Annotated in this window: 32 protein-coding genes; 21 read left to right on the top strand and 11 right to left on the bottom strand. The window is 59.1% G+C overall.

All coding sequences use genetic code 11. The features are described from left to right. Positions 1–164 precede the first annotated feature (164 nt). Positions 165–1793 carry a UDP-glucose--hexose-1-phosphate uridylyltransferase gene (locus tag ACTNDJ_RS07475; protein ID WP_441083503.1) on the bottom strand — a complete coding sequence of 543 codons (1629 nt, stop codon included), beginning with the start codon at positions 1791–1793 and terminating at the stop codon, positions 165–167. Further along, positions 1784–2989, bottom strand: a complete 1206-nt coding sequence (locus ACTNDJ_RS07470; protein ID WP_441083502.1) for a galactokinase — start codon at positions 2987–2989, stop codon at positions 1784–1786. Before ACTNDJ_RS07470 ends, ACTNDJ_RS07475 begins: the two co-directional genes overlap by 10 nt. A gap of 383 nt (positions 2990–3372) precedes the next feature. Between ACTNDJ_RS07470 and ACTNDJ_RS07465 the strand changes: the two genes are divergently transcribed. Together ACTNDJ_RS07465 and ACTNDJ_RS07460 are read left to right on the top strand one after the other, a co-directional pair. Then, positions 3373–4359 (top strand): LacI family DNA-binding transcriptional regulator, encoded by a 987-nt coding sequence (locus ACTNDJ_RS07465; protein WP_154515200.1) that lies wholly within the window; start codon positions 3373–3375, stop codon positions 4357–4359. Positions 4360–4488: 129 nt separating this feature from the next. Next, positions 4489–5649: an FprA family A-type flavoprotein gene (locus ACTNDJ_RS07460; protein ID WP_441063005.1), complete on the top strand. Its 1161-nt coding sequence runs from the start codon at positions 4489–4491 to the stop codon at positions 5647–5649. Positions 5650–5713: 64 nt separating this feature from the next. Here ACTNDJ_RS07460 and ACTNDJ_RS07455 read toward each other — a convergent pair whose 3' ends face one another. After that, the gene (locus ACTNDJ_RS07455) at positions 5714–6517 is read right to left on the bottom strand and encodes a DeoR/GlpR family DNA-binding transcription regulator (RefSeq protein ID WP_427728567.1); all 804 of its coding nucleotides are present in this window, start codon (positions 6515–6517) and stop codon (positions 5714–5716) included. A gap of 334 nt (positions 6518–6851) precedes the next feature. Here ACTNDJ_RS07455 and ACTNDJ_RS07450 point away from each other — a divergent pair, with 334 nt between their 5' ends. Then, a complete protein-coding gene (locus tag ACTNDJ_RS07450; protein ID WP_022095149.1) occupies positions 6852–7709 on the top strand; it encodes a class II fructose-bisphosphate aldolase in 858 nt (285 codons plus the stop codon). Between the two features lie 699 nt (positions 7710–8408). Here ACTNDJ_RS07450 and vsr read toward each other — a convergent pair. Continuing rightward, entirely contained in the window at positions 8409–9398 is a 990-nt protein-coding gene (vsr, locus tag ACTNDJ_RS07445; protein WP_441083501.1) for a DNA mismatch endonuclease Vsr, read from the bottom strand. A 262-nt stretch (positions 9399–9660) separates the two neighbouring features. On the opposite strand from vsr, the gene ACTNDJ_RS07440 reads away from it, so the two are divergent. Together ACTNDJ_RS07440 and ACTNDJ_RS07435 are read left to right on the top strand one after the other, a co-directional pair. Next, the gene (locus ACTNDJ_RS07440; protein ID WP_441063008.1) at positions 9661–10446 is read left to right on the top strand and encodes an ABC transporter ATP-binding protein; all 786 of its coding nucleotides are present in this window, start codon (positions 9661–9663) and stop codon (positions 10444–10446) included. Continuing rightward, the gene (locus tag ACTNDJ_RS07435) at positions 10436–12640 is read left to right on the top strand and encodes an FtsX-like permease family protein (protein WP_441063009.1); all 2205 of its coding nucleotides are present in this window, start codon (positions 10436–10438) and stop codon (positions 12638–12640) included. Before ACTNDJ_RS07440 ends, ACTNDJ_RS07435 begins: the two co-directional genes overlap by 11 nt. Positions 12641–13168: 528 nt before the next feature. Here ACTNDJ_RS07435 and ACTNDJ_RS07430 read toward each other — a convergent pair. The 4 genes from ACTNDJ_RS07430 to ACTNDJ_RS07415 form a co-directional block, all read right to left on the bottom strand. Next, positions 13169–14200 carry a 3-deoxy-7-phosphoheptulonate synthase gene (locus tag ACTNDJ_RS07430; RefSeq protein ID WP_441083500.1) on the bottom strand — a complete coding sequence of 344 codons (1032 nt, stop codon included), beginning with the start codon at positions 14198–14200 and terminating at the stop codon, positions 13169–13171. Between the two features lie 305 nt (positions 14201–14505). Continuing rightward, positions 14506–16362, bottom strand: coding sequence for an ABC transporter ATP-binding protein (locus ACTNDJ_RS07425; RefSeq protein WP_154514936.1), 1857 nt, complete (start codon positions 16360–16362; stop codon positions 14506–14508). After that, on the bottom strand, positions 16362–18728 hold the full coding sequence (locus tag ACTNDJ_RS07420) for an ABC transporter ATP-binding protein (RefSeq protein ID WP_427718170.1): 2367 nt from the start codon (positions 18726–18728) through the stop codon (positions 16362–16364). Before ACTNDJ_RS07420 ends, ACTNDJ_RS07425 begins: the two co-directional genes overlap by 1 nt. Then, positions 18725–19174, bottom strand: coding sequence for a MarR family winged helix-turn-helix transcriptional regulator (locus ACTNDJ_RS07415; protein ID WP_154514934.1), 450 nt, complete (start codon positions 19172–19174; stop codon positions 18725–18727). The genes ACTNDJ_RS07420 and ACTNDJ_RS07415 overlap by 4 nt, the downstream gene beginning before the upstream one ends. A 250-nt stretch (positions 19175–19424) precedes the next feature. Here ACTNDJ_RS07415 and ACTNDJ_RS07410 point away from each other — a divergent pair, with 250 nt between their 5' ends. The 11 genes from ACTNDJ_RS07410 (at position 19425) to ACTNDJ_RS07360 (ending at position 30818) form a co-directional block, all read left to right on the top strand. Continuing rightward, positions 19425–20174, top strand: a complete 750-nt coding sequence (locus ACTNDJ_RS07410) for an SDR family NAD(P)-dependent oxidoreductase (RefSeq protein ID WP_427728112.1) — start codon at positions 19425–19427, stop codon at positions 20172–20174. Between the two features lie 108 nt (positions 20175–20282). Then, positions 20283–21305, top strand: a complete 1023-nt coding sequence (locus ACTNDJ_RS07405; RefSeq protein ID WP_441017218.1) for a 2-keto-3-deoxygluconate permease — start codon at positions 20283–20285, stop codon at positions 21303–21305. A 469-nt stretch (positions 21306–21774) separates the two neighbouring features. Continuing rightward, the gene (pflB, locus tag ACTNDJ_RS07400) at positions 21775–23826 is read left to right on the top strand and encodes a formate C-acetyltransferase (RefSeq protein ID WP_427718174.1); all 2052 of its coding nucleotides are present in this window, start codon (positions 21775–21777) and stop codon (positions 23824–23826) included. 85 nt (positions 23827–23911) lie between these two features. Beyond that, positions 23912–24163, top strand: a complete 252-nt coding sequence (gene grcA3, locus ACTNDJ_RS07395) for an autonomous glycyl radical cofactor GrcA3 (protein ID WP_055252439.1) — start codon at positions 23912–23914, stop codon at positions 24161–24163. Between the two features lie 550 nt (positions 24164–24713). Next, entirely contained in the window at positions 24714–25568 is an 855-nt protein-coding gene (locus tag ACTNDJ_RS07390) for a DegV family protein (protein WP_427748366.1), read from the top strand. A 186-nt stretch (positions 25569–25754) separates the two neighbouring features. Beyond that, complete coding sequence (pflA, locus tag ACTNDJ_RS07385) at positions 25755–26573, top strand: pyruvate formate-lyase-activating protein (protein ID WP_427718181.1); 819 nt, start codon at positions 25755–25757, stop codon at positions 26571–26573. 227 nt (positions 26574–26800) lie between these two features. Further along, complete coding sequence (locus ACTNDJ_RS07380; RefSeq protein ID WP_441083499.1) at positions 26801–27919, top strand: serine hydrolase; 1119 nt, start codon at positions 26801–26803, stop codon at positions 27917–27919. Positions 27920–27998: 79 nt separating this feature from the next. Further along, positions 27999–28736, top strand: coding sequence for a 5'-methylthioadenosine/S-adenosylhomocysteine nucleosidase (gene mtnN, locus ACTNDJ_RS07375; protein WP_441048673.1), 738 nt, complete (start codon positions 27999–28001; stop codon positions 28734–28736). Between the two features lie 42 nt (positions 28737–28778). After that, a complete protein-coding gene (gene yihA, locus ACTNDJ_RS07370; RefSeq protein ID WP_055252447.1) occupies positions 28779–29369 on the top strand; it encodes a ribosome biogenesis GTP-binding protein YihA/YsxC in 591 nt (196 codons plus the stop codon). Between the two features lie 101 nt (positions 29370–29470). Beyond that, complete coding sequence (locus tag ACTNDJ_RS07365; RefSeq protein ID WP_441063014.1) at positions 29471–30154, top strand: DUF3990 domain-containing protein; 684 nt, start codon at positions 29471–29473, stop codon at positions 30152–30154. After that, positions 30120–30818 (top strand): helix-turn-helix transcriptional regulator, encoded by a 699-nt coding sequence (locus ACTNDJ_RS07360; protein ID WP_441083498.1) that lies wholly within the window; start codon positions 30120–30122, stop codon positions 30816–30818. The genes ACTNDJ_RS07365 and ACTNDJ_RS07360 overlap by 35 nt, the downstream gene beginning before the upstream one ends. Before the next feature lie 395 nt (positions 30819–31213). On the opposite strand, the gene thrB is transcribed toward ACTNDJ_RS07360, so the two are convergent. Then, positions 31214–32095 (bottom strand): homoserine kinase, encoded by an 882-nt coding sequence (gene thrB / locus ACTNDJ_RS07355; protein WP_154514914.1) that lies wholly within the window; start codon positions 32093–32095, stop codon positions 31214–31216. Positions 32096–32298: 203 nt separating this feature from the next. Beyond that, complete coding sequence (thrC, locus tag ACTNDJ_RS07350; protein ID WP_441063016.1) at positions 32299–33816, bottom strand: threonine synthase; 1518 nt, start codon at positions 33814–33816, stop codon at positions 32299–32301. 103 nt (positions 33817–33919) lie between these two features. Here thrC and ACTNDJ_RS07345 point away from each other — a divergent pair, with 103 nt between their 5' ends. From ACTNDJ_RS07345 to ACTNDJ_RS07335, 3 genes are all read left to right on the top strand, one after another. Next, complete coding sequence (locus ACTNDJ_RS07345; protein ID WP_154514910.1) at positions 33920–35308, top strand: aspartate kinase; 1389 nt, start codon at positions 33920–33922, stop codon at positions 35306–35308. A 221-nt stretch (positions 35309–35529) separates the two neighbouring features. Next, positions 35530–36555 carry an aspartate-semialdehyde dehydrogenase gene (locus ACTNDJ_RS07340; RefSeq protein WP_154514908.1) on the top strand — a complete coding sequence of 342 codons (1026 nt, stop codon included), beginning with the start codon at positions 35530–35532 and terminating at the stop codon, positions 36553–36555. Positions 36556–37251: 696 nt separating this feature from the next. Beyond that, the gene (locus ACTNDJ_RS07335) at positions 37252–37830 is read left to right on the top strand and encodes a methylated-DNA--[protein]-cysteine S-methyltransferase (RefSeq protein WP_427794442.1); all 579 of its coding nucleotides are present in this window, start codon (positions 37252–37254) and stop codon (positions 37828–37830) included. Positions 37831–38036: 206 nt separating this feature from the next. Here the strand turns inward: ACTNDJ_RS07335 and ACTNDJ_RS07330 are convergent, their stop codons facing one another. Further along, on the bottom strand, positions 38037–39272 hold the full coding sequence (locus tag ACTNDJ_RS07330; RefSeq protein WP_441063017.1) for a chloride channel protein: 1236 nt from the start codon (positions 39270–39272) through the stop codon (positions 38037–38039). Positions 39273–39586: 314 nt separating this feature from the next. On the opposite strand from ACTNDJ_RS07330, the gene ACTNDJ_RS07325 reads away from it, so the two are divergent. Both ACTNDJ_RS07325 and ACTNDJ_RS07320 read left to right on the top strand, forming a co-directional pair. Next, on the top strand, positions 39587–40288 hold the full coding sequence (locus tag ACTNDJ_RS07325; RefSeq protein ID WP_427718202.1) for an ABC transporter ATP-binding protein: 702 nt from the start codon (positions 39587–39589) through the stop codon (positions 40286–40288). A 5-nt stretch (positions 40289–40293) separates the two neighbouring features. Further along, the gene (locus ACTNDJ_RS07320) at positions 40294–43059 is read left to right on the top strand and encodes an FtsX-like permease family protein (protein WP_441063018.1); all 2766 of its coding nucleotides are present in this window, start codon (positions 40294–40296) and stop codon (positions 43057–43059) included. Positions 43060–43552: the final 493 nt, after the last annotated feature.

Here is a 43552-nt window from a genome sequence, read left to right as displayed (position 1 = left end):
GGGGGGGGTTTTTTTTCATATTTTTTTTTAAAAATTTTAAAAAATCCCCCCGTCAAATTTTTGGGGGCCTTGCCCCAAAACCGGGCCCCGGGGGGGTTGGGGGGGGGGGGGCGCCGTTGTCTTGAAGACGAAATGATCCGTTTTCCTCCGTCCCCAAGGGATCATTACAGCGAGTCAATGAAGCGCTGCTGGGCGGCGCGACCGGCTTCGTCCCATTTAAAGACGCCGGCGTTGTCGAGCACGTGGCCAAACACCATGCCGACCTCCTCGTGCAGGATGTCGATGGCGCTATCCGCCGTAAGCTCGTCGGCGCGGCGGGCAAAGACATCCTCGGCCCATGCGGCGTGGCTGCGGCAAAGGTCGTCGCCCTCGAGCGCGCCGGCAAGGTCGTAACTGACATCGGCCTTGGCTGCCAGCAAGTGCTCGCGGACAGCGCCGAGCTCGGGAACCAAGCGCGGCGGCAAAATGGCCAGGCCCATGACCTCGATCAAGCCGATGTTCTCTTTCTTGATGTGGTGGTACTCGGCATGCGGGTGAAATACGCCCAGCGGATGCTCGTCGGTTGTGATGTTGCAGCGAAGCGCCAGGTAGGCCTCGTAGATCTTGCCGCCGGCATTGCCGCGAGAGTCGACGCGGCGGATGACGGGCGTCACAGTGTTATGCGCCACGCCGTCGGCTGTGTGCGCGATGACGCCCACAGACTCATCGGTCCACTCGCGCCAGGCGAGGATAATCTTCTCGGCGGCGTCGAGCAGCTGGGCGCGGTCGTGCGAGCGCAGTCTCAGCACCGAGAGCGGCCACTGCAACACGGTGCCGCTGACCTGGTCAAAGCCGGGCACGTTAAACTGCGAGACCTCGGCGGCATGCATCATGGGGAACTCGTGCGCGCCGCCCTGGAAGTGGTCGTGCGACAGAATCGAGCCGCCCACGATGGGCAGGTCGGCGTTGGAGCCAATAAAGTAGTGCGGGAACAGGTCCACAAAATCGAACAGGCAGGTTAGTCCCTTACGGTCGACGTGCATCGGGCGATGCTCGGCGCTCATAGCAATGCAGTGCTCGTTAAAGTACGCGTACGGGCTGTACTGGAAGCCCCAGCGCTCGCCGTCGAGCTGGATGGGTATGATGCGCAGGTTCTGGCGAGCGGGATGGGCGCCGCCGTCGGCTGCGGCGGAGCGTCCAGGGTAGCCCTCGTTCTCGATGCACAGTTGACAGGCGGGATACTTCTCGCCCGTGTTCTTTGCGGCGCCGGCCGCGGCAATGTCGCGCGGGTCCTTCTCGGGCTTCGACAGGTTAATGGTGATTTCCAGGTCGCCCCAGTTGGTGGGGGTGCTCCATTTGATATTGCGCGCGATGGCGGCGCGGCGCACGTAACCGGCGTCACAGCACAGACCATAGAACCAGTCGGTCGCGGCGCGGGGCTCGTTGACGCCCATGCGTCCGTTGAACTCCTCGTTTACAACCGAAGGCCTCGGCATGAGCGCGCCCATGATGCGCATGGCGATGCGGTCGCGGCCCGACGCCGTGTCCTCGGCAGCGCCGTTGGCAACGGCGTCCTCGGAAAGCGCGGCAAGCGTGCCCTCCAGGTCAAAATTGGGGAGCGTATCGGGGTGCAAGAGCGAGAGCTTCTCGTTCTGCATCGCCCAAGCCATGTCGAGCGCAGGACCCGTGGCGCCGATGCACTCGAGAATGGTGTTGTAGGCCCAGATGCGGTCATCCTGTCCGATCATGGATCGATGGATGGCATACTCAATCAGGCCCTGCGCGGCCTCGCGCACATCAGTCATTACAGCCATGCCGCGTAAGCCCCCTTGTCAGAAATTGCGTAGTGGCGGGCAGAGCCCTCGCCCAGCCAGCCGTTCATCTTGATGATGAAGGTGTCGACAAGATCGAGTGGCACAAAGGCCTGGATAGTGCCACCAAAGCCGCCGCCGTGGATACGGACGGCGCCGCGGCCGTCGAGCACATGCTCGGCCAGCGCCAAGGCATACATGGAAGGTTGCTCGGAGCCCAGTTTGGCGACGACATTCTGCAGGTACATGGCGGAGCTGGCACCGGACTCGCGCGTCAGGACCAGGAACTGGTCGATGTCGCCGGCGCTAAGGGCTGCCCAGCGCTTATCGACCAGGCCGTTCTCGTACCAGTAGTGAACGGCGCGCAGGCAGGCACGGTCGCCCAGCTTGGCGCGTAGCTCAGGGAGCTTGGCGTCAAAATCCGCCACGTTTACCTCGCACAGGCGTGTCTTGCCAAACTCGGCGGCGATGTCCTGCATCTCGCGCGGAACGGCGGCGTAGTCGTCGGTAGCTGCCACATGGTCGGCGCCAACCTTAACGAGCACGAGCGCATAGCCGTGATCCTCAAAGTTGAGTTCGAGCTTCTGGGTTTTAGGCTGAGCCTGGTCCTCAAAGTCCATGTAGGCGAGGCCGCCCAAGCAAACGGCGGCCTGGTCCATCAGACCGCAGGGCTTGCCGTAATAGTTGTTCTCGGTGCGCTGGCTCATCTGGGCGAGCGCGACGGGCTCGATGGCGGGTGCGCCCCAGAGCGTCTCCATGGCACGACCGTACGCCGCCTCGACGGCGGCAGAGCTGGAAAGGCCGCCGCCCGAGGGGACGGAGCAGGTGAAGGCGAAGTCGAAGCCCTGGGGCTCAACGCCCAGAGCGGCGATTTCGTGGGCCATACCGCGGACGAGGCTCGCGGACGTGCCCTTCTCGGGCTCTTGAATATCCAGCGTGTCGAGCGTGATCTCAAAGGTAGGATAGCCCTCGTCGGCGACGCGGATCTTGTTGGAGTCGGTTGCCACGGCGATACCGTCAACGGCGACATCGAGCGAGCCGGCGATAACATGGCCGCCCTCGTGATCGGTGTGATTGCCGCTGATCTCAGAACGCCCGGGCGCGTGCACGTAGAGCACCTGGCGGTCGCCGATGGGTCCAAACTCCTCCTCAAACAGCTTGGTGAGCATGGTGAGTGTCTTTTCGTCGGGGGTGGTCATGGGAGTCCTTTCCTTGGCGCGCACGGGTGAGTTTTGCGTCGCTATGAGTACGTTAACAACTTGAAGCGGCATGAACCAAGTGTTCACGATGCCGCACGTTACGGGCTATGTTAACGTACTCATAACACAACGCTTGCCACTTTTTGAGAATCCGGTAGTCGGTAGAATTACAGCCGTGAACGGTACCGCCGTATGGACTTATAAAGCAGAAGAGATGCAGATAGAAAAAGTAGAGTACGTTAACATGCGTCCGACGATAGCGGGCTTCGGAGCGGGATATATTTCTGCCCGGGCCGGCATGCACGCTATTCAGATTTCGCAAGGGTGAAGGTGATTCTGTGGCAAGGCACTCGTCCAACGATACAGGTACGCGTCCGGTCTCCATGGCCGACGTCGCCCGCGCTGCCGGTGTTTCACAGCAGACGGTTTCGCGCGTCGCCAACGGCTTGCCCAACGTTAACGAGCAGACGCGCCAGCGCGTGCAGGCCGCTATGCAAGAGCTCGGTTTTCGTCCGAGTTATGCCGGTCGCTCGCTGCGCGACGGCCGTTACCATTCGGTCGGTCTGTGCGTCAACGATATCACCAAGTTTGGCAACCTCTCAATGATCGACGGCATCGCCAGCGCTGCTCGCGAGCATAATTGCGCCATCACACTGGTCGAGATGTCCAAGACCGAGGAGTTTTCGCTTGCCGAGGCCACGCGTCGTATGGCTGCGCTGCCGGTGGACGGCATTATCATCGGCATGAGTCGTATGGCGCCCGATTTTGAGACGTTTGATCCGCTGCCGGGCATTGGCACGGTTATTGTTACCATGTACGCGCACCCGCGGGTGACCACGGTCGACTCCGACCATTACGGCTGCTCGCTCTTGCTTATGGATCATCTGTTTGAGCTGGGGCACGAGCAAATTCGCTATATTGGCGGCCCGTCGTTCTCGGTCGACGAGCAATTTCGTCGCGCCGGCTGGCAGGATGCGCTCGAGCATAAGCACATTAAGCCGCAGGCGCCGCTCGAGGGCGACTGGTCTGCCAACAGCGGCTACGAGGCCGGCAGGTACCTGGCCGAGCACGATCGCACCATGACGGCGATTTATGCGGCAAACGATCAGATGGCAAATGGCGCGATTGCCGCGCTGCGTGATAGCGGCCTGCGCGTGCCCGAGGACGTAAGCGTGGTGGGCGTCGACGATTCGCTCGACGACTTTGTCGCGCATAACGAGCTCACGACCGTTCGATTCGATTTACATCAGCGTGGACGCGAGGTGTTTGAGCACGCGGTTCCCGAGGCGGGTACGGCGGGCAAAACCGTTGCTATCCGTATTCCCGGCCAGCTCATTATTCGACATAGCACGGCGATGCCACGCTCATAGTTTGCGCAGGTAAACGACGATTTATCGTATTTCAATAACAATCGGTAAGGATGCCGGCAGATAACAGTTGGAATGCTGCCAAGTGCTATTATAGACAGGTTATTTTGTCTATCTAGGAGGCTTTGTCTGATGGAGATCACCAAGGATATCCGCTACATTGGCGTCGACGACCACGACATTGACTTGTTCGAGGGCCAGTACGATGTGTCCGAGAACGGTATGGCATACAACAGCTACGTTATCTTGGGCGATAAAATCGCTGTCGCCGATTCGGTCGACGGTGGTTTTGTCGACGAGTGGCTCGGCAACCTCGAGGCCGCGCTCGATGGCCGTACGCCCGACTACCTGGTCATCCATCATATGGAGCCTGATCACTCCGCCGGTATCGCCGCCTTTATGGAGCGCTATCCCCAGGCGCAGATTGTGGCCAGCATGGGTGCTTTCCGCATGATGGTCAACTACTTTGGCACCGACTTCCCCGAGCGCAAAATGGTTGTCAAAGAGGGCGATGTGCTCGACCTGGGCGGCCACAGCCTGACGTTTGTCGGTGCCCCCAATGTTCACTGGCCCGAGGTGCTCTTCTCCTATGAGGCCACCGACAAGGTGCTCTTTAGCGCCGACGGCTTTGGCAAGTTTGGCGCCAACGACATCGAGGATCCCGAGGGCTGGGCTTGCGAGGCTCGCCGCTACTACTTTGGCATCGTCGGTAAGTTCGGCAAGTTTGTGCAGGCCGTGCTCAAAAAGGCTGCCGATCTGGATATTCAGATCATCTGCCCGCTCCACGGTCCTGTCCTTACCGAGAATCTGGGCTATTACCTCGACACCTACAACACCTGGTCGAGCTATCAGCCCGAGGACGAGGGCATCACGATTGCCTATGCGAGTGTCTACGGCCATCTGAAGGCCGCTGTCGAGGAGCTCGCCGCAGCGCTCGAGGCTCGCGGCCAGAAGGTTTCCGTCTTTGACCTGGCTCGCGACGACATGGCCGAGGCCGTTGAGGATGCGTTCCGCTATGACCGCCTGGTGCTCGCCTCTATCACCTATCAGGGCGAGATCTTCCCGTTCATGAGCACCTTTATCCACACGCTTGCCGAGCATGCCTACCAGAACCGCACCGTGGCGCTCGTCGAGGCCGGTTCCTGGGCGCCCACCGCTGCCAAGGTTATGACCAAGGAGCTCGAGGGCATGAAGGACATCACCCTGGCGCAGAACAAGGTGACCGTGCTGGGATCGCTCAACGACACATCGCGCGCCCAGATCGAGGCCCTCGCCGACGAGCTTTCCAAGTAGCGATATTTCGCTTTTAACGGGCAAAACCACCACAAAGGGACAGGCCCTTTGTGGTGGTTTTTGTTTAAGCGCCGGCGATGATGAGGGCTGGACGTGCGCTGTCGGCGGCCTCGGCGATTGAGGTGGCGACGGCGGCGTCGGGGTCGCTGTCCATCACGATGATGTCGACGTCGGCAAGCTCAGCAAAACGGTACATGCCGCGTCCGTTGACCTTACTGGCGTCCATGAGGGCGACGCTTTGACGGGCGGCACCGACCATAGCCGCTTTGGTCTCGGCCATCTGCGGAAAGTCGGTCGTAAAGCCGCAGCCGGGAACAAAAGCGCCAGGACACATGACGGCAAGGTCGGCGTGGACCATTTGGAGCGCCTGCATGGTAAGTGGGCCGTACAGATAGCGATGACCTTTGCGCAGTGCCCCGCCCAGCATGACGACATCGACCGAGGGCATGCTCTCGTCAATATAATCGGCGATGGTAATGTCGGCCGTGATAACGGTGATGCCGTCGCGCTGATCGAGGAGCCGGACGAATTCGAGCGCCGTGGTGCCCGAGTCGACGAGCAGCGTGTCGCCGTCATTAACGAGCTCGATGGCGCTTTGCGCGATGGCCTGCTTGGCGGCGACGTTGACATTGATGCGGCGATCTTGCGTGGAGACGGTCAGGCGTTTGTGGAGCGATACGGCACCACCATGTGTGCGACGCAGCTTGCCTGCTTCGGCGAGCGCGTCCAGGTCGGCGCGGGCGGTGACGGAGGACACACCAAAGGTCTGGGCGATTTCTGCTACCTGCACCGAGGCGTTATGCTCGAGTATTTCCATAATGGCGGTACGGCGCTCGTCAGCAAAAGCACGGTTGGTAGCTTGGGCCATGTTTGCTCCATTCTCGGCTATATTTGCAGGAATTGTGTTGACTCTATTTTCGTTCATTTTCTTTTTGAGTAAGAAAACACCTTTCGATTACTTATCTTTTCTATAAAAGAAAGACGCTAAACGCTCAAAATTCAATATCGAACACGCCCACTCGGTTCCGATTCCTTCCGTTTACTTTTCAAAAACGACTGTATTGGCCTGCACGGACTCAATATCTCGCACGTGCAAAGCCGCTGAATTTCATACAATGAGCGCAGTAAAACGCAAGGTAAAACGCCTTGTGAACAACTACGCCCGATGTCCAGATGCGGGCGAGGGAGAGGAGCAAACGCTCATGGCACTTGTTACCACCGAAAAGATGCTCAAGGACGCTCAGGCCGGCCACTACGCCGTCGGCGCGTTCAACGTCGAGAACCTCGAGTTTGTTATGGCCGTTCTGGCCGCTGCCGAGGAGACCAAGTCCCCCGTCATCATGCAGACCACCCCGGGCACCATCAAGACCGCTGGTCTGGACTACTTCTACGGCATGGTGAAGGCCGCTGCCGAGCGCGCTTCCGTGCCCGTCGCTCTGCACCTCGATCACGGCGATGGCTATGACCGCTGCATGCAGGCTTTCCGCACGGGCTACACCTCCGTCATGATCGACGGCTCGCACGAGTCCTTTGAGGACAACATTGCCCTGACCAAGTCCGTCGCCGACGCTGGCCGCGCCATGGGCGTGCCCGTCGAGGCCGAGCTCGGCAAGGTTGGCGGCAAGGAGGACGACGGTCCCGCGGTTGAGGGCGAGAGCCCCTACACCGATCCTGCCGAGGCCAAGGAGTTCGTCGAGCGCACCGGCTGCACCTCGCTGGCCATTGGCGTTGGCACCAGCCACGGCGTGTACACGAGCGATCCGCACATCGAGCAGTCCGTGGTCAAGGCCATCCGCGACGCCGTCGACGTGCCGCTGGTTCTGCACGGCACTTCCGGTGTGCCCGATGAGCAGGTTGCCGAGGCTGTGAAGAACGGCATCTGCAAGGTTAACTACGCTACCGAGCTGCGTCAGGCCTACACCAAGGGCTTCATGGCCTACATGGCCGAGAACCCCGCCTGCTTCGATCCCAAGAAGCCGGCCAAGGAGGGCATGCGTGAGATCACCGAGCTGGTTAAGATCCGCATGACCAACCTCAACTCTGTGGGCAAAGCAGAGTAACAGCAAGGGTACTCTGATCCCACCGGGCCGTCCGGAAACGGAAAAGGGCCTATCTCTCAGAACGTCCTCGGACATGTCGGAAGCCCCGCTGCGCGCACGCGCTACGGGGCTTCCTCCGTCCTGCGGAATGTTCTGAGAGATAGGCCCTTTTCCGTTTCCGGACGGCCCTGCTCGATCGCCCTTGTGGCGTTGGGGATGAAGGGGTGGGGCGCTAGGGACGCTTTGTTGATGGGGGACTAGTATGCCCGGGCTTGGTTGGGGAATGACTTGTTTAGGGATGCTTGGAGCTTATCGAAGGATATTCGCAAGTTGAGATTCTGATCGGTTGAGCGTTTGGCTTTTGTGGTGGGGGAGTCGAGGAGGCCGTTTCTCTGTGTCGGGGGGAAGGAGAAAAGGTCTGCATGTTTTAGGGATGGCTGCTGTGCTGCGTCATTGGAAGAATGCATGCTTATGCGGCCTCCTCGATGTCCACCAAAAGGTTGCGCACGGGGTGTGCTGCTAGGTCCCGTTCGTTGGCAGTATTATGCCGCGGCTGCTGCAAAGAAGCACTAAAGAAAGGCTTAATCAGGTTTGTTATAACAGTGAAACTGCAGGTCAAAGGTATCGAATAACACTCTTGAAAGGTTTTGAGCTTAAGGGCTTTCTAAGGTTTGCGGCTCGGATGTGGCGCGGACGTGCGGAGCGTGTGAATGATCGCTGTTAGCGCTGCGGTGCGGCGGCGCGTACCTGTTCGATGACCTTTTCCATGGTGGCGTCGATGCGGTCTTTCTTGAGCTCACATTCCCAGACGGTGATGGGCGTCCAGCCCATTTGGGTAAGCGCATCGATGGCGGCTCGGTCGCGCTCGACGTTGCGGCGAAACTTTGCCTCCCAAAACTCAACATTGCGCTTGGGCTGGCTCGGATTGCACTTAGGGCAGCGATGCCAAAAGCAGCCGTTGACGAAAATGGCGATCTTGCGCCCGGGAAAGGCGATGTCGGGCTTGCCGGGTACCTTCCATTCCAGACGGTATCCCGTAAGGCCCGCTGCCCGCAGGCGCTGGCGAACGAGCAGCTCGGGTTTGGTGTTGGCGCGCTTGTTGCCCTTCATGGACTTTTTTATAGCGGCGCGACGGCGCACCAGTTCGCGCTCGTCAGCGGAGAGGTCCGAGGTATCGATGCCGTCGAGCAGACCTGGCTTGGGACGCTTTTTGCTGCGGCGCTTAGGTGCGCGCTTGGGCTTGGTGGCGGGTTTGTCGGCCGTGTTGGGCGTGGCGTCATCGGCGGCGCCGTTGGCCTCAAGCCGATCTTCCTTCAACTCAATCAGAGCATCGATAAGCCCTTTGTCGGCGGGCATCCACTCAACGGTGGCAAGCGAGGTGCGCGGAATCCAGCGGATATCGAGCTGGCGGTCGTGCTTCTGGGGCTCATCGGAGTCATCGGCGAGCGAGCAGTAGTAGCACTCCATGGAGAGATGAAAATCGGGGTAGTCGTTCTCAACGGTATAGAAATCGCGCAGGTTGGTGACTTTTACCTGCAGCTCTTCCATGAGCTCGCGGCGTACGGCGTCCTCGGGCGTCTCGCCGCGCATGAGCTTGCCACCGGGGAACTCCCAAAGTCCCTGCATGTCGCCGTAGCCGCGCTGCACGGCAAGCAGCTCATCGGATCCTTCCTTGCGAATGATCCCAGCGGCAACATGAACAGTCTTCAACAGGAGTCCTCTCTCAACATCGACACATGACAAGGCAGCTCATTTGGGTAGTCTTTTTGGGACGGGGCTTTTTTAGCTGCCCTATGTCAAATGCGGCCTCATGCTTCGAAGGCTACGGATAGGGTAGCTAAAAAAGCCCCGTCCCAAAAAGACTACCCCTACCTTACGCAACGGTAAGGCAAGCGTAAGCGATATCGATGGTAGCCGACTCGGCTTCTTGCGACTATAGATGCCGTAGACTAATCGCAAGAAAGGACTCGGTATGCAAACCACGCACATGGCGACCCCGGTACTGGAAGTCGTGCATCTCGAAAAGGTATACGGAGCGCTGGGCAACGTGACCCGCGCGCTCAACGACGTCAGCTTTACCGTCAACCGCGGCGAATTCGTTGGCATCATGGGCGCTTCGGGCTCGGGTAAGTCGACGTTGCTCAACTGCGTGTCGACCATCGATAGTGCCACAAGCGGCGCGATCCGCATCAACGGCCAGGACGTGACGCGCATGAAGCAGGCTAAGCTTTCGCAGTTCCGCCGCGAGGAGCTTGGTTTTATCTTCCAGGACTCCAACCTGCTCGATACGCTCACGGCACGCGAGAACATCGCCCTGCCGCTCACCATCGCCCGCACAAACTCGGCAGAGATCTCGACCCGCGTGCAGGATGTGGCAGCGCGCCTGTCCATCAGTCAGGTGCTCGACAAGTATCCCTACCAGATGTCCGGCGGTCAGCAGCAGCGCGTTGCCGCGGCTCGCGCGCTCGTCACCGACCCCACCATGATCATGGCCGACGAGCCCACCGGCGCCCTCGATTCCAAGAGCGCTCGCCTGCTGCTCGAGAGCCTGGAGGCCCTTAACCGCCGCCTGCGCGCCACCGTGCTCATGGTCACGCACGACAGCTTTGCCGCCAGCTACACGAGCCGTGTGCTGTTTATTCGCGACGGCAAGATCTTCACCGAGCTGCGCCGCGGAGACACCGGCCGCCGCGAGTTCTTCGACCGCATTATGGAGGTCGTTGCCATGATGGGCGGTGAGGGCTCCGATGCTCTGTAAACTCGCTTGGGGCAACGTCCGCCGCGCCGGCCGCGACTACCTCGTCTACCTTTTGACGCTCACCCTGGGCGTCACGGTCTTCTATGCCTTTAATACCATCTCGATGCAGGTCGACATCGCCGGAATCGATGAAGAGGGCTTGGCGCAGGTTATGGGCAGCATGCTCGGCTACCTGACGTACTTTTTGGCCGGTGTCATGGCCTTTTTGATGGTGTATGCCAATAACTTCATCATGAAACGCCGCAAGAAGGAGTTTGGCCTGTACCAGGTGCTCGGTATGGGGCGCGGGCGCGTCGCCACGATCATGGCGCTCGAGACCGTGATAGTATCGGTTGTGGCCTTTGTCGCCGGCATTGTGCTGGGTGTGGGACTCTCCCAGCTCATGACGTTCTTTACGGCCTCGCTCTTTAAGACACAGATCGCCAATTTCCACTTCTTTTTCTCGGTGCATGCGTTCAACCTGACCCTTGCCTGCATGCTCGTAATGTTTGTGCTCACGCTACTGCTGAACCTTCGCGCCGTGCGTCGTACCAAACTCATCGAGCTTATGGGTGCCGAGCGTCGCAACGAGAGCATCAAGACACGCAACCCCTGGATCGCGATTGCCATCTTTGCCGTGGGCGTGGTGCTTGTGGGCGTGGCCTATTACCGTCTGCTACGTGATGGGTTCCCGCTAACCGCGACGGACAGCAAGCTGCAAGAGGCCATGAACCAGTTTGGCATTACGACCGCTATGGTTACCGTGGGTACCTTTGCCCTGTTTTGGGGACTCTCGGGCATGCTTATCAAGCTGCTGCAGAGCCTGCGCGGCGTGTATTGGCGCGGCCTCAACATGTTTATCGTGCGCCAGCTTGCGGCCAAGGTCAACACGGTGTGCTTTTCGATGGGCGTCATCGCGATGCTCCTGTTTTTGGCCATCACCTCGGTGACGTGCGGTATGTCGATTGCCAACGTGATGAACGAAAACCTGGAGCGCTATAACCCTGTTGATGTGTCTCAGACGTATGTCTATTACACGCCCGATACTCTCGACTACTACAAAGAGTACGTCAATCCGTCTGATGAAGCCGATCGCATGGTGCTGGCCGATACAACGGTCGATTTGTACCCCGCATGGCACGGCAAGGGCGAGTCGGCGGACAACAACGACGAGACCGGCAAGAAGGTCGATATCGCCGATGTTGCCGGTGAGCATGTACAGATCGATTCGTATCTGAGTTACCCGGTTGGCGGCTCGAATCCTTCGGTGACCCCAAGTGAGATGTGCAAGACCATGGGCGAAAAGCTTCCCAAGGCGTTCGGGGGTAGCAATGCCGATACGATGGGTCTGTTTGTGACGCCGGCGAGCCAGTACAACAAACTGCGCCAGATGATGGGCGAGGAGCCGGTGAGCATTGGCCGCGACCAATATCTGCTCACGTGTGATATGGGCGGCGAGCTGGTCGACCTGTACACCAAGTATATGGCTGGCGGCCATGCCCTTACCTTGGGCGGGCATACGCTCAAACCCGCAACCGATAAGTCGGACGAAGATACGGCGGCCATCGCCAACTCGGCGATGGGCAGTAATCCGGGTACCGTCGTCGTTGCCGACGAACTGTTGTCCCAACTTAATCTGCAGCCGTATTCCAGTAGCCTGCTCGTTAACTACAAACAGGGGATGGATACGACCGAGGCAGACGAGAGCATTAAATACACTCTGCTCGACAATCTGCTCGTTGACGGCAAGGAGCCGGGGTTTTGGGGAACCTTCATCACACGCTCCGAGATGTACACGCAGGCAGCGCAAATGAACGGTCTTATTAGCTACCTAGCCATCTACATCGGCTTTGTATTGGTCGTTGCATGCGCGGCGATTCTGTCGATCCAGCAACTCTCCAACGTGGCCGACGGCAGCCGCAGCTATCGTGTGCTGGCACAGATCGGCTGCGACGACCGCCAGATTCGCCATTCGGTGATGGCGCAGCAGGCGGTATTCTTCCTGTTCCCGCTGGCAGTGGGTCTGGCGCACTCCTTTGTGGCACTTAAGGTGATTATCGAGCTGGTGAGCATATTCGGAAATATGAGCATCGGCGGCACTGTGGGCCTCACCTGCGCGATCTTCCTGGCAGCATACGGTGGCTACTTCCTGGTGACCTACCTCATGAGCACCGGAATGGTGCGAGCTGCCATAGCCACCCGCTACAGCGAGTAACAAGCGGGCAAAATCGTCGCAAAATCAGAGGCGTATGACCGCCGCGAAGGGGCCAGGGGCCCTTTCGCGGCGGTTTTTTCCAACCTGGTGCGTCTCAGATACAAGTGAGTAGACTTTTTTGAACCTGACGAGCACATCGCGACAAATGCTCAATAAAACCGCAGGTCAGAGCTGTGGCGTTTTGGGGCGTGCTTGGCTTCCTGCAAAAAGCCTACTCACTTGGTTTTTCTGCTAGAAGACCGCCGCGAGGGAAGGCAACTCCCCCGGGTAGTCGTTGGGGACGTTCTTAAACGACTAGTCAAACAAGAGCGTCCCCAACGACCACCCCAAAAGGAGCGTCCCCAAGTGCTAGCTTTGGCAACGACGCTGGTAGAAAAACGTCAGCGAAAACCCGTACACGCGAGCAATGTGCCTTGAAGCGAGGCGGCATTGACCTTTTGGTCATGCCGTCGAAGCTGAAAGGCAGATTGCTCGCGTGTACGGGTTTGCAGCGTCGGCCGGTTACGGCGTTTGGTAAAACGCCGTAACCTACACCCGCTCTGCGATCTCGTGGATGAGGTAGTCGGTCTTTTCCCAGCCCAGGCACGGGTCGGTGATGGACTTGCCAAAGACGCCGCCGTCGACAGACTGGTTACCGTCCTCCAGGTAGGATTCGATCATAAAGCCCTTGACCAGCTTGGAGATGGACTCGTTGCGGCGGCAGCTATCGAGCACCTCCTTGCAGATGCGGTGCTGCTCCAGCGGGCGCTTGCCCGAGTTGTCGTGGTTGCAGTCGATGATCGCCGCCGGGTTGGCGTAGCCGGCATGCTCGGTATAGCGCTCAGCCAGACGCTCCAGATGCTCGTAGTGGTAATTGGGGTAGGTACGACCGTCGAGACCAATGTAGCCACGCATGACGGCGTGCGCGAGCGGATTGCCGTCGCACTCGACCTCCCAGTTGCGGAAGATGAAGCTTTGATGTGCCTGGGCGGCGTAGATGGAGTTGAGCATAACGGTGGTGGAACCGGCGGTGGGGTTCTTCATGCCCACAGGCACCGAAATGCCGCTCGACACCAGACGATGCTCCTGGTTCTCGACCGAGCGCGCGCCCACGGCGACGTAGCTCAGCAGGTCGACGAGGTACTGGTAGTTGGACGGGTAGAGCATCTCATCGGCGGTAAAGAAACCGGTCTCCTCGATGACGCGCAGGTGCATATGGCGGATGGCCTTGACGCCCTCGAGCAGGTCGTCGGGAGCCTCGGGGTTGGGGTTGTGCAGCAGGCCCTTGTAGCCAGTGCCCTTGGTGCGCGGCTTGTTGGTATAGACGCGCGGAATGATGATGAGTTTGTCCTTGACCTCTTCGGCGACCTTGGCCAGTCGGCTCATGTAATCAAGCACCGAGTCCTCGCGGTCGGCAGAGCACGGGCCGATAATGAGCACCTTGCGCGCGTCCTCGCCGGTAAAGACCTTGGCGACCTCGGCGTCGAATGCCTGTTTTTTGGCGGTAAGGTCGGCGGAAAGCGGCATTTCCTCGCGGATTTCCATGGGGATCGGCAACCTGCGCTTGAATTCCATGGCCATACGGGGCCTCCTCAATCAAATAAGACAAAGTGTGCATTGTCGAATGCTCGGCATTATCCGCTGTCGCACGCTAAAGTGCAAGCCCTCATCACCCCAAAACCTGCCAAAAAGGGACAGGTTTATTTTGGCAGGTTTTATCTGGTCAAACGTCAACTGGCCCTGGAATGGAATGATGTCACGCGGCTTGGAAGAGGCCGTCGATTTGGTCCCAGGGGAGGCGGTTTGAGGGTCGCAGAACAAAAAACGGGAGCGCAGGTTGTCCTGCGCCCCCGTTCTCGGGTGTTATTCGTTCCCTGCAGCAGAATTTACGCTGCTTCGTCGAACTGCGAGTTGTACAGGTCGGCGTAGAAGCCGCCCTGGGCGAGCAGCTCGTCGTGCGTGCCCTTCTCGACGATGTCGCCGTCGCGAATTACCAAGATCACGTCGGCGTTGCGGATCGTGGACAGGCGGTGTGCGATAACAAAGCTGGTGCGGCCCTGCATCAGCGCATCCGTGGCGCGCTGAATAAGCTCCTCGGTGCGGGTATCGACGTTGGATGTCGCCTCGTCCAAAATCAGCGCCGGGCGGTCGGCCAAAATGGCGCGGGCAATGGTCACGAGCTGGCGTTGGCCCTGCGAAAGGTTGGTGCCTTCCTCGTTGATCATAAAGTTGTAACCGCCGGCGAGCGTATGGATAAAGTGGTCGCAGCGTGCAGCGCGTGCAGCGGCCTCGACCTCGGCATCGCTTGCATCGGGGCGTCCGTAGCGGATGTTCTCGCGGATGGTGCCGTTAAACAGCCACGTATCCTGCAGCACCATGGCAAACTCGCCGCGCAGTGCCGCGCGGTCCCAATCGCGTACGTCGACGCCATCGACGCGCAGCGAGCCGCCGTCCACGTCGTAGAAGCGCTGTAGCAGCTTAATGAGCGTGGTCTTGCCCGCGCCGGTGGGACCGACGATGGCGATGGTCTGGCCGGGCTGTGCCTCGCAGCTAAAGTCGTGGATGATGGTCTTGTCGGGCGTGTAGCCAAACTTGACGTGGTCAAACTCCACATGGCCAGGGCGCTTTTCGGGAATCTGCGCGTCGGCCTTCTGCTCCTCCTCGGGCGCGGCCAGGAACTCAAAGACGCGCTCGGTGGCAGCGGCCATAGACTGCATCGTGTTGCTCACGTTGCCCAGCTGCTGCACGGGTTGCGTAAAGTTGCGAACGTACTGGATAAAGCTTTGGATGTCGCCGGGCGTGGCATTGCCAGTCAGCGCGAGCTGTGCGCCCACCACGACCACGCCCACGTAGCCCATGTTGCCCACCAAGCTCATAAGCGGCATCATCAGGCCCGACAGGAACTGCGAGCGCCAGCCACTAATAAAGAGGCGGTCGTTTTGACGGTCGAACTCTTCGATTGAGGCCTCGGCGCGGTCGAACACCTGAATGACGTTCTGGCCGGCAAAGTCCTCCTCGATAATGCCGTTGACGGTGCCCAGGACCTGCTGCTGCTCGCGGAAGTACGGCTGCGAGAAATGAATCATCACGGTCAGGATAATCGCGGCAGCCGGCAGTGTGAGCACGGTGACGCCGGTAAGCGGCAGGCTGATCGACAGCATCATGACGAGCACGCCGATAATCTGCGTCACCGACGTGATGAGCTGCGTCACGCTCTGGTTGAGCGACTGACCCAGCGTATCGACGTCGTTGGTGATGCGGCTGAGCACATCGCCCTTGCTGTGTCCGTTAAAGTAGCTCATCGGCACGACAGCGATCTTGGCGGCGATCTCCTTGCGCATGCGGTAGCAAATCTTTTGCGTGACGCCGGTCATGAGCCAGCCCTGGATGAGGCTGCAAACAGAGCTTGCCAGATACAGGCAGAGCAAAAAGCCGAGCGTCTTGGCGATCCAGGCAAAGTCGACATCGCCGGTACCGTTGACCTTGGCGACCAGGCCTTCGAACAGCTTGGTCGTAACCTGGCCGAGCACCTTGGGTCCCACAATGTTAAAGACGACCGAGCACACGGCAAAGGCGACGGCGGCAAGCACGGCAACCTTGTGTTGACCGATATAGCCGAGCAACTGCCGCATGGCGCCCTTAAAGTCCTTGGCCTTCTCGCCGCGGCCCATGCCACCCATGCGGCCCATGGGACCGCGCTGGCGGGTGGGCTTGGGAATCTGAGTCTTGGTCTCGTCTGCCATTAGTGCTCGCCTCCCTCCATAACGGCTGCAATTTCTTCTTGAGTGAGCCCCAGCTCCTCGGCGGAAAGCTGCGACTGTGCGATCTCCAGGTACGCCGGACAGCTGTGCAGCAGCTCCTCGTGCGTACCAGTGCCCACCACGTGACCGTCGTCGAGCACGATGATCTGGTCGGCGTGCATGATGGTCGCGATGCGCTGGGCTACGACAACGAGCGCGGCGTCGGTAACGTTTTTGGCAAGCTCTTCGCGCAGGCGCGCGTCGGTCTTGTAGTCGAGGGCGCTAAACGAGTCATCGAACACCAGGACCTCGGGCTTTTTTGCCAACGCGCGGGCAATGGCCAGACGCTGGCGCTGACCGCCCGAGACATTGGAGCCGCCCTGGCTGATGGGGGAGTCGTAGCCGCCCTCGCGCTCGTCGATAAAGTCCTCGGCTTGGGCGATGCGCGCGGCCTCGTGCATGTTCTCGTCGCTTACCATGTCGCCGGCAAACTTAAGGTTGCTCTCCACGGTGCCCGAGAACAGACGCCCCTGCTGAGGGATGTAACCAATGCGGCGGCGAAGCTCGGAAAGGGTCATATCGCGCACGTCGATACCGTCGAGCGAAATGCTGCCGCCCGTGACGTCGTATAAGCGCGGAATCAGCTGTACGAGCGTGGACTTGCCCGAGCCCGTGGAACCAATGATGCCGAGCATCTGACCGGCATGCGTGGTGAAGTTCACGCCGCTCATGACGTCGGCGCGGGCATCGGGATACTGGAAGCTCACGTCGCGGAAGGTGAGCTCACCGCGCGGTGCGCTGGCCGCGGGCAGTTTGGGCGAGGCGGGGTCGTTGATGCTCGTGGGGCAGGTGATGACCTCTTCCACGCGCTCGGCTGCGACCTCGGCGCGGGGCAGGATGACCGAAACCATGGTGAGGATCATAAACGCCATGACGATCTGCATGGTATAGGAGATAAACGCCATCATGTTGCCGACCTGCATCACGCCATCGGACACGCCCTGCGCGCCAAACCAGACGATAAGCACGGTGATGCAGTTCATGACGAGCATCATGAGCGGCATCATAAAGCTCATGGCACGATTGGTGTAGAGCTGCGTGGTCATTAGGTCGAGCGAAGCCTTGTCAAAACGCTCGAGCTCATGCTCCTCGCGGTTGAACGAGCGGATGGGCATAAGGCCGTCGAGCAGCTCGCGGGCGGTGAGGTTCACGCGGTCCACAAAGCTCTGCATCTTTTTGAACTTGGGCATGGTGAGGCCCATAAGCACGCCGACGACGGCCGAGACCGCGATGATGGCCACGGCGATGGTCCACTCCAGGCCGGTGTGGTTGGCCAGGACGCGCATGACGGCGACGATGCCCATGACGGGGGCCATCAGGCACATGCGGATAAACAGGGTTGCGGCCATCTGAATCTGCTGAATGTCGTTGGTGCAGCGGGTGATGAGCGAGGCCTGGCTAAACTTGCCCACCTCGGCCGGCGAGAAGTGCATAACCTTGTTGAAGGTCTCGCGGCGCAGGTCGCGTGCGATGGAACAGGCGGTGCGCGAGGCCACGGCGCCGGTCAGGATGGTGGCGATGAGCGAGATCAGGCACAGACCAAACATCGTGGTTGCCATGCGGCCCAGATAGGCGTTCTGCACGTCGGCGGGGTCGATGCCCTGCGCCTTGTACTCGTCTTGTACATAGCTCACGGCGCGTTGGGTCACGATGGAACCCGACATGGAGCCCATTTTGTCCGCCATATCGTTGGCACCCTCGACGAGCTTGCCCTGGTCGATTAGGCCGCCTTCAACGCCTAGGCGCAGGCTCTTCATGGTGATCTTACCGCCGTCGGTGTCAATCTGCTTTTGCATGTTCTGCGCTGCCGCGGCCTTCTGCTGCGTCTCGGCGAGCTGCTCGGGCGTCATTGCCGCCATCTGCTCGGGGGTGGGCATGGCCTGGGCGGCGTTGTTGTTATTCTCGCTGGACGAACCCATCATGTCATCCATGGAGTTGGCGTCAATGCCCTGGTTGAACGAAAGGACGACGGTCTCGGGCAGGCTCACGATGTCGGCAATCTTGCCGCCGTCGGCGCGCTCCTCCTCGGTGCCCTTGTACGTTCGAATGCCGTTATTATCCGCCTTGCTAAACACGGCCTCCACAGCTTTGGCGTCCTTATCGCTCATAAAGAGTTCGAGGTCGTCGAGCGATTCGGTGCGAATGGTGTCAGGTACGGGCGAGGCGATACCGCCTTGCTGCACGCCCACGTCGACGATGTCGCTCATATACGTAGGCAGCGCCAGATCGGCGTTGCAGCTGATTACGATAAGTACGATAGCTGCGAACAGTGCCAGGACATGCTTTTTAAAGAGCTTGAGAATCCTCACTCGGCATCTCTCCTTTCTTGATTGCGGTCGATAATTTCGTTGGCACGCCTAAGAAGGCGCACCATCTCTTGGGTATCTGTTTCGCCGAGCTGCTCGAGGAAGGCCGCGGTGCGGTCCTCGAATTCCCGATGCTTGATTTCGAGATCATGGAATCCCTTGTCGGTCACCGTGACGTGTACGCGACGACGGTCGGTCTTTGAGTGCTCGCGCTCGACCCAGCCTTTGGCTTCGAGAGCGCGCAGGATATTGGCGATGCGGGCGCTCGAGACCCAGGCACGATCGGCGAGTTCGCTTGGCGTGAGCGAACCGCCAGCGAGCATGAGGGCGCGCATGACGGCCATCTCACCACTGAGGGCTTTGTCCGCAAAGCGCGAAATGCGCTGATGCATACTGCCGAACTCGGTAAGGAGCTGACGCCCAAGTTCACGGAAATCGGTATCTTTCACCGAAAACCCCTAACACTAGAAACTATTTTTGGTAGAAGATGATACCCCCATATGCGGGCCTCATGCAGTGGGCAATATAAAGAGCGTATAAAGACTTAAAATAATTCAATTGCTGAAGCGTTTCAAAGAACTATCATGCCCGCGGTTAGGCGAGGGGTTGTCACCACCATGACGGCTGGGACTCATTTATCGCCATGTGCGATGCTCCAACTTCCCGCAAGGAGACACCTGAATCAAGGGGGTTGGAGTCATGGCATTTGACTTCACGGGTAAAACCGCGATCGTTACCGGTGGCACTCAGGGCATTGGCCTCGAGATTGCCAAGGGTATCGTTGCGGGCGGCGGACACGTCGCGCTCATCGCAAGGAACGCTGCCAAGGGCGAGGCGGCTGTGGCCGAGCTTGGCGAGGGCAACAAGTTCTATCAGCTCGATGTCGCCGATGCGCCCAAGGCGCGCGAGACCGTCGAGCAGATTTTTACGGACCTGCCGCAAACCAACATCCTGATCAACTGCGCCGGTGTCATCAGCACCAAGAAGTTTGACGAGATCGACGACACCGAGTGGCGTCGCACCATCGACATCAACCTCAACGGCACCTTTACCATGATGAATGCCGTGTACCCGCACTTTAAGGCGGCACATGCCGGCACTATCGTCAACGTGAGCTCCGTTGCTGGCAAGATCGGCGGCGGCCTGCTCGGCACCGCGGCCTACGCGAGCTCCAAGGCCGGTGTCAACGGCCTTACCAAGGCGGTCGCCAAGGAGGGCGGTAAGTTCGGCATCCGCTGCAACGCTGTGTGCCCGTCGCTCACGCTTACCGACATGACGTCGATCCTTTCTGACGAGAACTCTCAGCGCATCATCAACGGTATTCCTCTGGGCCGCGCCGCCCAGGCCAGCGAGCCTGCGCAGATGGTGCTGTTCTTCGCTTCCGACCTCGCCAGCTTCGTGAACGGCGAGATCGGTGACTGCGACGGCGGCATCGTCCTGGACGGGTAATACCCCGCGGTAATCGTTTGGCGGCGACCCTGGCGAATCGGGGTTGTCGCTTTCTTTCTGACATAGGCGCGTGCGGCTACGATTCGCATGCATCCAAAGGAGATATATATGAGTGAATCGACTGCGGTGGAGGCGCCGGCTGCAAAGGAGCCGTTCTTTAAGATGTCCTCCATCCCGGGCGCCAATATTTTGGTGCCGCTTTTGCTGGGCTGCTTGCTCAACACGCTATTCCCCGACCTGTTCAAAACGCTCGGCAGCTTTACGCTTGGCATGACCCAGCAGGGTGCAAGCCCGCTCGTGGGCGCTTTTTTGCTCATCGTCGGTACGACGATTTCGTTTAAAAGTGCGCCTGCCGCCGCTGCACGCGGCGCCATCATCATCGCTGTCAAGCAGATCGTGGTCGTTGCCGTGTCGCTGCTTATCCTTTATGTATTCAACGACAACCTGTTTGGCATCTCTGCCATGGTGATGCTGGCGGCTTGCACCGGCGCCAACAACGCTATGTACGCTGGTCTGATGGGCACCATGGGCAACGAGGCCGAACGTGGCGCCGTCGCCATCACCACACTCGTTGTCGGCCCTCCGGTCACAATGATCGTGCTCGGCGCTGCTGGCCAGGCTCCGATCGGCTGGTCGCTCGTGGGCGCCATCCTGCCGATCGTCGTCGGCATTATTCTGGGTAACCTCTTCCCGAGCTTTAAGAAGATGATGGCTCCGGCACTTTCCGCCATCATCGTGCTCGTCTTCTTTGCCATGGGCTCGACCATGACCTTTGGCCAGCTCATCAACGGCGGTCTTCCCGGCATCCTGCTCGGCGTGATCTGCTCGGTGGTCTTTGCAATTCCCGTCATCGCGGTCGATAAGTTCACGGGCGGTACGGGTGTCGCAGGTGCGGCCATTTCGAGCTGCGCCGGAGCCAATGTGGCCACGCCTGCCGCCATGGCAAGCGTCAACGAGGCCATGTACGGTGGTGCCGTGCTCGCGACGGCTACGGCGCAGGTTACAGCGTGCGCCATCGTGACGGCCATTTTGACCCCGCTGGTCACCAGCTGGTGCTTCAAGCATTTTGAGGGCCAGGGTCACGGCGACAGCAAAAAGGCCGCGGCCGACAGGGTCACCGCTGCTGCTTAATGCCAAGCGGCAATCAAAGCTAAATAACTAGCCACGCCACAGGGCGGCCCCGGGGGAAATCCCGTGGCCGCCCTGCAGTTTCTGTGGGTCTCTGGGGCACTTTACCCTGCTAAAGCTGGCATAACAGCTAGAGTGAACGTCGTACAAAGGCAAGGAAAAATACCAAACAAATCGGTGAACGGTAGTTGTTCACGCTCGCATTTCCTGCGGATTTGTTAAAAACGCCCTAATGGTATAAAAAAAGAAACATATAACAGCCCTGATGAAGGGGGTGGCTATGTTATCCTTCTCAGACGGGTGAAATCTTGGGTTTTGGGTTGCAGTTCCAAGGTGGACAAACGTTTTTCCCTGTGCTAACGCGCGATGGAAGGCGAATGAAGCCGGTCATGCAACCCGAACATTCAAGAATTCAATAAGCAGCGGTGTGAGAGAGCGCCGCATTATACGTAACTAGGAGCGTGGTTACACAATGCAGGAGGCATGGGAAGGCTTCAAGGAAGGCATCTGGACGGGAGAGGTTGACGTCCGAGACTTCATCCAGAAGAACTACACCCCCTACGAGGGCGACGAATCGTTCCTCGCCGGTCCGACCGAGCGTACCAAGGAGCTGTGGGGCGAGGTCCTCGACCTGCTGCTCAAGGAGCGCGAGCAGGGCGGCGTCCTCGATATGGACACCAAGACTGTCACGGGTATCGTGAGCCACCCCGCTGGCTACATCGATAACGCCCACCGCGAGAAGGAGACCATCGTCGGTCTTCAGACTGACAAGCCGCTCAAGCGCGCTCTGCACGTCAACGGTGGTATCCGCATCGCTTGCCAGGCTGCCAGCCAGCACGGCTACAAGATCGACGAGAACGTCGTCGAGCGCTACACCTTCGAGCGCAAGACCCACAACGCCGGCGTCTTCGATGTCTACACCCCCGAGATGCGTGCTTGCCGCTCGGCTCACATTATCACCGGTCTGCCCGATGGCTATGGCCGCGGCCGCATCATCGGCGACTACCGTCGTGTCGCCCTGTACGGCGTCGACTACCTGATCAAGGATAAGGAGGCCCAGAAGGCTTCCACCCCGACGGTCATGACCGCCGACAACATCCGCGATCGCGAGGAGCTGCAGGAGCAGATCCGCGCCCTCGGCGAGCTCAAGATGATGGCCGAGACCTATGGTTTCGATATTTCCAAACCTGCTACCAACACGCAGGAGGCCATCCAGTGGATGTACTTCGCCTACCTCGCTGCCGTCAAGGAGCAGAACGGCGCCGCTATGTCCATCGGCCGTACCTCTACGTTCATCGACATCTACGCTGAGCGCGACCTTGCCAACGGTACCTTTACCGAGGAGCAGATCCAGGAGTTCGTGGATCACTTCATCATGAAGCTCCGCATGGTCAAGTTTGCCCGTACCCCCGAGTACCAGGCCCTGTTTACCGGCGATCCGCAGTGGGTCACCGAGTCCATCGGCGGCATGGGTGTTGACGGCCGTACGCTCGTTACCAAGATGAGCTTCCGCTACCTGCACACGCTCGAGAACATGGGCACCAGCCCCGAGCCCAACATGACCGTTCTGTGGTCGACCCGTCTTCCCGAGAACTTCAAGAAGTTCTGCGCCAAGACTTCTGTCGCCAGCTCCTCGGTCCAGTACGAGAACGACGACCTCATGCGCGTTTACCACGGCGACGACTACGGCATCGCCTGCTGCGTGTCCTCCATGCGCATTGGCAAGGAGATGCAGTTCTTCGGCGCTCGTGCCAACCTGGCCAAGTGCCTGCTGTACGCACTCAACGGCGGTGTTGACGAGGTCTCCAAGAAGCAGGTCGGCCCCAAGTATCGCGCCGTCGAGGGCGACACGCTCGATTACGATGACGTTATGGCCAAGTACAACGACATGATGAAGTGGCTCGCTGGCGTGTACGTCAACTCGCTGAACATCATTCACTACATGCACGACAAGTATTGCTACGAGCGCATCCAGATGGCTCTGCACGACAAGCACGTGCACCGCTGGTTCGCTACGGGCATCGCTGGCCTTTCCGTCGTGGCTGACTCCCTGTCCGCCATCAAGTACGCCAAGGTTCACCCCGTCCGTGACGAGAACGGCATCATCGTCGACTTCGAGACCGAGGGCGAGTTCCCCAAGTACGGTAACGACGACGACCGCGTCGACCAGATCGCTCACGACGTTGTGCACCAGTTCATGGAGTACATCCGCATGAACGACACCTACCGCAACTCCGTGCCCACGACCTCGGTTCTGACCATTACCTCCAACGTCGTGTACGGTAAGAAGACCGGCTCCACGCCCGACGGCCGCAAGGCTGGCCAGCCGTTCGCCCCGGGTGCTAACCCCATGCACAAGCGCGATAGCCAGGGCGCCATCGCTTCGCTGTCTTCGGTTTCCAAGCTCCCGTTCCGCGATGCCCAGGACGGCATCTCCAACACCTTCTCCATCATCCCGGGCGCGCTCGGCAAGGAGGACCAGGTGTTCTTTGGTGATATCGACCTTGATCAGCTGGGCGAGTAACTATTGTTAGTGCTATACTAACAATAACGATTACTGATTAGTGCGCCGGTTTCGGCCGGCGCCTATCGATTGAAGGAGACACATTATGAAGGTTTCTGAAGTTTCCGAGACTCAGGCCGACAACCTGGTCCACATGCTCGACGCTTACGCCGAGAAGGGTGGCCACCACCTGAACATCAACGTCTTCAACCGTGAGACGCTGCTCGACGCTCAGGCTCACCCCGAGAAGTACCCGCAGCTGACCATCCGCGTTTCCGGCTATGCCGTGAACTTCCACACGCTCACCAAGGAGCAGCAGGACGAGGTCATTTCGCGTACCTTCCACAACAAGTTCTAAAGGGACTCAACTCCCACCGGAGACCCGGTAAGGCCTACGCACTTTGCCTCTCAAACGTCCTCGCCGCTTCGCGGCTGCGGAATGTTTGCGAGGCAAAGTGCTCCCGGCCTTGCCGGGTCTCCTGCGTTATCGCACTTTAGGGAACCACGCTAAATTAAATTGGTGTCCTCGGACATGCAAGAAGCCCTCGCTGCGCACTTCGTGCGGCGAGGGCTTCTTGCGTCCTGCGGAATGTTTTGGGAGGTAGCCCAAACAGCCCCGGCGGGGGTCCTGTGTAGTCACCCTTTAGGCGGAACTCTCCTAATGGGTTGAGCGTTCTGGATACTTACTTGCTACCGTTTATCGCGTATAGCTACCGTTTGCGGAGTAAGTAACACTTAGTAATAAACCGTGTAAAATCTCAGTTAAGAACGGAGTTTTCCAGGGAGACGCTGTCCTTTGTTTTATGCAAGGGACGGCGTCTCTTTGGCGCTTGGAGACCGTTCTGTAGCAGGACGGCGGACGTGCGTCACATATTAAAAAGTCAACGTCGAGATGGGTCGTGATAAGAATGGGCAAGTACGTAATCGTGGTTGAATCTGGTTCGGATGTGACGCCAGAGCTCTGCGAACGCTACGGCATCGTGCGTGTGCCCATGCATGTCACGATTGGTGACGAGACCGTCGAGGACGGCTCGATCGATCCGCTCGAGATCTATTCGCGCTGCAACGAGTTTGGCGTGATGCCCAAGACCAGCGGCTGCGCGCCGGCAGATTTCTCTCGCGTGTACGACCGCATTCACGCCGAGCAGCCCGACGCGACCATTTTGCATCTTGCGTATTCCGAGGCCACGACCTGTTCGCATCAGTCCTCGAAGATCGCGGCAGAGGGGCGCGACTACGTGTTCTCCATGGACACGCGTTTTGTCTCGGTGGGCCAGTCGCTTGTTGTCGTCGAGACCGCCAAATACATCGAGGCTCATCCCGATGCCACCGTCGACGAGATCTTTGCTTTTACGAACTCCGTTATGGACCGCGTGTTGCTGGGCTTTGTTCCTACCGACCTTGCCTTCCTTAAGGCGGGCGGTCGCTTGTCCAACGTGGCGTTCCTAGGTGCCCATCTGCTCAAGATTAAGCCCTGCATTGAGGTAACGGGCGGCAAGTTCGTGGCGACCAAGAAGTTCCGCGGCTCTATGCTCAAGTGCGCCCGCGCCTTTATTGACCACATGGTTGCGAAGGGCGAAATTGACTACTCGCACATTGGCCTGGCGTATTCGGTAGGCCTTTCCGAGGAGCTGCGCGACGACATGGAAGTCTATGCACACGACCTGGGCTTTAAGGACGTTACCTGGACTCAGGTCGGCGGCGTCATCTCGAGCCATTGCGGCCCGACCGCCTTCGGCGCGGTGCTCACGCTCAAGGCGTAACGCCTGGCGTCTATCGATTTCTATTGCCTCGGCGGCGGGCGGGTTGCGACAACCTTCCCGCCGCTTTTGCATGGGGCCAAATAGGACAATCCAATTGACCGCTAAACCGTTTCGCCATCAAGCATATAGGCTAGAATGACTCTGGCATTTATGTAGCTAAAACCAATGAGAGGCAAGGTAGCGGGAATGGCTGAGATGAAGCTCGAGGGTATGGACGCTCGTCCTGAGGACTCCGCGTTTGCCCTGGGCCGCGTGCATTCGATCGAGACGATGGGAACGGTCGATGGACCCGGCATCCGCTTTGTGGTGTTTGTTCAGGGCTGCCCCATGCGCTGTGCGTATTGCCACAACCCCGATACCTGGTCGGTTAACGGCGGCACCATGGTGACCGTCGAGCACCTGATAGACGAGTTCCAGAGCAACCATGAGTTTTACCGCAGCGGTGGTATTACGGTATCCGGCGGCGAGCCGCTCCTGCAGCCTGAGTTCTTGGCCGACCTGTTCCGCGCAATGCACAACAACCCCGATGGTCGCGTACATACCTGCTTGGATAGTTGCGGCTATGCGTTCGACCCCGCGCATCCCGAGAAGTTCGATGCCGTACTCAACGAGACCGATATGGTGCTGCTCGACATTAAACACGCCGATCCCGTCGAGCATAAAAAGCTGACCGGTTGCGATCCTGCGCGCATCCTGGCGTTTGGCGATGAGCTGGCGCGTCGCAGGATCAAGGTCGTTATCCGTCACGTGGTAGTACCGGGCATTACCGACACGGCAGAGGAGTGCGAGGCACTCGGTCGTCTGATTGCCCCGTGGCATAACGTGGTGGGCCTGGAAATGCTGCCGTATCACACGATGGGCGTCGTCAAGTATGAGCAGCTGGGGATTCCCTATAAGCTCGAGGGCGTTCCGCAGATGGATACCGCGCGCATGCCCGAGCTGCGCAACGCCGTCATGACGGGCATGAAAAAACGCCGCGCGGAACTCAAAAACGCCATCGGCTAGGGGTAGCTCATTTGGGGCCGGTAGGGTGGAGAAGTAGCTAAAAGAGCCCCGTCCTAAAAAGACTGCTCTCTGGGTTGCGGTGAGATGCGCAACAGAATCGTGCCATTTGGATAAAAACGCTTGTGGTTTCTTTAAAGACACCTTAAACGCTTCTGAATATCTTTGGAAAGAAATGCCTGCTCGGTATTATGCTGCTCGTATATGAACGGGAGCAGCCAGGAGACCACGTGCGAAACGACGCATCGCGGGACGAGCATGTGCCGCAGCATAGCAGCAGATATGAGACGAAGGGCACGTCTTCGCGTGGCCTTGCCGACGCTCGCATCCGCGTGACGAAGATTGCCGCCATGGGGATGCTAACGTTGGCGGTTATTATCCTCGGAATTACCGCTAAAACCTACGCGTCGGAGCGAACGGCACACTCAGATGCGTCAACGGTACAGACGCAAAACAAAAAGGTCTCTAAATCTAAAGCCGCCGCAAGTCAAACCCTGTCGACAGCGAGCCTCAAGACGAGGCTTTCGAAGGCGGACTTTAACGATATTCCCTCAGGCGATACCGTGCAGACCTTCTCACTGGTTGATGACCAGATCCCCGCCCTGGAGGATGAGAGCCTCGCCGCGCTCCAAGACACCCTTGATCAGGCCCAGGAATTGGGCGACGTGGGCGTGGTGTTTTACGATCTGTCGAGCGGCAAGGGCGTGACGTATAACGCGGACGCCGAGGTGTACGGTGCGAGTAGCTACAAGGCGCTCTATGTACTCTACGTCTGCGAGTTACTGGTCGAGACAGGGCAAGTATCGCTCGATGATACTCTGGGCACCTATGGCGGCTACAGTATGGGTTGGCTGACGGTTCGCGACTTGATCGAGACCTCGGTCGTCAACTCGGATAACGACTCGTTTATCGCGTTACGTGCAACGTTTGATCAAGATGGCTACGAGGATTGGATTGCCGCACTCGGCGTCGAAGACGAGGTCGCGCTCGATCCAATGAGCGATTTCCCCACCTATTGCCCGCGCACCTCGGTCAAGTTGTGGCGCGAGATGAGCGAGTATTTGAGCCGCGAGAGAGAGACGTCGCAATGGCTGTCGGGCCTTCTGGCCTCTACGACCCGGTCCTTTATCCGTGACGGCATTGCGGACGACCGTGCCATGGTGCGTAACAAAGCCGGCTGGATCAGCGAGGCAGGTTGCAATTCGACGTGCGATGCTGGCCTCATCGATGTCGATGGCAACACCTACATTATGAGCATCATGACGTCGATGCCGTGGAGTGACCGTTCGAGTGAGGCCGTGGCCGCCATCGCCAAGGCGCTCTACGATACTCGCGCTGCGCTGGCCTAACGGCTTCGTATTGCGCGGTTGAGTCAAAATGCTGGTACCATACCGTGGATAAACAGTTTTCACAGGTTTGGGGGATGGTATGCCTACCATCGCAATCATCGGTGCACTCGAAAAAGAGGTTGCGCAGATTAAAGAAGAACTGAACGGCGCCCATGTGTCGCAAGAGGCAGGCTTGAGCGTTGTAAGCGGCGAGCTCAACGGTCTGTCAGTGGTCGCCACGACCGCTGGCATGGGAACCGTAAACGCCGCTGGTGCAACACAGCATCTCATCAGCAAATATGCTCCGCAGGCCGTTGTGTTTTCGGGCATTGCGGGTGGCTTAAACTCCAAACTCCATATCAATGACGTGGTTATTGGCAAGTGCCTGCGCTATCTGGATACCGACACGGCGCTCATCGCCGAGTCGGCGCCGGAGCTTGAGGAGTTTGCCTCGACACCGGCTCTGGTTGACATCGCCACCACCGTGCTTGCCGAACATGGGTTTATCGATGCTTACGCTTCTGATTCCGCTGCGGAGAAGGATCCTAAACAGTTCCTGGTTGGCACTATCGCTACAGGCGACCGCTTTGTAACGGGCGACGCCATGCGCACCGCCGCCATCGAGGCGACGCATGCCGATTGCGTTGAGATGGAAGGTGCTGCGATTGCCCATATTGCAGCCAAGAACGGTGTCGATTGTCTGGTGTTGCGTGCTATCAGCGATAATTGTGACGAGGCATATGACGCGTTTTGCGAGCGAGAGTTCGATTTGGACGAGTACGCCCGCACCGCGAGCGGCATTACACTCGATATCGTCCGCTGCATCGCCGCTGCGTAATCGTGCATCCCTATTGTAAGAACCTACGACCAAGGAGTATCCATGGCCGATTCCATTAACTACCAGCTTGCCAAGTTCGTCGCCAGCTACGGCAAGGTTTCGCAGATCCCCGAGTCCACCTGTCCCGAGGTGAGCTTTGTGGGCCGCTCCAATGTGGGCAAGTCGTCCATCATGAACAAGCTCTTTGGCCGCAAGAACCTGGTCAAGGTTTCGAGCACGCCGGGCAAGACGAGCAATATCAATTTCTTCGAGGCCGACGACGTGCACTTTGTGGACCTGCCGGGCTACGGTTTCGCCCGTCGTTCCAAGGCCGAGCGCGACCGCTGGGCCGAGCTCATCGGCGACTTCTTCGACTCCGAGCGCAGCTTTAACCTGGTTGTGTCGCTGGTGGACATTCGCCATGACCCCAGCAAGCTCGACCATGACATGATCGACTACCTGCAGGGCAACGAGTTCAACTTTATCGTCTGCCTCACCAAGGCCGACAAACTCAGCCGCACCCAGCAGGCCCGCCAAGCGGCAGCCATCAAAAAGCAACTCAACGTCCCGGCCGAAAACGTAATCATCACAAGCTCCCAGACCGGCACCGGCATCGACGAGCTCAAGCGCCGCATTGCCGAGGCCTGCCTCTAGTAGGGGCTCTTGGCAGACAATAGTATTCATCCATCTATATCACCCCAGTGATAGTTGTTGGTACACTATCACTGGGGTGATATTTTTATTTGGAGGTCGATATGGAGCTTTGGCACGGGTCGGAGGTTGTTGTCGAATGTCCGTCGTTGGATAAATGCAGACAATTCAATGACTATGGTCGCGGGTTTTATTGCACGCCACATGAGGAAATGGCGATGGAATGGGCATGCCGGACCGAGTCTGATGGCGTTGCCAATCGATATGAGCTTGATTTAGATGGCCTTTCGGTCTTGGATTTGGAGTCTGGGGAGTTTTCAATCCTCAATTGGCTTGCAATTCTGGCGAATAACAGAGAGTTCAATGTTTCGACGCCATTGGCGCGTGAAGGGCTTCGCTATCTACTTGATAACTGCTTAATTGATACATCTCCTTATGACGTTATTCGAGGCTATCGTGCTGACGACTCCTATTTTTCGTTTGCAAGACAGTTTGTCAGCGGCATGATATCGCTCAGACAGCTGCAACGTATCATGTGCTTGGGTGATTTGGGTATCCAATATGCCCTTATGAGCGAGCGCGCATTTTCGATGATTAGATTCTGCGATTGGAAGCGGGCTTCGGGGTCTGAGTTTTATCCCAAGCGTTTTGAGCGAGAGCAGAATGCTCGACGCAAATACTTGGATACGGTCAATGGGTTCGATTCCGAAGGTATCGACATTAGGGATTTAATGGCAGGGAGGGTTGATTTAAATGATCCAAGAGTTGACAGATCGTGGACCGAGTAGGACATATCCCGTCTACTACCTCGAGGACGCAATGAACAACCTCGGCGACTGCTTCGACTATGCCGTCAATGACTATGGAGCAGAAGGATCTGAAGTTGCTGAACTCTTTTGCCTGAGCGGGGTTGCTCGCGAGTTTGAACGCGGCAACGCATGGGTAGTGTCGGGGAAATCGGGTGTTGAGCTGTTCGCGCTTATCGCTGAAAGGTCGGGCTATCAAAACAGGCCTATACCGGACTGCACCTATCGATTTGAGAAGACGCCGGAATATTGGGCGGGCTGGATGCTGGCATACCTGCAGTGGCGCCTAGGAGAGTCTTTCGAAGATTTGCTGCATGTCGTTCCATTTGATGTGCTGCGCAGTCTGTATTACCCCTGGCACGAAGCCTCGGAGGAACGAGTGGTTCGCCTCGTCTGCGATATGGCGAAAAAAGCGTCCAGGCAAACCAAACTTGCGTTAGCAAGAAAGAAGCTTAAGAAAACCCAACAAGACCTAGCATACGAATCGGGTGTGTCACTCCGCTCAATCCAAATGTACGAGCAGCGCCAGAGAAACATCAATGAGGCTTCGGTAACAAGCGCGAGAGCCATAGCAAAAGCCCTCCACTGCAACATCGAAGACCTCCTAGAACCAGTCTTCGAATACAAGGAACCCAGTGCGGCGTAAACCAAGCACATAGTCGAAGTCTGTTGCTGGTAAGTGCTACAGCCTAGCAAGAGCCCCTATCAATAAAGGGCCATAATTTCAGCCCGGCGCCCTTTCAAAGCGTGGGTCCCTATAGACATCGCTAGCCACGTTGCCATAGGGCCACCCGGGGGCATCCCCTTAAAAACATTCCGCAGCACGAGGCCCGCTTATCCGCAGCTCCGAAGGAGCGCAATATTAAATCAGCGAATGCGATTATCCTGTCGAGGTCGCGTAGGTCTCCTTGGGGCTTCCCCTGAAAACAATCCGCAGATCGAATTGCCCCCTCGCGCGCAGCGCACGACGGGGGAATTAATGATCGAGGACGTTTTCAGGGGAAGCCCCAAGGAGACCGGTGAGAGCAATGAGACAGGGCGCTACAGGTACTCGATTTGAGCGCCCTCGGTGTCGCACGTCAGAATGTGCGTCTCACACTTGGGGAACTGCTCACGCAGCTTGACCTGCAGGAATTTTGCCACGATGGTGTCGTCGGTCACAGCCATAAGGGTAGAGCCCGAACCGCTGATCCAGATGGTCTTGGCGCCGCCGTTAAGGCAGGTGTCGCGCACAGCGTTGTAGTCGGGAATCAGGCGACGACGATAGGGCTCCTGGATGCGGTCGTCATTGGCGGCGGCAATCAGGTCGAGGTCGCCAGCCTCCAGGCCTCGCGTCATGCCGGCGATACGGCCCATTTGCCATACGGCGGTGGAGAGCGGAATCTCCTGCGGCACGACCTTGCGCGCCTCGCTCGTGTGAACCTCGTAGGGCGGAATCACGGTAATAAAACGCAAGCGATCGCTCACCTCGTAGCGCAGGCACTGGGGGAGCGAATCGGTCGGCGTAAAGGAGCAGACGGCGCCGCCCAGGATGGCGGGAGCGACGTTATCGGGATGGCCCTCGACCTCGGTGGCAATGCGGACGAGCTCAGCGCGGTCGACGGTGTGGCCTGTCAGTGCGGCGGCGGCCATAATGCCAGCGACGACGCAAGTGGAGCTGGAACCCAGGCCGCGAGCGACGGGTACATCGGTTTGAATGTCGATGGCAACGGGAAAAGCCGGCTCGCCCCATGCGGCCAGCGCATCGACAAAGCTGACGTAGACCAGGTTGTTCTCGTTTTGGAACTCCTCGGGGCAGCCCGTGATGGTGAGCTTGTCAGCGCGCTCGAAGGTGAAGTGCGAGTAGAGGCTGACGGCCATGCCGAGGGTGTCGTAGCCGATGCCCAAGTTGGCGCTGGTTGCTGGGACGGTGATTTTGATCATGTGGGTCCTCCTGGCGTGCCTGGCTGTTTAGTTCGCTGCTCGGGCAGTCCTGCGCAAGACGGAAAGCACATTAAGTGCTTTCCTTTGCGTGCGGAACTCGCGACGAACTAAACAGCCAGGCACGCTGTGCGCGTTCGTCATCATCCCGGGGGTTATCTGATAAAAGAAGGTGCGCCGGCTTTCGCCGGCGCCTAATGAGGGTTTTAGTTGGTAGCCATCTTTTTTGCTGCAGACTCGACGTAGCTTGCCATCTCATCGACGTCACAGACGTCTTCGAAGCGGACGGGTTTGGACTCGAGCTCGGCGAGCTGTGCCGGTGCGGCCGTATTGGTGGCCTGCTCGAGCACGCGCATGGCCTCAAAGTCGTCCTCGGGAACGTTGAGACCCAGAGCATCGCAGCAGGCACGCGGGAACTTGTAGGGGCTGGCGGTCGAAAGCAGCACACGGGCCTTGGCCCCCTCGGCGGGAGCGACCTTTTCAAAGACGTGATAGCCGCAAGCGGTGTGCGGGTCGATCACGTAGCCGTTCGCATCCCAGCAGCTCTTGATGGCAGCGCGCACCTCGTCCTCGCTGGCCCAGCCGCAGCCAAAGACGCTCTGAATCTTTGCCAGCAGGTCGGCGGGAACCTCATAGTGACCAGTCTTTGCCAGCTGCTCCATAAGGCCGGCAACAAGCTCGCAGTCGCCATCGGACAGGAAGTAGAGCATGCGTTCCAGGTTGGAGCTGATGAGGATGTCCATCGACGGCGAGATGGTCGTGAAGAACGGACGGTTGCGGTCGTAGACGCCGGTGGTCAGGAAGTCAGCCAGCACGTTGTTCTTGTCGCTCGCGACAATGAGCTTGGCGACGGGCAAACCCATGCGCTTGGCATAGTAGCCGGCCAGGATATCGCCAAAGTTGCCGGTCGGTACGCAGAACTCCACAGCGTCGCCGGCCTCGATGGCGCCGGCGCGCAACAGCTGCGCATAGGCGGCAAAGTAGTAGACGACCTGCGGCACCAGACGGCCGACGTTGATGGAGTTGGCACTCGAAAGCACCGTTCTGGCGGCCTCCAAGCGCTCGGCAAGCTCCTTATCGGCAAAGATGCGCTTGACGGCACTCTGGGCATCGTCGAAGTTGCCGCGAATGCCGCAGACGGCGACGTTATCGCCTTCCTGTGTGGACATCTGCAGATTCTGCACGCGGCTGACTTTGCCTTCGGGATAAAAGACGGTGATGCCCGTGCCCGGAGCGTCGGCAAAACCGGCGAGTGCGGCCTTGCCGGTGTCGCCCGACGTGGCGGTGACGATCATGATGCGCTCGGCGCCGCCGTCCTTGGCGGAAGTGCGGGCCATGAGGCGGGGGAGCATCTGCAGGGCGACGTCCTTAAAGGCACTCGTGGGGCCGCCAAAGAGCTCCATCACATAGGTCTGAGGGGCGTCAGCGCCCGGCGCAGCGTCGAGTTTGACGAGCGGCGTAACCTCTTCACTCGCGAACGTGCCGCGATATGCCTCATTCACACAGGCCGAAATTTCTTCGCCCGTGTAATCATTCAGTAACATTCCCAACACATCTTGAGCGATTTCAAAGTACGATTTATCTGCAAGCGAGCTGATATCGACCTGCTGGGTGCCGAGCTCGTCCGAGACAAACAAACCCCCGTCGGGAGCGATGCCGGTGCGGATTGCCACCTTACTTGAGCACGATAAAGTGCGTCCTCGTGTACTATGATAAGTTCCCATATAACACTGCTCCTCGGATGCCTTGGTCCCAATCGGTGAAACCATGGTATCAGAGCGCGCAAAACAGGTTCGCAGAGGCTTTTAGAAAGGTAACCTCCAGCCCATGATTAAGATTGCCAAATTTGGCGGCTCGTCGGTCGCCGACGCCGAACACTTTAAGAAGATCAAGGCCATCGTCGATGCCGACCCGGCCCGCCGTTTTGTGGTGGTTTCCGCCTGCGGTCGCCGCTTTAAGGGCGACACCAAGGTGACCGACCTGCTCTACCTGGTTAACGCGCACGTTAAGTATCACGTGTCGTGTGAGGAGCTGCTCGAGGACATTGGCCAGCGCTATTTTGATATCGCTGACGAGCTGGAGCTCACCTATCCCATCCGTGAGGAGTTCGCGGCCTTTGCCGAGCGCGCCCGCTCGGGCGGCTACTCCACCGAGGAGCTTGTGAGCCGCGGCGAGTACTTCACCGCTCGCCTGATGGCCGAGTACCTGGGCCTGCCGTTCCTGGACGCCGCGACGGTTGTGGCGTTCCATCACGACGGTACGCTCAGCATGAACCGCACCTCCGAGCTGGTGCAGGAGTACGGTCAGCAGGGCGGCTTTGTTATGCCCGGTTTCTACGGCGCGACGCGTGAGGGCCAGATTAAGCTGCTCGATCGTGGCGGCGGCGATATCTCGGGCTCGATCCTGGCCAAGTGTCTGGACGCCGACCTTTACGAGAACTGGACCGACGTTTCGGGCTTCTACTCTGCCGATCCGCGTATTGTTCCCGAGGCTCAGCCCATTGCGCGCGTTACCTACGAGGAGCTGCGCGAGCTTTCGTACATGGGCGCAAGCGTCCTGCACGAGGAGGCCGTGTTCCCCGTGCGCGAGGCGGGTATTCCGCTGGTCATCAAGAACACCAATGCGCCGCAGGACCCCGGCACCATCATTAGCGAGACGGCTGATGAGGGCGAGGCGGAGCCCATCATTACCGGCGTGACCGGCAAGCGCGGTTTTGTCGCCATCAACGTAGCCCGCGATCGCACCAAGCCCCGCGTCGGCTTTATGCGCCGTGCACTTTCGGTCTTCGAGCGCTATGACGTTTCCGTCGAGCACATGCCCACCGGCGTCGACCGCTTTGGCGCCGTGGTGCAGGAGCAGGATGTGCACGATTCGCTGTACTCGCTCGTGGGCGACATCCAGCAGGAGGTTGAGCCGCTCGAGATTGAGGTTGTCGAGGGCCTGGCGCTCATCGCGACCGTCGGCCGTAACCTGCGCGGCCGCGCAGGTATTTCTGGCCACCTGTTTGGCATGCTCGGCCAGGCTGGCGTGAGCGTGCGCATGATTTCGCAGAGCTGCGACGAGATCAACATCATTATCGGTGTCGAGGATAAGGACTTCGACCTGGCGATTCAGACCATTTACCGTGCCTTCTCCGACGAGAACGGCATTGTGAAGGTCTCCGATCTGGAGGCTCCTGCACCGATTGAACCCGCCCTGGCTGCCCTCCACAAATAGCGACCATCCCGGTAGATTTTTGGGATATGTCTAGAAATCTACCTTTTGGCGCATGAGTGGGTTTTTGAGGCATGTTCCAAAAAATCTAGCGCGGGGCGTTTCGTTTCGGTTTCGTTTCGACGGGGTGGGTTTCGTGTCCGCCCCGTTCTTGTATACACTGGGCAAGAATATCCTGCCTGCTCGGCGTGCGGGCAAAAGCCACAACCTTTAAAGGGGGAAGCATGAAACAGTACACGGTTGCTATTTTGGGCGCGACGGGGGCCGTGGGCACCCAGATGCTCGAGTGCCTCAACGAGCAGGAGTTTCCGGTTGGCAAGCTCAAGCTGCTGGCGAGCGCGCGCTCTGCGGGCAAGACCGTTGAGTTCCGCGGCGAGCAGGTTGTTATTGAGGAGGCTTGCCCCGAGGCCTTTGAGGGCTGCGACATCGTACTCGGCGCTGCCGGCGACGATATCGCCAAGGAGCTGCTGCCCGAGGCCGTCAAGCGTGGCGCCGTCGTGGTCGACAACAGCCACGCCTTCCGTATGGATCCCGAGGTGCCGCTCGTCGTGCCCGAGATCAATGCCGACGACATCAAGTGGCATCACGGCCTTATCGCTAACCCTAACTGTGCAACTATCATCGGCCTGGTTCCCACCTGGCCGCTGCACAAGCTCGCCGGCGTGAAGCGCATGATCGTCTCGACGTACCAGGCGGCTTCGGGCGCTGGTGCTCCCGGTATGGCCGAGCTCGAGGCCCAGCTGGCCGCCCTGGGTCGTGGCGAGGAGATTCCCGAGCCGCGCGCATTTGCCGCCCAGTTGGCGAGCAACCTGATTCCGCAGATTGGCGGCGTCAAGGAGGAGGGCTTTACCTCCGAGGAGATGAAGTTGCAAAACGAGGGTCGCAAGATTATGCACCTGCCCGAGCTGCGCGTGAACTGCACTTGTGTGCGCGTGCCTGTGCTGCGCTCGCACTCCGAGAGCATTACGCTCGAGTTTGAGCGCGACATTACGGTCGAGGAAGCCCGTGCTGCGCTGGCTTCTGCCCCGGGTGTCAAGCTGGTCGACGACCTGGGTGCCGAGGATGCGCACGACCGATTCCCCATGCCGATGGACACCTCCGACCAGGACCTGATTTGGGTCGGTCGCGTGCGCCGCGACATCTCGAACCCCGAGGCCGCGCGTGGCATCACCTTCTGGTGCTGTGGCGACCAAATCCGTAAGGGCGCGGCAACCAACGCCGTCCAGATCGCCAAGCTGCTCTGCGAGTAGCGGTGGAACTGTCCGGCGGGGGCCGGGCTCAGCTTTCAGAACGTCCTCGATCATGTGCGGCGCCTTGTCCTGCTCCTTCGGAGCCGCGGACAAGGCGCCGCACTGGTCTGCGGAGTGTTCTGAAAGCTGAGCCCGGCCCCGCCTGCGGTGACTCGGCTGCGAGCGGCCTGCGATGGGGCCGTTGTTGGTTGGGGCCGCTGGGCTGATGTGAGGGCGCGTGGCCGTTGCGGGCCCTGGTCCCGGCGGCGGTCTCGGCGCTTTGCGCCTGCCTCCTTTGGGGACTGCGGGTCCGTGACGGCAGCTGCGGCGCTTCGCGCCTGCTGCCTGAGGCGACTTTGGGGTTGGGGTGAATTGAAGTTGAATACTTTTCCCGAGAAGTGAACGACCTATTTTGGACCCCCGAAGCATTGGCATATTTTGACCGCTATTTCCTGCGGCTTTGCTGCGCGAATCCTGCGGTTTTGTAATCAAAAAGTGTGGATGCTCCGGGGCCTCGTTTTTACTCGTTCACTTCTCGGGAAAAGTATTAGAGCTCAGCTGGTAGGGGTACCGCTTTGGCGTCGAAGCCCCGCGTCTTCTCCGCTTGATTGGGGAAAGTGTCCTCGCTTAAGCAATTGCGTTCCTGCCCAGACGTATCTGCGGAGTCGTCTGCACAATTCGCGGTATTATGGTGCGGAGTTTTGAAAGGAGCCGCTGGTGGTCACGACGACGTTTGCTTCGCCTTTGGGCGAAATCCTGCTTGCCGCTGATGGCCGCGGTCTGACGGGGCTTTGGTTTGAGGGGCAGGAGCACTTTGGCTCCACGCTTCTCCGGGAAGACTCCGAACATGTTGAAGGGGCCGATGCGGTTTCCGGTGCTGGTGGCATGTCGTCGGCGAGTCCGGCTCATGGTGCGGCTTCTTCGGTGCTTGAGCGTTCGTGGGCTTGGCTGAATGCTTATTTTGCAGGGCAGGAGCCTCTGTATACGCCGCCGTTGCATATGATCGGTACGGCGTTTCAGCGTGAAGTCTGGTTTGAGCTGCTTTCTATTCCGCGTGGCGAGGTCGCCACGTATGGCGAGATTGCGGCTCGTGTCGCCGCCCGCCATCGGGTGCCGGGGAACGAGGACCCCGTTGTGTCTCCTCGTGCGGTGGGGGCTGCGGTCGCTCGCAACCCTATTTCGATTATCGTGCCGTGCCATCGCGTGGTTGCCGCCGACGGCTCGCTTAACGGATATGCCGGCGGGCTCGATCGCAAGGAGTGGCTGCTTCGGCTTGAGGGCGCGTACGAGGAATAACGTTCGAGCGCTTTGCATAGCCAAGATGCCGTGAAAGAACGGGACACGCTTTCCGAATGGAGACTCAGACGGAAACCACGTCCCGGAATTCCGTTTTAAAGCGGGATGCGCTTTCCGAATGGCGTCCCAAGCGGAAACCGTGTCCCGGAATACAGCCTCAGAGTGGGACGTCGTTTCCGGTTGAGACCACCTGCTTGGACATCTTTCTACGCTCGCTCTTGCAGGGCGTAGATCGACTTATCCATGTTGAACAGGTAAGCCACGACGCAGACAATAAAGAACATCGGCAGATTACCAAAGCCGAAGACTTCGCAGCCAATAAGGATGGGTGCGAGCAGCGTATTGGTGGCGCTGCCAAAGACGGCTGCGTAGCCCAGCGCGGCGCAGAACTCGGCGGGCATGCCGAGAATCCCGGCGAGTACGACACCCAGGCTGGCTCCGATGGAAAACAGCGGCGTCACCTCACCACCCTGATATCCTGCGGCAAGTGTGGCGATGGTGAGTACGAATTTGAGCGCCCAGTCCCAAGGCATGATGGTGACCTTACCGTTACCGTTGAGCGCCGCCGATATCAGGTTGGTGCCAAGGCCGCAGTATCGACCCTGCCACAGTGCGAACAGAATCGCCGATAGCGCGATGCCGATAGCGGCGATGCGCGCATAGGGGTTGGGGAGCAGCCGCGCCGCAAGGGTCTTGGTATGGGCAAGGCACCAGGCAAAAGCTCCACCTACCATACCAAACGCGATGCCTAGTACCGCAAGCCGTCCAAGACCGGGGAGGTCAAGCGCGCATGAGGCGACAACGGCGACCTCGAACTTCTCGAGTCCCAGGACACCGGAGGCCATACTTGCGGCGAGCGAGGCTGTAAGCGCGGGAAACAGCGCGCGGTATTCCATGCGTCCTGCGACCAGTACTTCGATAGCAAAGACCGTGGCAGCAAGGGGCGTTCGAAAGAGCCCGGCAAAGCCGGCGGCCATGCCGATAAGCAAAAACGTGTTGCCGGGGTCTCGGAAAGGTAGACGTCGGCCGATCCAATGTGAGACGGTTGCACCGATCTGCACGGCCACACCCTCGCGTCCCGCACTGCCGCCAAAGAGGTGCGTCCCCCACGTGCTCAGCATAATGAGCGGCACCAAGCGCGGCGAGATGGCGTCCTCACGCCCGTGGCCTACGTCGAATACCAGGCTCATGCCGCGGTCGGTGCCCTTGCCCCAAGCGCGGTAGGCAAACACGATGGCAAGGCCCATAAGGGCGAGGAAGGGGAGGAGCAGGGTGATGTGCTCGTCGCGGAAGGCGCCGATCGCCAAAAGCACGCGTCCAAAGAGCGCGCAGATGGCGCCAACGATGATACCGACGGGGATTCCGACGGCACCCATAAGCACAAGACCGCTATAGGTGTTGAGCAGACGTTTGATTCTGCTCGATGCGCTGCTTTCCGACACTTCTCCTCCAAAACAAAAAAGACTCCTGCCGCAGCGTGATGCCTAGGGGCATCACGTAACAGCAGAAGTCATCAGCAACAAGGCGGTTTAGGGTAACGCGGCAGCTTGGCTGGCGCACCCAACGGAGACATTCATTCCGCAGTGGCATCATAGCGGTGGATACGGTTTGGGTCAAATGGTTGCCGTGGACAGTCCTGGTGCCTGCCCGCACCCTCGTTTCCCCATATAAAACCTGCCAAAATAAACCTGTCCCTTTTTGGTCGGTGCGAAATGGGTAATACTAAAGAGTTATCCGACCAGATGGGAATTAATCGATGGCTTATATCGAATTCAAAGACGTCGTCAAAGCATACGGCGAGGGTGATGCCCGCATTCACGCGCTGGACGGCGCGAGCTTTACGGTCGAGCGTGGCGAGCTCGCCATCATTTTGGGTGCTTCGGGTGCCGGCAAGACCACGGCGCTCAACATTCTGGGCGGCATGGATACGGCGACTTCCGGCACCGTAACGGTGGATGGGCGCGACGTGAGTTCCGCCAATGAGGCGCAGCTCGTGGAATACCGCCGCGCCGACGTCGGCTTTGTCTTCCAGTTCTATAACCTGGTTCCCAACCTGACGGCGCTCGAAAACGTCGAGCTTGCGGCGCAAATCTGCCCCGATTCGTTCGATGCCGAGCAAACGCTTCGCCAGGTTGGCCTGGGCGAGCGCCTCGCCAACTTCCCCGCGCAGCTTTCGGGCGGCGAGCAGCAGCGCGTGTCCATCGCCCGCGCACTGGCCAAGAACCCCAAGCTGCTCCTGTGCGATGAGCCCACGGGTGCCCTCGACTACAAAACCGGCAAGCAGATTTTGCAGCTGCTGCAGGATACCTGCCGCAAGCAGGGCATTACGGTCATCATCATCACGCACAACTCCGCGCTCGCGCCCATGGCCGATCGCCTGATCTGCTTTAAGAGCGGTCGTGTGGAGAGCGAGACGGTCCAGCAAAATCCCGTGCCTATCGAGACGATCGAGTGGTAGCGCCCATGGACCAAGATCGCCAAAACAGCCAAAACCACGATACGGAGCACGTGGGTCACGATCGGGAGTTCGCGACCTACCGTACCGCTCAAAGCTCAAATGATATGGCGCCGACGGTTTTTCGCCGTGGCATCTCCCGCACAATCCGAGGCAGTCTTAAGCGCTTCCTATCTATCGTGGTCATTACCGCGCTCGGCGTGAGCGTGATGTGCGGTCTTAAGGCGGGCTGCGAGGATCTTCGCGATTCGGTCGACGTCTATTTTGACCAGCAGAATGTCTATGACATTAACGTGCAGTCGACCTATGGCCTTACGCGCGACGATCTTGCGGCCATTCAAGAGGTCGACGGCGTCGAGACGGCCGAGGGCATCTACACCGAGACCGCCTACACCGCCGTGGGTACCACGCGCGAGCGTGTAGTCGTGCAGAGCCTTTCCAGGAAGAATATCGATCAACCGGTGCTGGTGAGCGGCGATTTGCCCGAGAGCGCCGGCGAGGTCGCGGTGACTTCGAAGTTCCTGAAGGCTTCGGGCAAAAAGCTCGGCGACACGGTGAGTTTTGCCGCCAATGACGCGAGCTCGTCGAACCAAAGCGCCAAGGACCAGTTTGCCGCGGGTGATTACACCATTACGGCCGAGGTCCTCGATCCTACTGATGTGAGCTCCGACTCGACAGTCAACGCCTTTCGCGCTGCTTCGGCTGCGGACTATAAGTTCTATGTGAGCGAGGATGCCGCGACATCTTCTTCCTACTCCGCGGTCCACGTGATCGTCGAGGGAGCCAAGAGCCTCAACTCCTATTCAGATGCCTACACGACAAAGATCAACGAGGTCAAGGGTAATATCGAGAAGATTCGCGACGAGCGTGAGAAGGTGCGCGCCCAAGAGCTGACGGTCGACGCGCCGGCAAGCTTGGATGCCTCCGAGCGCCAGGCGAATATGCTCTTTGGGATTGAGCAGGACAACATCAACCGCATGCCCCAGGGCAGTGAGGAGCGCGCTCGGGCTCAGGCCGATTTGGACCAGCGCCGCGCCGCCACCGACCAGCAGTTTGCCGATGCACGCGCCGAGCTTTCCGATCTGGGCGAATGCACTTGGTACATCCAGGATCGCGGTAACATCGCAAGCTACTCAAGCGTCGAGAGCGACAGCTCTTCGATTGAGGCCATCGCCACGGTTTTCCCATTTATTTTCTTTGTCGTAGCCGTACTCATCAGCCTTACCACCGCCACTCGTATGGTCGAGGAGGAGCGCACGCTCATTGGCCTGTACAAGGCGCTCGGCTATTCACGCGGGCGAATCCTGTCCAAATACGTGGACTACTCGCTGTGGGCATGTCTGTTCGGCGGCGTACTCGGCAACATCATCGGATTTGTGGGGTTGCCGCTGTTCCTGTTTACGGTGTTCGACGACATGTACTCACTGCCCCAGATGCTGCTTTCGTACGACATCGTGTCCTCGATCGTCTCGGTGGCGCTGTTTACCGTGGGCGTGGTGGGTGCCACGATTATCGCCTGCCGCCACGAGATGGCCGAGACCCCAGCCTCGCTTATGCGTCCCAAGGCCCCGCGAGCCGGCTCGCGCATCTTGCTTGAGCGCATCGGCTTTATTTGGCGCCGCATGGGCTTTTTGAACAAGGTGGCAGCGCGTAACCTGTTCCGCTACAAAAAACGTGCCTTTATGACCATCTTCGGTATCGCCGGCTGCACGGCGCTCGTGATCTGCGGTATGGGCATCCGCGATACGTCGGTGGCGCTTTCGCCCAAACAGTATGGGCATATCACGCGCTATGACTTGCTGGCGGTCGCCAATCCCGATGACTATGCTCAGACGTGTGCGGCGCTGGAAGAGCGTAGCGCGGCCAGCGACTCCGGCGTACGCGTGACCTCGACCCTGCCGATTATGACCGACAACGTCACCTTTACGTTTGGCGGTAGGAGCGAGACCGTACAGCTCATCGTGGTGCCCGACGACCGCACGGGTGACTTGGGCGATTACGTGCGCCTGGAGGATGAGTCCAAAGAACCGCTCGCCCTGCGTGACGGGGACGTGTATTTAAGCAAGAGTTCACAGCTGGTGCTGGGGATTCAGCCGGGCGATACGGCGCAGGTCCAGGATTCGTCGCTCAATGTTACCAAGGTCAAGGTTAGCGATATCTCGCTTAATTATTTGGGCAACACACTTTATATGACGCAGGGCACCTATGAGCGCGCGTTCGGCCGAAGCGCGCGTCTTAACGGCATCTTTGTGCTGCTTAAGGGCTCGTCGGCCGACCAGATTGCGTTTAGCAAGAAGCTTAAGAGTGACGGTTGGCTTACGATTTCGAGTACGGCCGAGCATTGGGAGAACTATGAGTCGAACTTTACGATTATCAATTCGGTCGTAGTGCTTGTGACCTTTATGGCGGCGTGCCTGTCGTTTGTGGTGGTGTTTACGCTGTCTAATACGAATATTTCGGAGCGCGAACGCGAGCTGGCGACCATCAAGGTGCTGGGCTTCCGCCGTGGCGAGGTGCACCACTACGTCAATAAGGAGACGTTGATCCTTACGGCGATTGGCACCGCACTGGGCGTGCCGCTGGGTGGCCTGCTTGCCGAGAGCTTTACGTACGTTCTTCAGATGCCGTCGCTGTACTTTGATGTTGAGGTCGAGCCGCTGAGTTTCGTGCTCGCTGTGGTGCTTTCGTTTGGCTTTACGATTATCGTCAACCTCGTCACCAACCGAACCCTCAACAAGATTGATATGGTCGGTGCCCTCAAGAGCGCCGAGTAACCTGTTCTTGGATTCAAGTTGTAGCGAGCTGTGACGTGCCGCAGTCGCTTTTTTGTATAAACCGCCCCGCAGAATGCATATTTTGGCGGGGCGGTTGCTTTTTACCCGCAGGTACCCCCAGGGGCGGCGTGCAAATTCCGGAGAATTCAGCATTCCGGAGTCCACGAGTATGGGAGCGGGCGCACAAAACTGCGCTGAAAGCCCTGATTCTGAGCTCCCAACGCCTCAAGAGCCGCTCGTTTTTACAAGATGTGGCCCATGGCGCCTGCCTTTCGCCCAAAATTCAGTATGCAGGCACCCTCGGCTGCTGAAAACTCCCAAAAATGCACGGCGCCTCCTGCCCTAGGCACCCGCAGCAAGAAGACGAATAGCCTCGGCGAGCATGTAAACGCAGGGCCCAGGGCCCCCCCCCCCCCCCCGGGAGTGGGGGGGCGTGGTGGGGGCAGGCGGGGGGGGGGGCGAGGGAAACGGGCGGGGGGGGGGGGGGGGCCGG

The organism is Collinsella sp. HCP3S3_D1 (assembly GCF_052064015.1).
Taxonomy (GTDB): Bacteria; Actinomycetota; Coriobacteriia; order Coriobacteriales; family Coriobacteriaceae; genus Collinsella.
Note: the sequence above shows the minus strand (reverse complement) of the source record. Positions and strands in the feature narration are given on the sequence as shown.

Coding starts and splice junctions, on each gene's coding strand:
- ACTNDJ_RS07475 (WP_441083503.1), bottom strand. CDS start 1,793: ATGGCTGTAATGACTGATGTGCGCGAGGCCGCGCAGGGCCTGATTGAG.
- ACTNDJ_RS07470 (WP_441083502.1), bottom strand. CDS start 2,989: ATGACCACCCCCGACGAAAAGACACTCACCATGCTCACCAAGCTGTTT.
- ACTNDJ_RS07465 (WP_154515200.1), top strand. CDS start 3,373: ATGGCCGACGTCGCCCGCGCTGCCGGTGTTTCACAGCAGACGGTTTCG.
- ACTNDJ_RS07460 (WP_441063005.1), top strand. CDS start 4,489: ATGGAGATCACCAAGGATATCCGCTACATTGGCGTCGACGACCACGAC.
- ACTNDJ_RS07455 (WP_427728567.1), bottom strand. CDS start 6,517: ATGGCCCAAGCTACCAACCGTGCTTTTGCTGACGAGCGCCGTACCGCC.
- ACTNDJ_RS07450 (WP_022095149.1), top strand. CDS start 6,852: ATGGCACTTGTTACCACCGAAAAGATGCTCAAGGACGCTCAGGCCGGC.
- ACTNDJ_RS07440 (WP_441063008.1), top strand. CDS start 9,661: ATGCAAACCACGCACATGGCGACCCCGGTACTGGAAGTCGTGCATCTC.
- ACTNDJ_RS07435 (WP_441063009.1), top strand. CDS start 10,436: ATGCTCTGTAAACTCGCTTGGGGCAACGTCCGCCGCGCCGGCCGCGAC.
- ACTNDJ_RS07430 (WP_441083500.1), bottom strand. CDS start 14,200: ATGGCCATGGAATTCAAGCGCAGGTTGCCGATCCCCATGGAAATCCGC.
- ACTNDJ_RS07425 (WP_154514936.1), bottom strand. CDS start 16,362: ATGGCAGACGAGACCAAGACTCAGATTCCCAAGCCCACCCGCCAGCGC.
- ACTNDJ_RS07410 (WP_427728112.1), top strand. CDS start 19,425: ATGGCATTTGACTTCACGGGTAAAACCGCGATCGTTACCGGTGGCACT.
- ACTNDJ_RS07405 (WP_441017218.1), top strand. CDS start 20,283: ATGAGTGAATCGACTGCGGTGGAGGCGCCGGCTGCAAAGGAGCCGTTC.
- pflB (WP_427718174.1), top strand. CDS start 21,775: ATGCAGGAGGCATGGGAAGGCTTCAAGGAAGGCATCTGGACGGGAGAG.
- grcA3 (WP_055252439.1), top strand. CDS start 23,912: ATGAAGGTTTCTGAAGTTTCCGAGACTCAGGCCGACAACCTGGTCCAC.
- ACTNDJ_RS07390 (WP_427748366.1), top strand. CDS start 24,714: ATGGGCAAGTACGTAATCGTGGTTGAATCTGGTTCGGATGTGACGCCA.
- pflA (WP_427718181.1), top strand. CDS start 25,755: ATGGCTGAGATGAAGCTCGAGGGTATGGACGCTCGTCCTGAGGACTCC.
- mtnN (WP_441048673.1), top strand. CDS start 27,999: ATGCCTACCATCGCAATCATCGGTGCACTCGAAAAAGAGGTTGCGCAG.
- yihA (WP_055252447.1), top strand. CDS start 28,779: ATGGCCGATTCCATTAACTACCAGCTTGCCAAGTTCGTCGCCAGCTAC.
- ACTNDJ_RS07365 (WP_441063014.1), top strand. CDS start 29,471: ATGGAGCTTTGGCACGGGTCGGAGGTTGTTGTCGAATGTCCGTCGTTG.
- ACTNDJ_RS07360 (WP_441083498.1), top strand. CDS start 30,120: ATGATCCAAGAGTTGACAGATCGTGGACCGAGTAGGACATATCCCGTC.
- thrB (WP_154514914.1), bottom strand. CDS start 32,095: ATGATCAAAATCACCGTCCCAGCAACCAGCGCCAACTTGGGCATCGGC.
- thrC (WP_441063016.1), bottom strand. CDS start 33,816: ATGGGAACTTATCATAGTACACGAGGACGCACTTTATCGTGCTCAAGT.
- ACTNDJ_RS07345 (WP_154514910.1), top strand. CDS start 33,920: ATGATTAAGATTGCCAAATTTGGCGGCTCGTCGGTCGCCGACGCCGAA.
- ACTNDJ_RS07340 (WP_154514908.1), top strand. CDS start 35,530: ATGAAACAGTACACGGTTGCTATTTTGGGCGCGACGGGGGCCGTGGGC.
- ACTNDJ_RS07325 (WP_427718202.1), top strand. CDS start 39,587: ATGGCTTATATCGAATTCAAAGACGTCGTCAAAGCATACGGCGAGGGT.
- ACTNDJ_RS07320 (WP_441063018.1), top strand. CDS start 40,294: ATGGACCAAGATCGCCAAAACAGCCAAAACCACGATACGGAGCACGTG.